The sequence below is a fragment of the Coleofasciculus sp. LEGE 07092 genome, assembly GCF_015207375.1.
GTDB lineage: Bacteria > Cyanobacteriota > Cyanobacteriia > Cyanobacteriales > Coleofasciculaceae > LEGE-07092.
Map to the genome: position 1 here is coordinate 1 of NZ_JADEWY010000021.1, position 57,437 is coordinate 57,437.

At 46.3% G+C, this 57,437-nt stretch carries 56 protein-coding genes and 1 riboswitch (1 of these 57 running past the window's edge); of the genes, 34 read left to right on the forward strand and 22 right to left on the reverse strand.

Annotation, left to right across the window (positions count from 1 at the left end):
* The first annotated feature begins 120 nt into the window (after positions 1–120).
* From IQ257_RS07425 to IQ257_RS07430, 3 genes are all read left to right on the forward strand, one after another.
* Positions 121–1,671, forward strand: a complete 1,551-nt coding sequence (locus IQ257_RS07425; protein WP_193872747.1) for a bifunctional pantoate--beta-alanine ligase/(d)CMP kinase — start codon at positions 121–123, stop codon at positions 1,669–1,671.
* A 150-nt stretch (positions 1,672–1,821) separates the two neighbouring features.
* Positions 1,822–1,953: a hypothetical protein gene (locus IQ257_RS30685; protein WP_265584447.1), complete on the forward strand. Its 132-nt coding sequence runs from the start codon at positions 1,822–1,824 to the stop codon at positions 1,951–1,953.
* A gap of 324 nt (positions 1,954–2,277) precedes the next feature.
* Complete coding sequence (locus IQ257_RS07430; RefSeq protein ID WP_322744238.1) at positions 2,278–3,180, forward strand: polysaccharide deacetylase family protein; 903 nt, start codon at positions 2,278–2,280, stop codon at positions 3,178–3,180.
* 391 nt (positions 3,181–3,571) lie between these two features.
* Here IQ257_RS07430 and IQ257_RS07435 read toward each other — a convergent pair whose 3' ends face one another.
* Positions 3,572–4,843: a bifunctional sterol desaturase/short chain dehydrogenase gene (locus tag IQ257_RS07435; protein ID WP_193872748.1), complete on the reverse strand. Its 1,272-nt coding sequence runs from the start codon at positions 4,841–4,843 to the stop codon at positions 3,572–3,574.
* Between the two features lie 208 nt (positions 4,844–5,051).
* On the opposite strand from IQ257_RS07435, the gene IQ257_RS07440 reads away from it, so the two are divergent.
* Positions 5,052–6,467: a glycosyltransferase gene (locus IQ257_RS07440; protein WP_193872749.1), complete on the forward strand. Its 1,416-nt coding sequence runs from the start codon at positions 5,052–5,054 to the stop codon at positions 6,465–6,467.
* A 183-nt stretch (positions 6,468–6,650) separates the two neighbouring features.
* On the opposite strand, the gene IQ257_RS07445 is transcribed toward IQ257_RS07440, so the two are convergent.
* Entirely contained in the window at positions 6,651–7,256 is a 606-nt protein-coding gene (locus IQ257_RS07445; RefSeq protein ID WP_193872750.1) for a cytochrome b/b6 domain-containing protein, read from the reverse strand.
* A gap of 29 nt (positions 7,257–7,285) precedes the next feature.
* Complete coding sequence (locus tag IQ257_RS07450) at positions 7,286–7,921, reverse strand: TMEM165/GDT1 family protein (RefSeq protein ID WP_193872751.1); 636 nt, start codon at positions 7,919–7,921, stop codon at positions 7,286–7,288.
* Positions 7,922–8,864: 943 nt separating this feature from the next.
* Here IQ257_RS07450 and gap point away from each other — a divergent pair.
* The 7 genes from gap (at position 8,865) to IQ257_RS07485 (ending at position 15,549) form a co-directional block, all read left to right on the forward strand.
* On the forward strand, positions 8,865–9,887 hold the full coding sequence (gene gap, locus IQ257_RS07455) for a type I glyceraldehyde-3-phosphate dehydrogenase (RefSeq protein ID WP_193872752.1): 1,023 nt from the start codon (positions 8,865–8,867) through the stop codon (positions 9,885–9,887).
* Between the two features lie 110 nt (positions 9,888–9,997).
* Positions 9,998–10,696: a 2,3-bisphosphoglycerate-dependent phosphoglycerate mutase gene (locus tag IQ257_RS07460; protein ID WP_193872753.1), complete on the forward strand. Its 699-nt coding sequence runs from the start codon at positions 9,998–10,000 to the stop codon at positions 10,694–10,696.
* Positions 10,697–10,713: 17 nt separating this feature from the next.
* Entirely contained in the window at positions 10,714–12,135 is a 1,422-nt protein-coding gene (gene pyk / locus IQ257_RS07465; protein WP_193872754.1) for a pyruvate kinase, read from the forward strand.
* Positions 12,136–12,790: 655 nt separating this feature from the next.
* On the forward strand, positions 12,791–13,159 hold the full coding sequence (locus IQ257_RS07470) for a Mo-dependent nitrogenase C-terminal domain-containing protein (RefSeq protein ID WP_193872755.1): 369 nt from the start codon (positions 12,791–12,793) through the stop codon (positions 13,157–13,159).
* A gap of 56 nt (positions 13,160–13,215) precedes the next feature.
* Complete coding sequence (locus tag IQ257_RS07475; RefSeq protein WP_193872756.1) at positions 13,216–13,983, forward strand: hypothetical protein; 768 nt, start codon at positions 13,216–13,218, stop codon at positions 13,981–13,983.
* Between the two features lie 104 nt (positions 13,984–14,087).
* Positions 14,088–14,339 (forward strand): hypothetical protein, encoded by a 252-nt coding sequence (locus IQ257_RS07480; RefSeq protein WP_193872757.1) that lies wholly within the window; start codon positions 14,088–14,090, stop codon positions 14,337–14,339.
* Between the two features lie 37 nt (positions 14,340–14,376).
* Entirely contained in the window at positions 14,377–15,549 is a 1,173-nt protein-coding gene (locus IQ257_RS07485) for a murein transglycosylase A (protein WP_193872758.1), read from the forward strand.
* Positions 15,550–15,631: 82 nt separating this feature from the next.
* Here IQ257_RS07485 and IQ257_RS07490 read toward each other — a convergent pair whose 3' ends face one another.
* From IQ257_RS07490 to IQ257_RS07510, 5 genes are all read right to left on the reverse strand, one after another.
* The gene (locus tag IQ257_RS07490; protein WP_193872759.1) at positions 15,632–16,087 is read right to left on the reverse strand and encodes a hypothetical protein; all 456 of its coding nucleotides are present in this window, start codon (positions 16,085–16,087) and stop codon (positions 15,632–15,634) included.
* 35 nt (positions 16,088–16,122) lie between these two features.
* Positions 16,123–16,752, reverse strand: coding sequence for a pentapeptide repeat-containing protein (locus tag IQ257_RS07495; RefSeq protein WP_193872760.1), 630 nt, complete (start codon positions 16,750–16,752; stop codon positions 16,123–16,125).
* Positions 16,753–17,080: 328 nt separating this feature from the next.
* On the reverse strand, positions 17,081–18,379 hold the full coding sequence (locus tag IQ257_RS07500; RefSeq protein ID WP_193872761.1) for a recombinase family protein: 1,299 nt from the start codon (positions 18,377–18,379) through the stop codon (positions 17,081–17,083).
* A gap of 15 nt (positions 18,380–18,394) precedes the next feature.
* Positions 18,395–18,757 (reverse strand): VOC family protein, encoded by a 363-nt coding sequence (locus IQ257_RS07505; protein WP_193872762.1) that lies wholly within the window; start codon positions 18,755–18,757, stop codon positions 18,395–18,397.
* Positions 18,758–19,096: 339 nt separating this feature from the next.
* Positions 19,097–19,567: a TspO/MBR family protein gene (locus IQ257_RS07510; RefSeq protein ID WP_193872763.1), complete on the reverse strand. Its 471-nt coding sequence runs from the start codon at positions 19,565–19,567 to the stop codon at positions 19,097–19,099.
* A gap of 188 nt (positions 19,568–19,755) precedes the next feature.
* A riboswitch (cobalamin riboswitch) is annotated at positions 19,756–19,903 on the forward strand.
* On the opposite strand from IQ257_RS07510, the gene IQ257_RS30690 reads away from it, so the two are divergent.
* The 3 genes from IQ257_RS30690 to cobW all read left to right on the forward strand — a co-directional run bounded on the left by IQ257_RS30690 (position 19,877) and on the right by cobW (position 21,757).
* Entirely contained in the window at positions 19,877–20,011 is a 135-nt protein-coding gene (locus IQ257_RS30690) for a hypothetical protein (RefSeq protein WP_265584448.1), read from the forward strand. Its footprint overlaps the riboswitch before it by 27 nt.
* A 309-nt stretch (positions 20,012–20,320) precedes the next feature.
* Positions 20,321–20,710 carry a DUF1636 domain-containing protein gene (locus IQ257_RS07515; protein WP_193872764.1) on the forward strand — a complete coding sequence of 130 codons (390 nt, stop codon included), beginning with the start codon at positions 20,321–20,323 and terminating at the stop codon, positions 20,708–20,710.
* Between the two features lie 9 nt (positions 20,711–20,719).
* Complete coding sequence (gene cobW / locus IQ257_RS07520; RefSeq protein WP_193872765.1) at positions 20,720–21,757, forward strand: cobalamin biosynthesis protein CobW; 1,038 nt, start codon at positions 20,720–20,722, stop codon at positions 21,755–21,757.
* Between the two features lie 25 nt (positions 21,758–21,782).
* Here cobW and IQ257_RS07525 read toward each other — a convergent pair whose 3' ends face one another.
* The 4 genes from IQ257_RS07525 to IQ257_RS07540 form a co-directional block, all read right to left on the reverse strand.
* On the reverse strand, positions 21,783–22,910 hold the full coding sequence (locus IQ257_RS07525) for a 5-(carboxyamino)imidazole ribonucleotide synthase (protein ID WP_193872766.1): 1,128 nt from the start codon (positions 22,908–22,910) through the stop codon (positions 21,783–21,785).
* Positions 22,907–23,398 (reverse strand): pentapeptide repeat-containing protein, encoded by a 492-nt coding sequence (locus tag IQ257_RS07530; protein WP_193872767.1) that lies wholly within the window; start codon positions 23,396–23,398, stop codon positions 22,907–22,909. Before IQ257_RS07530 ends, IQ257_RS07525 begins: the two co-directional genes overlap by 4 nt.
* A 119-nt stretch (positions 23,399–23,517) precedes the next feature.
* Complete coding sequence (locus IQ257_RS07535; RefSeq protein ID WP_193872768.1) at positions 23,518–25,299, reverse strand: alpha-glucosidase family protein; 1,782 nt, start codon at positions 25,297–25,299, stop codon at positions 23,518–23,520.
* A 608-nt stretch (positions 25,300–25,907) separates the two neighbouring features.
* Positions 25,908–26,102 (reverse strand): hypothetical protein, encoded by a 195-nt coding sequence (locus IQ257_RS07540; protein ID WP_193872769.1) that lies wholly within the window; start codon positions 26,100–26,102, stop codon positions 25,908–25,910.
* Between the two features lie 179 nt (positions 26,103–26,281).
* Here IQ257_RS07540 and IQ257_RS07545 point away from each other — a divergent pair, with 179 nt between their 5' ends.
* From IQ257_RS07545 to IQ257_RS07560, 4 genes are all read left to right on the forward strand, one after another.
* The gene (locus IQ257_RS07545) at positions 26,282–27,703 is read left to right on the forward strand and encodes an aldehyde dehydrogenase family protein (RefSeq protein ID WP_193872770.1); all 1,422 of its coding nucleotides are present in this window, start codon (positions 26,282–26,284) and stop codon (positions 27,701–27,703) included.
* Positions 27,704–27,807: 104 nt separating this feature from the next.
* Positions 27,808–28,254 (forward strand): DUF3598 family protein, encoded by a 447-nt coding sequence (locus IQ257_RS07550; protein ID WP_193872771.1) that lies wholly within the window; start codon positions 27,808–27,810, stop codon positions 28,252–28,254.
* Between the two features lie 106 nt (positions 28,255–28,360).
* The gene (locus IQ257_RS07555; RefSeq protein WP_193872772.1) at positions 28,361–29,185 is read left to right on the forward strand and encodes an alpha/beta fold hydrolase; all 825 of its coding nucleotides are present in this window, start codon (positions 28,361–28,363) and stop codon (positions 29,183–29,185) included.
* A 206-nt stretch (positions 29,186–29,391) separates the two neighbouring features.
* Positions 29,392–30,399 carry a zinc-binding dehydrogenase gene (locus tag IQ257_RS07560; protein ID WP_193872773.1) on the forward strand — a complete coding sequence of 336 codons (1,008 nt, stop codon included), beginning with the start codon at positions 29,392–29,394 and terminating at the stop codon, positions 30,397–30,399.
* A 55-nt stretch (positions 30,400–30,454) separates the two neighbouring features.
* Here the strand turns inward: IQ257_RS07560 and IQ257_RS07565 are convergent, their stop codons facing one another.
* Positions 30,455–30,907 carry a RidA family protein gene (locus tag IQ257_RS07565; protein WP_193872774.1) on the reverse strand — a complete coding sequence of 151 codons (453 nt, stop codon included), beginning with the start codon at positions 30,905–30,907 and terminating at the stop codon, positions 30,455–30,457.
* Positions 30,908–31,116: 209 nt separating this feature from the next.
* A complete protein-coding gene (locus IQ257_RS07570; protein ID WP_193932985.1) occupies positions 31,117–33,507 on the reverse strand; it encodes a GAF domain-containing protein in 2,391 nt (796 codons plus the stop codon).
* Positions 33,508–34,459: 952 nt separating this feature from the next.
* Here IQ257_RS07570 and IQ257_RS07575 point away from each other — a divergent pair.
* Together IQ257_RS07575 and IQ257_RS07580 are read left to right on the forward strand one after the other, a co-directional pair.
* The gene (locus IQ257_RS07575) at positions 34,460–35,074 is read left to right on the forward strand and encodes a Uma2 family endonuclease (protein WP_193872776.1); all 615 of its coding nucleotides are present in this window, start codon (positions 34,460–34,462) and stop codon (positions 35,072–35,074) included.
* Between the two features lie 115 nt (positions 35,075–35,189).
* Positions 35,190–36,251: a YgfZ/GcvT domain-containing protein gene (locus tag IQ257_RS07580; protein WP_193872777.1), complete on the forward strand. Its 1,062-nt coding sequence runs from the start codon at positions 35,190–35,192 to the stop codon at positions 36,249–36,251.
* On the opposite strand, the gene IQ257_RS07585 is transcribed toward IQ257_RS07580, so the two are convergent.
* Positions 36,248–37,438, reverse strand: coding sequence for a glycosyltransferase (locus IQ257_RS07585; RefSeq protein ID WP_193872778.1), 1,191 nt, complete (start codon positions 37,436–37,438; stop codon positions 36,248–36,250). The two genes, IQ257_RS07580 and IQ257_RS07585, sit on opposite strands and share 4 nt — an antisense overlap.
* A gap of 170 nt (positions 37,439–37,608) precedes the next feature.
* Here IQ257_RS07585 and IQ257_RS07590 point away from each other — a divergent pair, with 170 nt between their 5' ends.
* Positions 37,609–38,373: a Uma2 family endonuclease gene (locus IQ257_RS07590; protein ID WP_193872779.1), complete on the forward strand. Its 765-nt coding sequence runs from the start codon at positions 37,609–37,611 to the stop codon at positions 38,371–38,373.
* A 59-nt stretch (positions 38,374–38,432) separates the two neighbouring features.
* Here the strand turns inward: IQ257_RS07590 and IQ257_RS07595 are convergent, their stop codons facing one another.
* Positions 38,433–39,182, reverse strand: coding sequence for a glutathione peroxidase (locus IQ257_RS07595; RefSeq protein ID WP_193872780.1), 750 nt, complete (start codon positions 39,180–39,182; stop codon positions 38,433–38,435).
* 321 nt (positions 39,183–39,503) lie between these two features.
* Entirely contained in the window at positions 39,504–41,309 is a 1,806-nt protein-coding gene (gene mrdA / locus IQ257_RS07600) for a penicillin-binding protein 2 (protein ID WP_193872781.1), read from the reverse strand.
* Between the two features lie 359 nt (positions 41,310–41,668).
* Between mrdA and IQ257_RS07605 the strand changes: the two genes are divergently transcribed.
* The 4 genes from IQ257_RS07605 (at position 41,669) to IQ257_RS07620 (ending at position 45,627) form a co-directional block, all read left to right on the forward strand.
* The gene (locus tag IQ257_RS07605; RefSeq protein WP_193872782.1) at positions 41,669–42,811 is read left to right on the forward strand and encodes an ABC transporter ATP-binding protein; all 1,143 of its coding nucleotides are present in this window, start codon (positions 41,669–41,671) and stop codon (positions 42,809–42,811) included.
* A gap of 30 nt (positions 42,812–42,841) precedes the next feature.
* On the forward strand, positions 42,842–43,963 hold the full coding sequence (locus IQ257_RS07610; RefSeq protein WP_193872783.1) for an ABC transporter substrate-binding protein: 1,122 nt from the start codon (positions 42,842–42,844) through the stop codon (positions 43,961–43,963).
* Positions 43,964–44,006: 43 nt separating this feature from the next.
* Positions 44,007–44,945 (forward strand): ABC transporter permease, encoded by a 939-nt coding sequence (locus IQ257_RS07615; protein WP_322744240.1) that lies wholly within the window; start codon positions 44,007–44,009, stop codon positions 44,943–44,945.
* A gap of 238 nt (positions 44,946–45,183) precedes the next feature.
* Positions 45,184–45,627, forward strand: coding sequence for a type II CAAX prenyl endopeptidase Rce1 family protein (locus tag IQ257_RS07620; protein ID WP_193872784.1), 444 nt, complete (start codon positions 45,184–45,186; stop codon positions 45,625–45,627).
* Positions 45,628–45,784: 157 nt separating this feature from the next.
* Here the strand turns inward: IQ257_RS07620 and IQ257_RS07625 are convergent, their stop codons facing one another.
* From IQ257_RS07625 to IQ257_RS29885, 4 genes are all read right to left on the reverse strand, one after another.
* Positions 45,785–46,135 (reverse strand): hypothetical protein, encoded by a 351-nt coding sequence (locus IQ257_RS07625; protein WP_228060506.1) that lies wholly within the window; start codon positions 46,133–46,135, stop codon positions 45,785–45,787.
* A gap of 139 nt (positions 46,136–46,274) precedes the next feature.
* Positions 46,275–48,020 carry an ABC transporter ATP-binding protein gene (locus IQ257_RS07630; RefSeq protein WP_193872785.1) on the reverse strand — a complete coding sequence of 582 codons (1,746 nt, stop codon included), beginning with the start codon at positions 48,018–48,020 and terminating at the stop codon, positions 46,275–46,277.
* A 93-nt stretch (positions 48,021–48,113) separates the two neighbouring features.
* The gene (locus tag IQ257_RS07635; protein ID WP_193872786.1) at positions 48,114–49,088 is read right to left on the reverse strand and encodes a YdcF family protein; all 975 of its coding nucleotides are present in this window, start codon (positions 49,086–49,088) and stop codon (positions 48,114–48,116) included.
* 58 nt (positions 49,089–49,146) lie between these two features.
* Entirely contained in the window at positions 49,147–49,290 is a 144-nt protein-coding gene (locus IQ257_RS29885) for a hypothetical protein (RefSeq protein WP_228060507.1), read from the reverse strand.
* Positions 49,291–49,709: 419 nt separating this feature from the next.
* Here IQ257_RS29885 and IQ257_RS07640 point away from each other — a divergent pair, with 419 nt between their 5' ends.
* The 4 genes from IQ257_RS07640 (at position 49,710) to IQ257_RS07655 (ending at position 52,758) form a co-directional block, all read left to right on the forward strand.
* Positions 49,710–50,081 carry a hypothetical protein gene (locus IQ257_RS07640; RefSeq protein WP_228060508.1) on the forward strand — a complete coding sequence of 124 codons (372 nt, stop codon included), beginning with the start codon at positions 49,710–49,712 and terminating at the stop codon, positions 50,079–50,081.
* Between the two features lie 133 nt (positions 50,082–50,214).
* Positions 50,215–50,625, forward strand: a complete 411-nt coding sequence (locus tag IQ257_RS07645; protein WP_322744241.1) for a hypothetical protein — start codon at positions 50,215–50,217, stop codon at positions 50,623–50,625.
* Between the two features lie 165 nt (positions 50,626–50,790).
* Positions 50,791–51,972: a glycosyltransferase gene (locus tag IQ257_RS07650; protein ID WP_369076419.1), complete on the forward strand. Its 1,182-nt coding sequence runs from the start codon at positions 50,791–50,793 to the stop codon at positions 51,970–51,972.
* 54 nt (positions 51,973–52,026) lie between these two features.
* Entirely contained in the window at positions 52,027–52,758 is a 732-nt protein-coding gene (locus IQ257_RS07655) for a sugar transferase (protein WP_193872789.1), read from the forward strand.
* 162 nt (positions 52,759–52,920) lie between these two features.
* Here the strand turns inward: IQ257_RS07655 and IQ257_RS30695 are convergent, their stop codons facing one another.
* The gene (locus IQ257_RS30695; protein ID WP_265586109.1) at positions 52,921–53,049 is read right to left on the reverse strand and encodes a hypothetical protein; all 129 of its coding nucleotides are present in this window, start codon (positions 53,047–53,049) and stop codon (positions 52,921–52,923) included.
* Between the two features lie 15 nt (positions 53,050–53,064).
* Between IQ257_RS30695 and gmd the strand changes: the two genes are divergently transcribed.
* The 5 genes from gmd to IQ257_RS07680 form a co-directional block, all read left to right on the forward strand.
* Positions 53,065–54,159: a GDP-mannose 4,6-dehydratase gene (gmd, locus tag IQ257_RS07660; RefSeq protein ID WP_193872790.1), complete on the forward strand. Its 1,095-nt coding sequence runs from the start codon at positions 53,065–53,067 to the stop codon at positions 54,157–54,159.
* Positions 54,160–54,394: 235 nt separating this feature from the next.
* Complete coding sequence (fcl, locus tag IQ257_RS07665) at positions 54,395–55,339, forward strand: GDP-L-fucose synthase (protein ID WP_193872791.1); 945 nt, start codon at positions 54,395–54,397, stop codon at positions 55,337–55,339.
* Positions 55,340–55,379: 40 nt separating this feature from the next.
* Positions 55,380–56,090, forward strand: coding sequence for a hypothetical protein (locus tag IQ257_RS07670; protein ID WP_193872792.1), 711 nt, complete (start codon positions 55,380–55,382; stop codon positions 56,088–56,090).
* Between the two features lie 7 nt (positions 56,091–56,097).
* Positions 56,098–56,679: a 5-formyltetrahydrofolate cyclo-ligase gene (locus IQ257_RS07675; protein WP_193872793.1), complete on the forward strand. Its 582-nt coding sequence runs from the start codon at positions 56,098–56,100 to the stop codon at positions 56,677–56,679.
* Positions 56,680–56,739: 60 nt separating this feature from the next.
* Positions 56,740–57,437 carry the 5' portion of a carbohydrate ABC transporter permease gene (locus tag IQ257_RS07680; protein WP_193872794.1) on the forward strand. It continues 142 nt past the right edge of the window, so 698 of the gene's 840 nt are visible here — the first part of the coding sequence; it begins with the start codon at positions 56,740–56,742; its stop codon lies off the right edge, out of view.

A 57,437-nucleotide genomic window follows, 5' to 3' on the forward strand; every position in this document is an offset into this window, starting at 1 on the left:
GAGCTGGGGAGCTGGGGAGCTGGGGAGATGAGTAACACTCAAAAATATCCTTTTCTCCCTACACCCCACACCTCACCCCCAATTGCTAACATCAATCTAAAATGCTAGCTCTAGAATCTCATGCGCCTGTTTACGACAACAGCGGGATTGCGCTGCTACCTAAATCATCACCGACCGGGAAAGGACGTTGGTCTTGTGCCAACAATGGGAGCCTTGCACGTCGGTCACTTCAGTTTAATTGAGCGGGCAAGACGCGAAAATACTATTGTGATTGTCAGTATTTTCGTGAATCCGCTCCAGTTTGGTCCCATGGAAGATTTTCAGCAGTACCCGCGTCCATTGGAACAGGATCGGCAACTGTGCGAACAGGTGGGGGTTGATGCCATTTTTGCTCCGACAGCCGTTGAATTATATGGTCATCACCGGTTGACTTCTGATGTGGGTGCCGAGTTGACTCAAGTTGTGCCGCCGACAGCAATGACTTCTGTATTGTGCGGTCGTTTCCGCCCCGGTCATTTTCAGGGGGTTGCCACTGTCGTTACTAAGCTCTTAAATCTGTTACAGCCAAACCGAGCTTATTTTGGTCAAAAAGATGCCCAACAACTGGCGATTATCCGCCATTTGGTGGCAGATTTGAATGTGCCTGTGACGATTGTGGGTTGTCCGATTTTGCGGGAAGAATCGGGACTGGCTTACAGTTCTCGTAATCAGTATCTAACCGAGTCGCAAAAATCCCAAGCTCCTATTCTTTACAGTGCTTTGCAGCAAGCCCAGAAAGCCTTTCAAGCTGGAGAACGCGATCGCACTGTTTTGATTGAGACGGTCAAATCTGAGTTAACCCGCGCTAGCGATATTCTGGTAGATTATGTTGAACTGGTTGATCCCACAACCTTGATGCCATTGGATCAAGTTGAACACAGGGGACTGTTAGCCCTTGCCGCCCACTTCGGTTCAACGCGCTTAATTGACAATATACTGCTAGTAGATCGCCAACCTGTTGTGGCAATTGATGGTCCGGCGGGTGCTGGTAAATCTACAGTCACTCGCTTAGTGGCTAAGGCGCTGGGACTGATGCATTTAGATACGGGTGCCATGTATCGGGCTCTAACTTGGCGGGTTATGCAAGGGGAAATCGAGCTGGAGGATGAACCTGCGATCGCTGAACTCGTCAGCCAGTCTCACATTTATCTGACTAATGAAGGTGTTGAAGAGCCGGGGGTGAGGGTTTGTATTGATGGAGAGGACGTTACCCAAGTCATTCGCTCCCCTGAAGTCACCGCGAATGTTTCTGCGATCGCGGCTTTGCCAGAAGTGCGCCGTGAGTTAGTCAAACAACAACAGCGCTTGGGGTGTAAAGGTGGTATTGTTGCAGAAGGACGGGATATTGGCACCCATGTCTTTCCCGATGCCGAACTCAAAATTTTCTTAACGGCTTCTGTTCAAGAACGAGCCCATCGGCGGCAGGAAGACCTTAAAAACCAAGGACATGGGGATGTGAGTCTAGAACAACTTGAACACGAGATTCAGCAACGAGATATTAAGGACAGCACCCGCGCTATAGCCCCACTGTGCAAGGCACCGGATGCTATAGAAATGAATACCGATGGTTTGACGATCGCGGAAGTGACCGCAGGAATTGTCAATCTTTACCAGGAGAGGGTATCATCGTAGGCAAATTTCTGTAGCGATCGCGGCTCCTATAGAGAACGTTTACAGAGTGGGTGCATAGACTCCCATTTCCCACAAAGAAGTGGGATAGAATCTTTTGCTGTTTATCCGTTGTCTGGTAGAAAAAACCAAATGCAAAGGACAAAACCTTAGTTGAAAAAATTGGCTGTTTATCCCGGATGTATCGTGGTTTGGGTAGTAATTAACAACAGCATTATTAATGTTAATGTTAAGGCGGATGTAAGTACTCGGTTCGCTATTGCCTTACCGGGTGCTGCAATTTAGGAATGACAACCTTGAGATATTGAGGGGCAGTATTAGAAATTAGGGTTTGAGAGCGGATCTACTTCTAATTGGCTTTTTGTAGCTAATTCGTTTAAGACTTACGCAATCACTTCCTCGGTGTCTTCCTAGGATTAGGTAGACACCGAGAGGAAAAAGTAAGAATACTTGCGTAAGTTTTGTTAGTTTTTATACCCAAATGCCGCTCGACTTGCTATTACAGCTCCCACAATGGGAATAATTTCCAATTACTGCTCATCAAAAACTGAGGGATAAAAAGCCATAACCTTGCCGCTTTGGTGTTCAGAGGAGTGAAGGAGATTTAATGTGGCAGAACCCCGTCTGTTTACTGGGCAATACAAGCTCTCTATGATAGCAGTTGCCATTACGCTTGGTTTTATCGCTGGCATAAGCTTACCAATCAGTCGCTCGGTTAAGCCGGAAGTCGCTCCACCAGTTAATTGGTTAAACAGGCAACAAAATCCAGATTCAAATATATCAAAGGTTACAGGGTTAATTGGGCAGCAAAATCAGACCTATAAGAAAATGGTCGCTGAATTGGCGGCGGAAGAAGCCAGACGGTTGAATTTTTCTGTCCCCGTTCAATTTCAAGGAAAAACAATTGAACACGTTAAACTAAAAGACGACTCTAAAACCATTGCCCTAACCTTTGATGATGGACCTTGGTCGAGTGCGACCCCTCAAATACTTGATATTCTTAAAGAGAATAACATCAAAGCTACTTTTTTTTTAGTCGGAAAACACGTGCAGCGTTATCCTCAAATTACAAAACAAATAGTAACTGAAGGTCACGCCATTGGCAACCATAGCTGGAGTCATCAATACCATCAGTACAGCACAGCAGCAGCAGATCGTGAACTTAATAACACGGCAGCTTTAGTTCATAAGTTAACTGGAGTAAAAACCACATTATTCAGACCGCCTGCTGGTATCTTGAATAATGGCTTAGTGGCATACGCTCACCAGCAAAAATACGCGGCGATTATGTGGTCAGCAGACTCAAAAGACTGGAGTATTCGTAGTACAGAAAAAGGGTTGATTGACAATGTACTTACAGCCGTTAAACCAGGAGGGATTGTTTTACTCCACGATGGTGGGGGCAATCGATCCAAGACAGTGCAGGCTTTACCGAAACTAATTTCCGAATTGAAAAAGCGCGGCTACCAGTTTGTAACCGTGCCGGAACTATTGGAAATGGAAGAAAAGTAGGGGTAATGGAGCTGGGAGCTGGGGAGGTAGGGACACAATATATCGCTATTCTGTCACTCTAGTACATTTCGTCAAAAGTTTTTGACCACCTCAAGAGAGACAAGGAGGACAAGGGGGATTTTAGCTGGTCACTTATTTCCGCCACGCTGCACTAGTCAGGGGATTTCTTTTAAAGAGTGGTGTCAAAACCAAGCCAGTTTATCAGTTGAGGCGGGACGAACAGTACAGGTGCTGTTAGCAGCAGTGTCAAGTCTATAGTGAATCATCTTAACTGGAAGTTGATGTGTTGTGTGTGATCGATCGCCTATTGACGTAGCAAGACTAGATTTGTGTATTGCCAGATACCAGGGGTTCAGATCCCCAACTTCTTAAAGAAGTAGGAGATCTGCTTTTACGAGTTAGACTCCTTAGACACTAAACTTGCACTAACACCCTCCAAATCAGCAACCTTACGACTAAAGAGCTTGAAATACAAACCCACAAAAAATTCCTTAATAGGAAGTGTCATAAACGTTAGTGGATTAATCGTTACGATAATATTCCGCACATCCCTAACCGCCAAATTCACAATTTGCTTCGCCACCCAATCTGCTGACATCACTCCAATCGGATTCAGATTGCTTTTAAACGGTCCCAAAATCAATTTTCGCACCACACAAGGGGCATCCAAACGCCGCAACGTCACCAAATCTCCCAATGCCCGTTTTGTTAACTCATACAACGGACTAAACGCCGGACTGACTTCCGCCTCTGACGTATTCACCCAAACTTCCTTACGGGCAATATCCTCATTCGTGCGTACTGTCTTAAAAAATAGTTCCAGCAACCGCCAGCTTGAAAACGTGTTGACTTCATAGGATAAAGTAATGGCATCCGCTGTCCTTTCCCCATGCACGTTAATCCCATGATTGAGAATCAGAATATCAACCTTTTCTAACTCGGCTACCAGTTCTGATTCTTTCCCTACCTGCCAGGTGACAGTTTTTAGTGACAGACTTTCACCATTCACAACCAAGTCAATCGTCTGCCTCTTCGAAGTCAGAGCAATTACCTTCGCTCCCCGATTGTGGAGGTTTTGCATCAGTGCTTGTCCCAACGTTCCCGATGCACCCGTTACCGCCACTGTCTTACCTTTGAGGGAAAGTGCCGTACCCATAAGTTTGTCTACCAACGTCAATGTGCTGCAATAGTAAGCCTTTTGATTATCAAAGTGATGCCGCCAATGGTAGGTGCGATTTACTGTCCAATGAGACGGCGGACTTAAAAACGGACCCGGTAAATGGGTTAAATCTGTGAGTTCATGCGCCCATTTCAACCCACTCCCCCGCGCGATCGCACCCAGTAAAAAGCCTATGGTATAAATCGAACCAGCCAATGCTACCCAATGATACTGGGGTATTACCCTGTAGGCAGCAAGCCACATCAATACGCTCAACAGCAGCATCACCAAGCATTCCGGCACATCATTGAACCAGTGAGCCTGTCGATAAATGCGATCGCTCGCAGGCGTCAAATCTGGGCGAAACACCCGATGGTGCCAAACGTGCAACCGATACAGAGGAGCCCAGTAATGGGACAAGGCGTGATAAAAGTCCCGTACCAGCTCTACCCATAACACAGAACCCAGTCCCCAAACTGCTATTGTTATCCAAGACATTGTCATACACAAACTCCAAACACCCTTTATCGATAATGATTCAAGCAGTACATTTTTCTCCCCACTCTCTACCTCTCACCTCAGCCCCTAACAATTGCTCCCCCACCAAAACTCATGAATGCAAACACTTCCCTATCAAAGTATAGAAAAATTAATAATTCAAGATACAATCAGATACAATTTAATCAGTAAGGGTGGTGAAATCAAGTAACTTATGTCGCAGGATTCCTGGAACGAAAATGACGAACTTGACCCGATTGGCTCCCTGCTATCTGAATGGTCGAATGATGATTTTGAAAATGACTTCTTCTTCCAAGGACTAGAAGGACGCCGACGCAAGGCGGCTGTAGTGTTAACCATGATTTGGGGTGGCACAATTGCATTGCATCTAGTCTCTTGGGGTTCCTGGTTAATTGTGGGATTGACTGCGCTACTAGGGATTCAAGCTGTACGAATCGTCCTAGCTCGACCGTTAAAGACACCGAAACTGCTTTCGGATACCGATCAAGAGAATTTCCCTTTTGTTTCCCTGCTCGTGGCAGCAAAAAACGAGGAAGCTGTGATCAGCCACCTCGTCAAGATGCTGTGTAACTTAGATTACCCCAAAACGCGCTATGAAGTTTGGGTGATTAACGACCACAGTACAGATCAAACACCCATCCTGTTAGAGCAACTAGCGGCAGAGTACGACCAGTTGAAAGTACTGCACCGAGGCGCTGATGCAGGTGGCGGCAAATCGGGAGCACTCAATCAAGTACTTCCCCTTACCCAAGGAGAGATTGTGGGGGTATTTGATGCCGATGCTAAAGTCTCCAAAGATTTATTGCGGCGGGTGCTGCCCTTATTCAGACAGCCGAAAATGGGAGCTGTGCAAATGCGCAAAGCAATAGCTAATGCCTCAGAAAATTTCTGGACACGAGGGCAGATGGCAGAAATGGCATTCGACTCCTACATTCAACAGCATCGGATTGCCATCGGCGGCATTGGGGAACTGCGAGGCAACGGACAATTTGTTCGTCGAGTAGCCTTAGAACGGTGCGGCGGTTGGAACGAGCAAACTATTACCGACGACTTAGATTTAACCATTCGCTTGCACCTTGATAAATGGGATATCGGCTTTCTCAACTTCCCGCCTGTGGAAGAAGAAGGCGTCACCAGTGCCTTAGCGTTGTGGCATCAGCGCAACCGCTGGGGAGAAGGCGGATATCAGCGCTATCTGGATTACTGGCGTCTCATTGCCAGCAATCGCATGGGTACGTCGAAAACGCTGGATTTATTTTCATTCATGATTATCCAGTATCTTTTACCCGCTGCTGCCATACCCGATTGCTTAATGGCAATTGCTCGCAACCGTCCACCAATCCTCACCCCTCTGACTGGATTGACAGTTACCCTTCCCCTACTGGGAATGTTTATTGGGCTGCGCCGCATCCACAAAGACCAACCATTAACCGCTTCAACCTTTTTTGTTACCCTTTTGCAGACCCTACGCGGCACCTTTTATATGTTCCACTGGATGCTAGTTATTGCCGGGATGACAGCTCGCATTTCCGTGCGTCCTAAAAGGCTGAAATGGGTGAAAACCACGCATCAGGGTACTGGGGAAGGGGAAGAAAGTTTTGAGTTTTAACCCAAGCTTCAATATTTACAGTCATTGCGAATGAAGCAATGACGTTTGTGTAATTAATTTTGCTTAACTACTTAACTTGACTCGTTGCCGGTTCTTCTGAAGGAAAAAGCAAGGGAGCCATCCAACCGAATAGGATGCCTCCCAGCACTAAAATTTCAGCAATGCGGAGAAGCGTATTTCGTTTCATCGTTGCTTGTGCTGTACTAAAGAACGGATTTGTTTGATCCAACTGGCTGGCGAATCATTTGAACGGTACTTCAGGCTGAACATAGAAACCATAAACGACCAACCGCCTACCTTCGCACTCATTAACAAGTGAATTGCTAGACAAAACACCAGCACCACCCATCCAATCAGGTGGAGAGAGTACCAAGTATGATTCAGCTCTCCCGCAGGTAGCCATTCTTCTTTAACCATACTGCCGGAAACTAACGAAAAAGTTATAGCTAATAGCATCACGGTATTGATGATGCGGTGGAGGCTGTACCAGCCGATAGGTTTACCGAGTTGGCTTAGTTTCTGGAAAGAATCGGGTTGAATTAGGCGTTTTTGACCGATATGGAAACTATAGAGCGCAAAGGCAGGCATTACTGCTAAGAGCAAGGTTTTGCCGAAGGTGCCGTGAATGCCGATTATGTCATTAATTTGAGGCAGTGGGAGTTGACCAAACCGTCCGTCATAGGTGTTGTACACCCAAAATGAGGTAATAATTGCTAACAGAGCAATGAAAGCGTTGATACCGTGCAGGAATCTCAACAGCGAAGGCTGATAAGGTCGGGAGTGGGACATTCTTTCAATAAATGATAAAGGATAAAGGACTATCTAAAAATAGCAACAGCACCAAAAATCAAAAACAAAACACCACCCAAGGCAGTAATTAAGCGTTCGGAAATTCGACCCGCAATTAAGCGTCCGCCGATAACTGCGATCGCTGTACAAATGCCATGACCTAAAATCGCGCCTGCTGTAACACCAATAGGTGGATGGGTAGCAGCTAAGGCAATGGTACTGATTTGTGTGCGATCGCCCCACTCGGCAAGAAAGGTCATGGCAAAAGCTTGCAGTAAAATAGCGAGGTTGGGAGAACACCAGCCCTTTTGCTTGGATAACGTTACAGTTCCATCTCGATCTTGCTGGGCAACTTCTAGAGCAGCTTCCTTTGCTCCTGTATTTTCAGCTTGGGCAGGCATTTGACTAGCATCGTAAAGCAGCTTAAACCCAAAACCGAGAAATAAGGCAATTTCTCCATAATGAATGTAATGTTGGGGTAGCAGCCCAACAACCTGTCCCAACAGCACCGATAATATCGTCATTGCTGCCAGTGCCGCCATGACTCCCACGAAGATCAACCGACGCGAGTAGCGCATGGCTAAAATGACGCCGATAAAAAACGTCTTGTCACCTAACTCGGAAATCGTAATCAGCAATAAACCTGCTGTAAAAGCTGCTAACATTCTTGTCAAGCTCCTTCAAGATTAGCAATTTTCTTGATGGAGCTTGGTGGGACTGGCAAGACCTCACCAAGCTCACATCAAGCTGTGAACTCAGTGAAAGTCTCGCTACCAAGGTTCTAAAATTTCAGATTCAGAAGTCAGGATTTAACTGAACTGAAACTCGAATACTTGTCACCTGAACCAGGCTCATCGCCAGTATGTTGATTCAGATGTTCTGGTTTGTTTATGACCAGGAGCTACTCCCTTTCCTTATCTTTATATATAGCATAAATTTGAATTCAAATTTATAATTTATTGTGCTGAATCTTGCTATTTATTTTCAACTTTTTTTCATGATTTAATCATATTTTATTCATGGTTTACTCTTCTTGTCCTCCTAAGCGATAGGCAGCAGATAGCGATTAATCCAATAAACTGCCTTGGATTGCCAAAAACGATCGCAAAAAGACAGAAGAAAATGCGGGATTGGCATCAAAAAGCGTGACAGAAGGGCATCAAATTCTACACATCAAAAGGAAACATCAATGTATTTTTTCGTAAAGTTTTTTAATAAAACGAATTTTATCACTGCCCAGCAAAAACCTTGAATTAATTCGACAAAGGACTTAAACTAACTCTCGATTAGATTTTCAGTATCAGTTGTAGCGGACTTTCGATGGAGTTCATAAAAAAATAATCTGCAACGGCAATTGACGAATGTTAAGAAAGGCAGCAAGCTTAAAATGGAACATTGATAAGTCTTGAAAAAGTAGGGGAAAGAGAGAATAAGAGGAGCATCCTAAAAAAATCTAAAGAAATCACAGGTACAGTTGATGTCAGATTGTAAGACTGATGCCATTGCAAAAGAATGCATTAGCTGGCATCAGGATGCCTCCCTTGTAAGCTAGACCCCGAAGCGTTCTAACGCATACGTTGTACCCATCAATCTAAAGGAGAATTTTTCATGGCACCTATCAAAATCGGGATTAACGGATTTGGTCGCATCGGACGGTTGGTATTCCGCGCCGGAATTGAGCATCCAGACGTTGAGTTCTGCTGCATTAACGACTTAGTTCCCCCAGAGAGTATCGCGTACTTACTCAAATACGACTCAACCCACGGTCGTTTCAAAGGAACAGTGGAAGCCAAACCCGACGCTATTGTCGTTAACGATAAGGTCATCCCTTGCGTATCCGTCAGAAACCCAGAGGAACTGCCTTGGGGCAAATACGGTGTCGATTTCGTGGTTGAGTCTACGGGTCTATTTACCGATTATGAAGGAGCATCCAAACACCTGAAAGCCGGTGCCAAGCGGGTGGTTATTTCTGCACCGACCAAAGAAAAAGACCCCGAAAAACTCCCCACTCTGCTCGTAGGCGTCAACCATAATAGCTACGACCCGAAGAAGCATACCGTTGTATCCAATGCTAGCTGCACCACCAACTGTCTCGCTCCCATTGCCAAAGTCATTCACGACAACTTCGGGATGGCAGAAGGGTTGATGACCACGGTTCACGCTATGACTGCCACGCAACCAACCGTAGACGGACCCAGTAAAAAAGACTTGCGCGGCGGACGTAGCGCCACTCAAAATATTATCCCAGCATCAACTGGTGCAGCAAAAGCCGTAACCCTAGTCTTGCCGGAACTCAAAGGCAAGCTAACCGGGATGGCATTGCGCGTACCAACACCCGATGTATCAGTGGTGGACTTGACCTTCCGCACCGAAAAGGCAACCAGCTACAAAGAAATTTGTGCTGCCATGAAGAAAGCCTCAGAAGGGGAACTCAAAGGTATTCTGGGTTATACCGAAGATCCGGTAGTTTCTACAGACTTCACCACTGATCCCCGTTCCAGCATCTTCGACGCGGGTGCCGGAATCGAACTCAACTCCAATTTCTTTAAAGTCGTTTCTTGGTACGACAATGAGTGGGGTTATTCAACGCGGATGATTGACTTGATTGTGTCGATGGCAGCTAAGGGTTAAAAGGGGAGTGGGGAGCAAGGGTGCTGGGGAGCAGAGTAACATCTCGCAAATCTCCTTGTCCCCTTGTCCCCTTGTCTCCTTGTCCCCTTGTCCCTGTCTTCAAATCAACCATGGCAAAACTAATCCTCGTGCGTCACGGTCAAAGTGTCTGGAATGCCGCCAATCGATTTACTGGCTGGGTTGACGTTCCTCTCAGTCAGCTCGGTCGCCAAGAAGCAATGTTAGCGGCAAAAAAGATTACTGCCTATCAGATTGATGTTTGCTTTACCAGTCTGCTGGTGCGGGCGATTGAGACAACTGCCATTTGCCTGACCGAATGTGAAGAAACCTGTGCAGGCAAAACCCCCGTCTTCAAGCACAAAGAAGACGACCCTGACTGGCACGGTTGGGACAAATATGAAGGCGACAAAAACTTAGAAATACCCATCTTCCTGAGTCAGGCGTTGGACGAACGCTATTACGGTGACTTGCAAGGGTACAACAAAGCGCAAATGGCGGAGAAAGTTGGTAAAGAGCAAGTGCATCTATGGCGGCGGTCATTTTCCGTGCGTCCGCCTGGGGGAGAGAGCCTGGAAGATACTGCCAAACGCACACTTCCCTACTTCAACAGCCGGATTATGACCCACATAAAACACGGGGATAATGTCCTAGTCTCCGCACATGGTAACTCTCTGCGGTCAATCGTAATGGTTCTTGATGAACTCAGCCAAGAGGTGGTTCCCAACCTGAATCTGGCTACCGGTATCCCCCTAGTCTACGATATTGACGAGCAAGGTAATGTTGTTGGGAAAGAGACATTAGAGTCATGAACGAACCCTGAACTACCATGCGTAAAACCAAAATTATCTGCACCATCGGTCCAGCTAGTTCTGACTTCGAGACAATGAAAGCAATGGTAGAGGCAGGTATGGATGTAGCTCGCCTCAATTTTTCCCATGGAGACCACTCTACCCATCAGCAGTACATTAATACTCTCCGCCAAGTTTCTAAAGAACTCAAACACCCCATCGCCATCTTGCAAGATTTACAAGGACCGAAAATTCGTGTGGGGGAGATGCAAGAGGGTGTGGTTTTGACATCGGGTGAAAAGACAATCATTACGATGGAGGATGTCGTTGGCACAACTACCCGCTTCAGTTCCACCTATAAAGGTTTAGCCCAGGACGTAAAGGTTAATGACCCCATTCTTATCAATGATGGCTTGCTCAAACTGCGAGTCAATGAGGTAAAGGATCATGAAATTCACTGTACGGTTGTCTATGGTGGTGCTTTAAAAAGCCATAAGGGAATTAACCTCAGCCAGTCCTCTATCTCTACACCTCCACTTACCGAGAAGGATCTGGAGGACTTGGAATTTGGCTTGAGCCAAGATGTAGACTATATCGCCTTGTCCTTTGTCCGAGAAGCTGCCGATTTGGAGAAAGTGAGAGATATCGTGAAGCGTTCTGGTAAGCCAACCCACGTTGTTGCTAAGGTAGAGCGTCACGAAGCAGTCGAGGCAATGGATGACATTGTCCAAGCTGCCGATGTCATTATGGTGGCGCGGGGTGACTTGGGGGTTGAGATGCTTCTCGAACAAGTGCCTCAGATTCAGAAGTCTCTCATTGATACCTGCCGCAACCATCTCAAACCCGTCATCACTGCTACCCAAATGCTGGAGTCGATGATCCAAAATCCGCGTCCTACTCGGGCTGAAGTGTCTGATGTGGCGAATGCGATTTTGGAAGGAACTGATGCAATTATGCTGTCAGGAGAAACCTCTGTCGGTCGCTATCCGGTGGAGACGGTAAGAACAATGGCTCGTATTGCCGAAACTACTGAGGCACGTTTGACCTTCTCCCGCGATTATATTGATGGAACTCAGGAACACACCATTTCAACGGCTGTCGGTTATTCCGCTTGCCAACTGGCGCAGAACATCAAGGCAAAGGCAATTATCTGTTTTACTGAATACGGCTACTCGACGCGAGTCCTTTCAAAGTATCGCCAGTCTATTCCAGTGATTGCCGTTACTCCCACGGAATTGGTGCAACGGCGGTTGGTGCTCTATTGGGGAGTGCAGTCTTTGCGACTAGAGGAAGTCTACAGTACTGACGCGATGATTGTTTTGGCAGAGCAAGCGGCTGTCGAACACGGTTTTGTGAATAAGGGAGATGTGGTAGTGATGATTGCGGGGTTGCCTCTGGCAATCACTGGCGTCACGAATTTGATCAAGGCACACCGCATTGGAGAGCAAGTGGCAGTTTAAGAATCTTTATCTTTCTCAAGAGTTTGTCTAAATTTTGACCTGTTGTTTAGGCGCGATCGCATTTACCAGCTTCAAAACCGCTAGTCCAGAGAGGAGTTCATGTCTTAACACGGTAAACTTACCTCTGGCTAGACTCCCAGAGCAAAACAAGCATTGATGAGTTATCTCAATAACCCTGATGAGTTATGCTAATAATTAAGTAGTGTTACTGAAACGCTACCTTCACCTGAACGAAGTTCAGTGAAATTGCTCATACTCAATGCTTACAGTCTGAGGCAGGCTGTAAGTAAGGGGTGTAGCTTTCAAAATTTTGATAAATGGGACTGTTCTTTTATTTCCATAATTACGTTTTTTTTCCTGACCTAAAACTGCTGTTGAGTAAAGTGGATCGAATCAATCCGGTTTTAAGATGAGCTGCTCTTCGGAGGGTAGCGAATAAACCCCGTCTAAATCCTGAGGGGACCTAACCAACAGAACCGAGACACCTGTAATACACTGCCAGCTTCGCTCTTCTGAATCAGTAATGGGGAAGTGCTACTTAAACCTGGAAACTTTCCCTAAAAAAGTACCCGAATCAATCCGGGACGAACTACGAAGCCGTTGTAGGTAAATTACAGGCGCTCCAGTTCGCTTGTTTGTAATACAGGAAAGGATAATGACTGTATCTGAGTATACAACGAAAAAACTGATTTTGACTAGCTGGGTTGGACTGAGTCAAGGCAAATTGTCCTCAAACCCAGCCACTCCGATCACACCTAAGAAATCCTTCCAGCCGCTGAAGCCTGTAAGACAGTGGCTTGATCGACTTGAAATCCACAACTCTAAACTAGCGCACCGCATCTGCCAACTGATCCCAGCGCAATGCCCCTTTGAGCGCGAGATCAAACTGTTCGGTCGCACTTTACTGTACATTCCGCCGATGTGCAAATTAAATCCTCTGTATGACGAAGTAGTAGCACTACGCTTTCGCGCTCTGTGTTATTTAGCTGATGAATGTGGTGAAGATATCTCCGCTTACTGCTAGAATTCCTGAACTGGAATTTTAATAGTGGGCGTCGGGAACGCCATTTGTAAGACATCATGGCAATCATTGCTCTGAAAGCTTGGTATCTCCAGGAGTACGAACCGATTAAAGAACTGGAGAAACGTCCCCATGACCTGCGTTTGAGCAAAAATAGTTTGCTTAAATCGGGTTTGAGAGCTGATTTTTTAGACGATAGCCAGGATGTCAGACAATCAGACTGGTTTGGACGTTACCTGGAAGGGGAAACGGTGGAGTTTTACATCGAAGGGAGTGGCGGCTATGCCATTTCCAACATCGACCTGATCTCTCACGAGATTTACTTCACCAAGCAAGAGGTGATGGCACAGCTAGAGCCAATCGTCTTCTTGAGCTACCAAACTGAATACAGCGCCGCTAACGAAGCGCTGCACAGTACCCTGTCTGACGCGCTGGAAACATTCAACGAGCGATCGCGCCTGCCCCTAACCCTAGAAGTATCCCGACGCCCTGCTGGTGAACCTATGCGTTTGAGCAACACTCAAATGCGTACAATCCGCAAAAGCCTATTATTTGTTGCTGATGGAACACCAATTGCTAGGAGTGGCGGAGAAAAGCCCCTGTTAATCCCCAGTCCTAATGTCTGTGTAGAAATTGGCTATGCCTTAACTGCCAAGCGCACCGAACAAATTTTACTGGTGCAGATGGAACGTCAAGACTTACCCGGTCAATTTCCCTTTGACCTGCCCAACTACCAGCAGCTAGTGTTTCAGAGGGCGAAGGATTTACAGCGAACCTTGCCATCTGTGCTGGAAACGCTGCTACAACGGTTTAATTTACGACCTTAATTGGGATTTGCCGAGCAATTTGCTAATCTTAAAGACCGATCAGGTGTGATTTTCTACCTCATCGTCGTCGATAATGATTGGGTTGGATTAAAGGATAATTTTTCATGCCAAGAACCCCAGATGAGTACGCTGTCCACATTCTTTTGTCAGGCGGTCACCGGGAAGAAGTACGTTTTGCGACAATCCAAGAGTTTCAGAAGTGGTACAGCGGTGAACTAATGCCTAAAGCCACCTCTCCGGACTTCATTAGCGTACCAATTAAAAATATTCAGGGCGAGTACATGGTGTTACGTCCCTCTGGCGTTTTAGCTATTCGGGTGGAACCCATCTTTGCTGGCAGCGTCGAACGCTTTTAGTCCTTTGACTAGTAGTGCATGACAATTTTTGCTAGGTATGAAAAAACTAATCACTTGCCTATCCCTGAGCTTGGGAATGGCTCTTTTAACTGCTGGCAGTTCAGTTCTCGCCAGCGTACCCCTGCAACCTGTTGACCCGGATACCGAGCAAGTTACTTTGGACTCGTTGGGTTTGGATGAGCAGTTGTGGGGGCGTCCCGATCAACCAGGAGATCGGCAAGCCCTGTTGACTTCGATCGAAAACAGCTTGCGCTATCTGTCCACGCCCAGTGCTGCTAAAGCTTACCAGCAGTATCCCGTATCGGGAATCAGGCTGGATCGGGTTCGCCGTTCTCTGGTGCGCTTTCGCCAACTCTTGCTGAGTTCCACCTCGCCTGCGGAATTACAAGCAGCGGTTAAACGGGAGTTTCTTTTGTACAAATCTGTGGGCAGAGACGACCAAGGAACCGTCCTTTTCACGGGCTACTTTGAACCTGTTTATGCTGCCAGTCGAACGCCGAGCGCTGAATACCGCTATCCCCTTTACCGACTTCCATCCAACTTCCAGGGGTGGACGATGCCTCACCCCACCCGTGCCGATTTGGAAGGGGATGATGGTTTGGGGAACAACAGCCTGATGGGGGGGTTGGAACTGGTTTGGTTACGCGATCGCTTACAGGCATTTCTCGTCCACATTCAAGGTTCTGCCCAACTCCAGTTCGCTGATGGCAGCTTGATGACGGTTGGCTATGCGGGTAAGACCAATTACCCCTATACCAGCATCGGGCGAGAACTGGTTAAGGATCGCAAATTACCCCTTGACGGTCTGACTTTACCCGTCCTCATCGATTACTTCACGCAGTTTCCGACGGAACTGGATCAATATTTGCCCCGCAATGAAAGCTTTGTGTTCTTCCGAGAAACTAACGGAGCACCGGCTACGGGTAGTATTGGAGTGCCAGTGACGGCGGAGCGATCAATTGCCACTGACAAGTCTCTCATGCCTCCTGGAGCCTTGGCACTGATTAACACATCTATTCCTTACCCCACCGCTAACGGTCAGCTAGAATCTCGACTAGTCAGTCGCTATGTCTTAGATCAGGATACTGGCAGTGCGATTAAAGGACCGGGTCGTGTTGATATCTTTATGGGAACGGGTTCTCTGGCTGGCGATCGGGCAGGGGTTATCGGCGGGACGGGCGAATTGTACTATTTGCTCCTGAAAGATTAATTAGAGGGAAAAGGGTTAAGGTAAAAATCAAACACTCCTTTTCCCTTTATGCAATATAGTTGTGTGATTTGTGCCTACTTAGTTACCCAAAGGTCGCAGCGGTTAAATCAACGTCACAGTCTTCGGGCAGCTTGAAGCGAGAAAGGAAACGTTTAAGATAGGCAAATCGATAACCCAGTAAAATCCCCACATGGAGAGGGTTACGGGGATCGCCTTTTCCCTGAATAGCTTGCAAAAGGTAAGCGGGTGGCTGGGAGCGTTGCAGAACTCGATTGTGAGACTTCCCTAAAGTACAACCCTCCCAAAATTGCTTGCGTTTCTCTGGATAAGGGGAAAACTCTCTGATATAGAGCTTGACACACTTTTCTAGAAGCTGTAATGTTTTTTCGACTTTTGCTTGGTTTTGTTGCCAGAGTTCACCGCCAATACCGTATTCTTGAATGACTTGACAGTTGAGTTTTAGGCTTTCTAATGTAGCGTTGAGTTTGTATTGCTGGCTGACCTCTAACCCTTCAGCTTCAGGTTCTTGTAACGGCATGATCGTTCTATCGATTTATCTTGTTGAGTCCCTATCTAATTATGCATTTTACCGTCAGGTAGGATAGCCCCTGTCAGAACTGCTGCCTTGAAGTTAGCTCCTACTACAGTTGCCCCTCTGAGGTCTGCCACCATTAGAATCGCTTTAGATACATCGGCGCGAATTAAGCAGGCTCGACTCAAGTCAGCGCCTCGCATATCCGCTCCCTGAAGGATCGCCCCAATCAAATCTGCATCCTTTAAGTTTGCCCAATGCAGTACAGCCTGATACAGCGTCGCTCCGTGTAAGTCAGCTTGATAAAGGCAGGCTTGAGCAAGATTAGCAAACATCAAGCTGGCTTCTCTAAGATTGGCGTTTGTTAGATTCGCTCGTTGTAAACTGGTTTCAATTAAAGTGGCTCTAACGAGGTTTATTGCAGTCAAGTTGGCATCACAGAGGTCAGAGCCTCCCAAATTGGCAACGCTCAAGTTAGCGTCAGTCAGATTGGCGTCGCTCAAGTTAGCTCCCTTCAAACTTGCTCCACTCAGATTAGCCCCACTCAAATCTGTCCGCCTCAGGTTGGCTCCATTCAGAATTGCCTCAGTCAGATAAGCTTCCTGTAGCTGAAGTCCTTCAAAATCCCTCTCTCCGGCAGCATAACGCTTCAGCAGTTCAGTTGCATTCATAAAATTTCCCAGGTTGTGACTCCTCGCTTCAGTTCGTTGTGAAGATGAGCCTAACGATCAACAAAGTCTGGAGTGTGAAGGATGAAACCTATCGTCCCCTAAATTTATTTATGGGGTAAGTTTCATAGTTCACACTTCAGCCTTCAGTGATACAAGTTAGATACCGATCACAATATCGGAGGCAGTTACACCTGGTTTTGGAGAATTATCCTTGATTTACCTGCGTTTGATCGATAGGATAATCCGGATAAGAGGTTCGTGGGAGTCGATCTACCCAGACTAGATAATATAGCCCAAAGTGGCGCTGCTCGCACAACTATATTTTTTGCTAAAAGATAAAAATGAGTCGCAACTGCCACGCTTTATCCTGGCGCACGATCTCGATTTGCCGAATAAATTCTCGAAAGTAAAACCGACGTTCAGATTCTGATAAGTCCGTCCAAAATTGGGGAATCGATACAGTTTGAGCGATCGCTTTTAAATTGACGGGCGGCAGGGCAGCAAGTTGTGATTGCAGTTGGGACAGTTCAGTTCGGAGTTTATAGGTGCGTAAATTGGCGGTTTCGGTATCTAGAACACCCGTTGCGATTAAGGCTTTGATCTGGTCTAAAATAGCTTGCTGCTTGGCTATTTGGTTAGTGAGCGATCGCTTTACCCCATTCAGGTTGGGAACGTTCATGTCAGCGACAGCACGGGGCAATTCCCGGCAGATGCTTTGAATCGTTCGATCCAGTACTTGTTCGTAGGGAAAAGCACGGCACTTCGGACGCTGTGGGCAGTTGATGGGGCGTAGGTAGAGATAGTCTCGCCCTTGGCGCGGTCGGGTAACGCTGGTAATACTCATGCGAGAGTGACACTCACCACAGACAACTAAGCCCGCTAACGAACGGGGGGCGCTAGCGGTACGGGATGGCATTCGGCGGTTGCGACGCAGCAGCCGATCGATTTGGGCGGCTTCTTCCCGGTTGAGAATAGGGCTGTGGGTATCTGAAATAACCTCGCCGTTTTGATAAGCCAAATTGCCCCGATAGACGGGATTAGTCAGCCAACGCTGTCCGGTAGCAACAGAGATTTTCTTGTTGTACTTTTTCTCTAAGTACCGCACTGCGCCCCGCAAGGAACCGTACAGCAGGAACTGTTCAAAAAAATCCTTGACTACAGGTGCCGTACTCCGATCAAGAATATAGCGGTCTTTGCCTCGTCGATAGCCGTAGGGAGCTTTTCCGGGCGGGGGAAGGGCTTTGATCCGATTGCGGGCATGACCTTGACGCAGGCGGCGGCGGCTGGTTTCTCGCTCAACATCACCGAGGAGTTTTAGTAAATTTGCCTGATGTTTAGTATCTTTAGATACAGACGTATAGGCTTGTTCTGTGGTGATTAATATGATTCCCAGCGCTTCGATTTGACGGAGGCGATCGCTCACTTCTTCTAGAGAGTCCCCCAGTTCCTCCAAGCGGCGGATTAATAAGTAATTCTCTGATTCGGCTTGGCAATCTAGGATTAGCTGGTGCAACTGCTGGCGTCCTCCCAAGTCTTGATAAATCTGATCCACCTCCCAACCCCAAATCGTCGGATCGGGGGGAGACTCCAGTAGAGGATCGCTGTAGAGATAGGCGATAATTCTCAAGGAATTATGAATTGCTTAAGCTTGACTCAGTTCAATGATGTTACCATCGGGGTCTTGAGTAAACAACGCAGCGCGACCGGATGCACTCATTTGGATGGCACAGTGATGAGCCAGAAGTTGGGTTTTAGCATCATCTAAATTAGCAACTGAGAAGGCGACATGAGGATTACGACCCCATTTTTGCAAGTTTTGGAGTTCGCTTTTGGTATTGGGGTCAAGAATCAGGTGAATTTGGAAATTACCCACTTGATACCAGGCACCAGGATACTTGAGAACTCGCTCGACTTTGGATAATCCTAGCACGTTGCCATAGAACTGCTCTGCCACCTCTAAGTCAGACACAAGAACGGCAGCATGAAGGCTTTGAATAATTTCCATAGTCAGACTGGTGAACAAGAAGAAGGCAGGAGTCCAGGAGTTTATGACTGGGCAACGCTCCTGAACTCGGCAAAAAAGATGCTTTTTCCAGCATCAGCACTTAATGACTCTTTTCTCTCAGATTCTGACGTGCTAACCTACTAGGGATTGCTCATATAGCAATCCCTCATGCTCTCTCCAGCGATCTCTCACGCTGGTTTTCTTGGAATTTACCTAACTCCTCCCGGAATCAGTTCGTTTTAGAACGTGTTGGAATCAGGTGTATTCTTTACTACTAACTCAAATCTAGGCACTGTGATCGCTCTTGACACATTTTTTTACTGAGTTGGGAGTGAGTGATTACGCTTCCCGATTCAGCCGGATCATGTCCCAAGTGGTGTAAGTGCCAATGGGACTCCAGATTAGGTAAGGAAGAAGTAACACCAATGCCCAAATGGAGATGGGGAAGACTAGCACTGCTAGAATCACACTCACGACAAAACCCGTACCGCCGATGCTCGTACCAACCTTGAGGCTACGGAGTCTGAACATCACGGGTGTGTAAGCGACAGTCGCCACTTCTAGCAGCAAATACAAGCCCATCAACAGCCAAGTTTTGGTACTTCCGGGGTCATTTTCCCAGACAATGTAAGCAGACCACGCACCGCAAATAAAAATAACTGTCCAGATGAAAGGAATTGCTGACTCAAACGTCAGCCATCGAGGACGGCGGAGGCGGTTGAACCATCGGACACCATCCGGTGTTGTCCAGCTACCAGGCAATGCCACTAGCAGGGTTATAGCCCCAATCACCATCCAGGATTTGATCATTGTCTTACTAAATACCTGTCCTGAAAACGCACCAGACAGTTATTGTCCCCAATTTTCGGTACTCATCAAATCCATCCTAGGTCTGAATCCCGCTTTGCGCTCCGAGATTGTTTCTCAAGTTAAAGTTACCGGAATTTTGTTAGCCATACCCGCCCCCAAGTTTTGTACAGCAAATCAGAAAGCATGATAGAGTAATTTGAAGGTTCGGTTCTGATGGGGAACAGCCATCAGAGGTAACGGGGAAAGTTCGGTGTAAATCCGGCGCTGTCCCGCAACTGTGATGAAACTAGATAGGGTTTCAGAGTCAGGATGCCCGCCGATGTGGAAGAAGAGTTAACATTCATCTGCGAGGTACGGATGGTCTATAGTCTAGGATTGCAACCATTGATACGTCTGAGGCGATCGCTACAGAAGGTTATGATGCCTGATCAAGGGTCGGGCTAATTGGTATTTCTCAAATTAGACTAGATTAGCGCGTCAGCCTAAGGTTGATTCCAGGGCTAGAGCGTTATTTGAGCGAAAACGGAACTATTGGTTAACAATACGTCGCTTGCCCTTCTACCATCCCAGTTCCGGGTTCTAGTGGTTTTGATTTGTTTAGACATGAAATAGCTTAGAGGAATTAAAACTTGGTGTACCCATTGTATGGGAGGTTTTGGAGACACTAATTCCAGGTCTATCGTTTCAACGAGATATGCTATTTCACAAAACTATTCGTGAATGAAAAGAACGATTACTAAGCTAAGTAGCTTTATGAATCAACACACCTTATTTGTTTGTACAACCTGTGCTAGTACTTGGAAAGACAGCAAGCGGGTAGGCATAAGCGGTGGAGAAAAACTACTAGAAAAACTGTCGCATTTGCAGAAAGAATGGGACTTGCGAGATGAATTTCCAGTCCAGCCTGTAGAGTGTATGAGTGCTTGCAGTCGCCCCTGTGCCGTCTCATTTGCTGCTTTGGGTAAATACACTTACCTGTTTGGCGATTTACCTATCGATGTCGAGGTATTGCCTGTAACTGCTGCTGCTGTTCTTGAATGTGCCAGTTTATATCATGCCAAACCTGATGGGTTACTGCCTTGGTCAGAACGACCTAAACCCTTAAAAAAAGGCATTCTAGCGCGAATTCCACCCCTATCTTGAGGTTAGTTAATGCATAAAATCCCTGTAACTGTGATTACCGGTTTTCTCGGTGCTGGTAAAACGTCCTTGGTACGCCACTTACTAAAAAATAACCAGGGACGGCGAATTGCTGTTTTAGTCAACGAGTTTGGCGAGATGGGAATTGATGGTGAGTTATTGCGTTCCTGCCAAGTTTGTGATGATGAGGAAGATGAGCCTATCAATAATATTGTTGAATTAACGAATGGCTGCTTGTGCTGCACTGTTCAGGAAGAATTTTTTCCCACCATGCAACAACTCCTGAAGCGGCGGGAGCAGATTGATTGCATCCTGATTGAAACGTCAGGATTGGCATTACCGAAACCTCTGGTGCAAGCCTTCCGGTGGCCCGAAATTCGCAATGGGGCAACCGTAGATGGGGTTGTAACGGTTGTGGATTGTCAAGCGATCGCGTCTGGTACTCTGGTAGGAGATTTCAATGCCTTGGAAGCCCAGCGCAAGGCTGACCCTAATTTAGAACATGAGACACCAATTGAGGAACTCTTTGAAGACCAATTAGCTTGTGCTGATTTAGTATTGCTGACTAAAGTGGATTTAGTGGAGGAAAAGAAACGTATTCAAGTCCAAGAATGGTTGCAACAGCAGTTACCTAAAGGTGTGAAGGTTGCTTCTTGCCCTCACGGACAGGTGAGTCCTGATCTTTTATTAGGCTTTAATGCAGCAGTTGAAGATTGTTTGGACAGTCGTCCCAGTCATCACGATACCGAAGAAGAACACGAACACGATGATGAGATTAACTCTGTGCAATTCGTCTCAAATCAGGCATTTGAACCGAAAGTCCTGATTGATAAACTGCAACAACTCGTGCAACAGCAGGAGATTTACCGTATTAAAGGTTTTGTGGATGTTCCCAACAAACCGATGCGAATGGTGTTGCAAGGGGTTGGTAATCGTTTTGATTCATTCTACGATCGCCTTTGGCAAACTACAGAACCCCGCCAGACGCGCCTCGTACTGATTGGTCGGCAGCTTGATTCAGCTCAAATTGAGTCAGTGATTCAGAATTAGGAGTTAAAAGTTAGGATTGAAGCGATCAACCCGACCAAAGGGACTCAATTTTTTGAGCGATCGCTTGTGATCCTGAGGTAGATTGCGAGTCTGATAACACCGTAACATGACCCAGTTTGCGTCCGGGGCGGGATTCGGTTTTGCCGTACCAATGGACAAAAGTCCTGGGTAAGCTTGCCAATTGCTGCCGTTTCTCAAGATAATCATCCTGAGAATATTCATAACCTAATAGATTAACCATCACCGCACTGCCACTCTTAAGGGCTGGATTGCCCAACGGTAAACCCGCCACAGCCCTTAGGTGCATCTCAAACTGGGAAGTTTCACAGGCATCTAAGCTGAAATGCCCAGAGTTGTGAGTGCGGGGTGATACTTCATTCACCAATACTTTACCCGTGGGGGTTAGAAATAACTCAATTCCAAAAACACCGACGGCTTGTAGACTGTTTAGGAGAGTCCGAGCGATCGCTTCACATTTTGCAACAACCCCTGATTCAATCTCAGCCGGGACGAAAACACGGCGGCAAACTTGCTCTTCCTGTTGCGTTTCCACCACGGGGTAAACCACCACCTCTCCTGTCAGAGAGCGAGCCGCAATCACTGCCAACTCCCGCTCAAAGGGAATAAATTCCTCTAGCAGTATCGATTTTTGCTTAAACTTTTGCCAGGTTTTCTCTAAGCTACTGTTATCTTTAACAATAAAAGTTCCTTGACCGTCATAGCCATGGCGTCGCGCTTTGAGGACAAGGGGTAACTCAAACTTACCCTTCTCAATTTCCCCTTCCAGGGTTCTAAACTCAGGCTGGGGCAAACCAATATCCTTGAGATAGCAGCGCTGGCGATACTTATCCAACAGAGGCGCTAGGGCTTCTAGCCGAGGACGAAAGCAGATGCCTTGCTCTGCCAGTGGCATCAAAGCGCCCAGATTGATAAATTCGTTTTCAAACGTAATAATATCGCAGGATTCTGCCAGTTTTGCTGTAGCTGCTGCATCATCAATGGGTGCCAAGAGAGTATCCGCAGCCACAGCAACGGCTGGGTCTGTAGAATAAGGAGTTTGAATCACTAACTCCAGCCCCAATGCTTCAGCCGCGCCCGCCATCATCCAGGCTAACTGCCCGCCACCAATAACGCCAATCCGCTTTGCCTTCATTTACACCCCAAGGAATCACGAGTTGCTACGCCGGTTTTCGAGTTGACACCTGTTGCCATAGCACAAAGTTCTTGAACTTGGGCACCATCTAGAATCGCGTCACTGAAGTCGGCACCCCGGATATCGGTGTTGTCAAAGATCGAACGCAACAGGATTGTTTCTGCCAAAACAGCATCACTCAAATCAGCGTTGGTAAGGTTTACCTGGTCTAACATCCCATAGCTCAAATCGGCACCGTGTAAATCGGTATCCGTCATCACTGAGGCACTAAAGATTGTTCCTCGCAAGTCAGCACCACTAAAGTTAGTCAGCTCCAAATTAGCATTAGAGAACTCTGCTCCCCGTAAGGTTTGACCTGAAAAGTCCTGACCTTTGAGTTCGGCATTGCTGTAGGAGAGGGGAGGGGGATAGTCGCTTGCTTGAGCGCTAAAGGGGCAACTCAGAAGCACGAGTGTCAGTAATAATACTGCCAGTTGCCGAAAAACCATAAAAACCGGATCGATTGGTCTTAATTATTGTCCCATCTGGGGCGGGATTCTGCCAAATTTAGGGTATGTCATCAATTATTATCTGATTGAATCGATGATACGCCCTAGCATTTTCTGGGTTAGGTCGAAGGCAGTTCACCAAAAAAGACACTATAGCCAGGAATTTCTAGATTATTGCCCTGTCGGTGGTAAGGAAAACCTAAACCGTGGGTTTCCTCACATTCAGGATGAGCAGACAAGTCATAGCGAACAGGCTCATCACTAATATTGAAAATACAAAGTAAACGCTGTTCAGCATACTGCCGAATAAAGGCGAAAATTGGTTCCTCGGTATCTAAAATCTCAAAGTTTCCGGCTTCCATGGCAGGTTGCTTTTTACGCCAGTGAAGCAGACGACGCCAAGTATTTAAAAGGGATTTGGGGTCTTGATTCTGGAGATTCACAGCTCGCTCGTAATGAGCCTTGGGAATCGGTAGCCAGGATTTTTCAGCAGTAGTAAACCCAGCGTTCGGTTCGTTAGCGTTCCAGGGCATAGGAGTGCGCGAACTGTCCCGTCCTTTGATTGCCGGGTAAAGCGCTTGCCCAAACGGGTCTTTTATTTCTTCTGGGGGAATATCTTCTGGAATTCTTGCCTCGGTTAAGCCCAATTCGTCTCCCTGATAGAGACAAATTGCACCGGGTAGAGATAGTAATAGGGCGGCAATCATGTGATAAAATTCTTCAGGATAAGGATTACCCTTGGCATCTTTACCAGTCCAGCGCGATCGCAAGCGACCGTAATCATGGTTGCCCACGATCCAACAATCACCGCCTTGGGTAAAATGGGTTAAAACTTTTTCCATCATCCGGCGCATTAAATTGGCGCTAATGGGTTCGTCAATTAACAGCCCACTGTGGTAAGCCATATGCAATCGCTTATCACCAGCCACGTAATCGCTAGCGAGAGCAATTGAGTCATCACACAACGTCACTTCCCCTAAAGTGACAACGCCAGGATACTGATCAATGAGTTCCCGGATAGGTTTGAGTGCCTCTAAAGTTTCGGGACGGCAGAAGTTGTACTTAAACATTTGCCTTACCATGGGATTATCTGGAGCAACGCCTTCGGGTTGGGGGGCGTCTGCTGGACGGGCTGGGTTGTCCCGCAATTGAGGATCATGCATGAAAAAATTTGGCGCATCAATGCGAATACCATCAATTCCCAAATCCAACCAGAATTTTGCCCGCTCGAGAACTGCGTTAACTACCTCTGGATTATGCCAGTTCAGGTCGGGCTGGCTCGATAGGAAATTGAACATATAGAACTGTTCCCGTTCGGGTGCCCATTGCCATGCACTCTTACCCATAAATGCAGATAGCCAATTGTTCGGTGGCGAACCATCCGGTTTAGGGTCAGCCCAGATATACCAGTCTGCCTTAGAATTATCTCGATTTTTACGACTTTCTAGGAACCAGGGATGCTGGTTTGACGTATGACTCCAAACTTGGTCAATAATTATTTTTAATCCCAGAGAGTGGGCAATATTGAGTAACCGCTTAAAATCGTTCAAACTGCCAAACAGCGGATCGATATCGCGCATATCGGTAATGTCATAACCGAAATCCTCCATGGGGGATTCATAAATCGGACACAGCCAAAGGGCATCTACACCCAGAGAGGTGATGTAGTCCAGCTTGTCAATAATGCCGTCTAGATCGCCCGTACCGTTTCCATCACTATCTTGGAAACTCTGAGGAGAAATCTGATAGATCGTGGCGTTCTGCCACCACTCACCGTTACGCTGCATATTATGGGCATCTTCCCAAGTCCAAGCCCGACGATTGAGGACAGGCGTCTGCCACCAGTATTCTATTTTCTGGGGTCTGGTTTTTTGGGTTTGTGGAGTTTCTATCAGTTGCATTTTGACATTCCTTTTTATTTTTGAAGATGAACACCTGATGTAAATGATGAAGTGTTCTTCATTAAAAACATCGAAGCTAAGATATGCATGAAAATAAGCAGACAAGTATGATGGAGAGCAGATTATTAATTCGTGAAACTATTCTATGGCTCAATCTTTTAACTATACCTCTCTCAAAAGAGCGAAGCAATGGCATTCCTTTTTATTCCCCTAGATAGGTATGAAGAGTCCTTTTGAGATGCTACGGTTCAATCTCTATGACCTCTTGTGCTAAGGGGAAATCAACATCCATCATCGTGTATCGAGAATTGAATAGGTCAGCTAATTCTCAACAATGGCTGTCTTTTCACTATTTATTTTACCTTCGTTTTCGCAAAAATATCTAATTCGTCAAATAATAAAGACTGAATTGCTGTTTTTGAGTTCGACAATTAATGTATTTTAATATATATCTTAAAGATAAGCTACTAAAAAGACTTTTTAATACGTCACCTTTGCCGATTTTATTTGAAACCATACGCAAAAAAGTCCAACAGTTTTTATCACTCCTGATACTACAGACTACGTTTGGAGTCGGGAAATTTGTGATCGCATCGCGGTTATGCCCATTACCGAACGATAGTGCCGAAAAATTTATGCGGTTCATAGACTAGGCTCAAATCACAGCTAGTCGATACCAAGTTGCTCAGATTCACCGGGGGGGTAGCATTGTCGCAACAACCCAGAGCGGCTGAAGCATTCAAGTAGGGAAAGACGCTGAGATTAACCCCCGTATCTGCTAGACTAAACCAGGACTTACGCACTCAGGCAAATCAGTAACGGTATAATCAGGCTTCCAGCGTCTCCACCAAGGAGACTTTCATCATTTTTTTACAGCTTTACATCTAGATTTTCTGGATTTTCTGAATTAAAGCTACACCTTACCACTAGTGTTTTTGATAAAGTCTTCTATATAGAATTTTCGATTTGTGGTAGCAATTCGATGGCTAATAGTTTTGGCGTTCGCAATCCCCGTACCGGACAAGTCGATTATTGGTTAACTCCACCGACACCGGAGCAACTGACAGGGCAGTGCAGTCGCTTGCGTAAAGCTCAAGTTGATTGGCAGCAAGGTGGTTTGGAGAGACGGATTGATGTGTTGCAGGCATGGAAGCAAAACTTACTCTATCATAAAGATGACCTGCTTCAAGCCTTAGTAGCGGATACAGGTCGATGGTCGGTGTCAGTACTGGAAATAGATTCCCTGATTTTTAGCATTGATCGCTGGTGTCGGCTGGCTCCGGAGTTATTATCCTCACAGGAGGAAAAAACCACAGCCATTCCCTTCATCCGCATCCAAAATGAATGCGTTCCTTATGGGTTAGTCGGAGTCATCAGTCCCTGGAATTTTCCCCTGTTATTGTCTGCAATTGATACGATACCCGCATTACTGGCAGGTTGTGCTGTTGTCGTTAAACCCAGTGAAATTGCGCCTCGCTTTATTCAACCCCTCTTGGAAACCATTGCTGCCGTTCCCCAATTGCGAGATGTTTTGGCTTACATTGAGGGTGCAGGCGATACGGGGGCGGCATTAATCGAGTGCGTGGATTTGGTCTGCTTTACTGGCAGTGTGGTGACGGGTCGAAAAGTGGCAGAGGCGGCGGCTGGGCGCTTTATTCCGGCATTTTTGGAATTGGGAGGTAAAGATCCGGCAATTGTTTTAGATTCAGCGGATCTAGAATTAGCCACCTCAGCTATCTTGTGGGGTGCAGTCGTAAATACTGGACAATCTTGCCTCTCAATCGAGCGTATTTACGTGGCAGAATCGATAGTCGAGCCGTTTGTCGAGAAATTAGTTGAAAAAGCAAAATGCCTCAACCTGGCTTATCCATCGGTTCAAGATGGAGAAATAGGTCCAATTATTGCCGAAAATCAAGCGGCGATTATTGCTGAACACTTGCAAGATGCTGTGGAAAAAGGGGCAGTTGTGTGTTGCGGAGGCGGGATTGAAAATTTAGATGGAGGGTTGTGGTGTCCTCCGACGGTGCTGACTCATGTCAATCATTCTATGAAAGTGATGACAGAAGAAACCTTTGGTCCGATTATGCCAGTGATGCCATTTTCCACGGTTGAGGAAGCAGTGCAACTAGCAAATGATACGATGTACGGACTCAGTGGCGCTGTTTTTGCAGGTTCACAAGCTGAAGCCCTCAATGTGGCACACTATCTTGATGCGGGTGGTATCAGTATTAATGATGCGGCATTAACTGCTGTTATGCACGAAGCTGAAAAAAATTCGTTCAAATTTTCCGGCATGGGTGGGTCACGCATGGGTCCGGCAGCATTCAAGCGGTTTATGCGGAAAAAAGCGTTTTTGATTAAAACTGAGTCTAAAGCTGATCCCTGGTGGTTTGAGAGACATTAAAGCCGCAGTGAATTATGGTAAATTTTTATATATTGACTTGAAAAGCCTGGTATTTGGTTAATTTTTTTAGTCACCTTCTATCCAATTAAAAAAGGAGTAGTTTCATGTCCAGAATTCGAGAAGAAATGCCCGTCCTGGTACGACATGAGGGAGATTGGGTGGGAACATATACCCTCATTAATATTCAGGGTAATATTCTTGATAAACACGAATCCCATTTAACCTGTCAGTTTCCCGAAGACGATTCCTATTCCTACTGTCAGATTAATCGGTACAAGTGGTCTAACGGCAAGTGTGAAGAGCATAAATTTCCGGGAACCTATCGAGATAAAGCACTCTGGTTTGATACAGAACGTCTTAATGGGAAGGCTTGGGAAGTGGATGAGGCAACAATTATCCTGCACTTTACTTACAAGACTATACCGGATATGTACTTATACGAAATGATTCAAGTTAGTTCTTGTAATAACTATCGTTCTCGTACTTGGCATTGGTTTAAAACTAATCAAATTTATCAACGTACTCTAATTCAAGAAGAACGGATGCGATAAAAATTGTCAGGTAGATAGGAGATAGTTTTAAGCATTAGGGAATGCGTGAATTATAGTTCGCAACTGATTGAGACTGGCTATAGAACTATTGACTTATGATAGTGAAATGAATCAACCGATAAAGCGAGCATTTTTAGACACAGAAGACGGTCAAATTCTTTATCGTATCGGTGGTGAGGGTGAACCGCTGCTATTACTGCACATGAATCCCCGCAGTAGTGATGAGTTTCGGGAGTTGATGCCAATTTTAGCCCCAAAAAGACGGGTAATAGCCATGGATTTGATGGGGTTTGGGGACTCAGACAAACCCCCTAGATTGTATTCTGTTGCTGACTATGCCAAAACGGTTATTGCCCTCTTGGATGAATTGGGGATAGAAAAAACGAACCTTCTGGGAAATCATACAGGGGCGTTTGTAGCGGGAGAAGTCGCTGCGGCATATCCCGATCGCGTGAAAAAAATGATTCTCGGTAATGTCGCAGGTTTCGGAGAAGAGGGACAAGCTGATTTATTTCAGAGATTTGAGGAAGGGTTCAAAATTAAAGAAGATGGCTCCCATCTGATGGAACGCTGGTTAGCCCGTTCTAGATATGTCGGTTCTGCTGAGTTAAACCACCGTTGGGTTTTAGATGATTTGAAATGTTTTGGCTATCCTTTATATGCGGTTTGGGCTGTAGGTAACTACTGTTTGGATGCAGCCGAACGCTTTAAATCGCTCCAGTGTCCAACTCTCATTCTATGGGGAATTGATGATGTAGAGGAATTTGAGCGATTGGGTTTAGCCAAAGCTAGAGATCGATATTTTGTTTCTCAAGCTATTCCTCATGGCAAAGTGGTTGAACTTGAAGGGGGAACTATTTGCATGATGAACCAAATGCCTGAGAAAATAGCGAAGGTAGTGGTTGATTTTCTGGATGAAGCAGGGGCTTAGGGTTGATTGACTGACAATCACTTCATGCGCCCTCACCCCAACCCCTATCCCCAAGGGAGAGGGCTTTCTAGGCATCTGCTCACAAGTTTTGTCAGTCAACCAGGGCTTAGGGTTTATACCCAGAGAAAGGGAGTGGGGGATGAGCTGATGGTGGGAATTCTCCTTGTCTCCTATCTCCTAATCTCCAATAACTCAACCCAAAAATTATGCAGCCAAGATTCTATAAAAAGCTGATTGCCAAACAACTCGGTCAAGATTTTAAGTCAGCCGTTGAGATTGTAGAACTTCGCATTCCTGAACCGGCTGCCCATGAAATTGTCATTCGCAATCAATTTGCGGGTGTTAATGCCGGATTTGATACCTTGTTGTGTCGAGGTGAAGTTCCTTATGCCAACCTTACACCCCCCTTCGATCTGGGAGTGGAAGCGGTGGGAGAAGTTATCGCTGTTGGGTCTGATGTGACCGATATTAAAATTGGTGATGCAGTAGCTACTACGGTAAGGGGTGGCGGATATCGGGAGTACCAAGCGATCGCTGCTAACCTTGCCATTAAAGTTCGCCAAGCTACTCCAGACATTTTAACGCTCATGCCAACTGGCGTGTCAGCAATGGTGGCTTTAGAACAAGTTGGAGAGATGGGAAGCGGGGAAGTTGTGCTAGTCACAGCCGCCGCCGGAGGAACGGGACATATCGCCGTGCAGTTGGCAAAGTTAGCAGGCAATCACGTCATTGGCACCTGTGGTTCTGATGCCAAATCTGAGTTCCTGAAAAAATTGGGATGCGATCGCGTTATTAACTATAAGCAAGAAAACGTTGATGAAGTCCTCAAGGGAGAGTATCCCGATGGCATTAACTTAGTCTTTGAATGTGTGGGTAAAGAGATATTCGATATCTGTGTTAATAACTTAGCCGTTCGGGGGCGTTTAGTTGTGGTGGGTTTTATCTCTGAATATGCCTATCAACTAGAAGCCGTTTACCAACCCCGCATTTACAGCAAGCTATTTTGGAAAGCCGCCTCAGTACGGGGGTTTCTCATGCCACGATATGGGGACTATATCCCTGAAGCACGCGATCGCATTTTAGACTTGTTCTATACGGGTAAACTCCAAGTCGCCGTTGATTCAACTGAATTTAAAGGGATTGAATCCGTTACTGCTGCGGTTGAATACCTGCTTAGTGGTCAGAATTGTGGCAAAGTGGTCGTTAGGTTTTGAGGGGTTGCCTCAGTTCTTAAAAAAAATTGATTAATACTCCCAATCCCGCTCACCATCACAGAATTGCCGTACACTTAATTTCTACAATCAGCCCTGGTGTAGATAAAGCCGTGACACCTACCCCCGTCCAAGTGGGGTATTTATTGGTGAAATAACGGTCTTTTACCTGCATGAAGAGAGGCAAGTGGGGAATAATCAGCGATTGTGATGCTGAACCATTCGCAGATTCTGTTTGCCTCTTGTGAGGTGATGGCTCCGTAACATGGTAAGTAATCATTTCTACCACATCATCAAAGGTTGCTTCTGCTGTTAAAAGTACCTTCTTCACATTTTCAAAAGCCTGGACAAACTGGGCTTCTACTCCCTCAACGATTTGTAAATTTTCGTCACGACCTACTTGACCCGATACATATAAAGTGTTTCCTATTCTAATGCCAGGGCAATAGTGATATTTTTCGTATAAAACTTCCATTCCTGTAGGAATAATAACTTCGCGAGCCGCGACCATTCAAAAACTCCTTCCAAAAAGTCTGAGATAAGACAAGCACAAATTAATACTTCTCAAACCAATTTACTTCAACGGGAAAAATCCCTAATGTATTACAGATCTGTAATACCCCAAAATCCGGCCTTAGAGCAGTAGTCTTGGGGATGAAGTAATCTTTTTGGCAGAGAGACAAGGTGATTGTCTAGACTCTAGAATCACCACTATAGTCTTTAATCTTGGCTTTGCCGAATGGGAATCTCGATCCAAAACTCGGTACCTTTCCCGGGTGCGGACTTACAGTTGAGAGCACCATGATGATAATCAACCACAATCTGATAGCAAATCGCCAATCCCAAGCCCGTCCCTTTGCCGACAGGTTTAGTCGAGAAAAAGGGGTCAAATAACCGTGCTTTTATAAATTCGGTCATTCCCAGTCCGTTATCGGTAATTTGAATAACAACGCGCTGCTCGTTGAGTTGGGTTGCAGCCAGACTGGTAGGATCGTCGGGAGCAGGGTTAACAATGCTAGTGCGGATCGTGATCGCAGGTGAGGTGGGTTCCTGCCGTTCGGCAAAGAACTTCTCTAAAGCATCAATCGCATTGTTGAGAATGTTCAGAAACACTTGATTGAGCTGTCCTGGATAGCACTCGACTTTGGGCAGATTATCGTACTCTTTAATAACTGAAATCTCCGGTCTGGCATCTTTAGACTTTAGCCGATATTGCAACATCAACAAGGTGCTTTCAAGTCCCTCATTTAAGTCAACGGGTTTCATTTCGGCTTCGTCCAGCCGCGAGAAGTTGCGCAAGCTGATCACAATTGAGCTGATGCGGTCTGTTCCTCGCTGCATGGAATGAAGCAGTTTAGGCAGGTCGTCGGCAATAAAGTTAATATCAATAAGTTCAGCTTGCGCCATGAGTAGAGTAGGCGGATTTGGAAAATACTCCTGATAGAGGCGCACCAAGGTGAGTAAGTCGTAAATGTAGGCGCTGGCGTAAGTTAGGTTGTTATGAATGAAATTGACGGGGTTGTTCAGTTCGTGAGTAACACCTGCAACCAACTGTCCCAAGCTCGACATTTTTTCGCTCTGTACCAGTTGGGCTTGGGTCGCTTTAAGCTGGTTAAGAGTCTGTTCAAGTTCTTGGGCTTGCGCTCGGGCAACCTCAGCCGTTTGACGGGCTTCGGCATAAAGTGCTGCCTGATCCAAAGCGATAGTCAGTTGGGCAACCACCGCTTGCAGGAGTTCTACTTCGCTATTGTCCCAAGGGCGTACTTCTGTACCGTGACTACAACTAATCGCCCCCATCTCTCCAGCCCGAGTCTGAATGGGTATTGCCAAAATCGAGGTGTATCCCAGTGCAGTTAAGAACTGCTGTAGGACAGGATCGCCGAAGGTTCCAACCTCATCGATACGAACAATCTGCCGATTTAAAAACCGCTCGGCAAAGGGTGCCATCTCAACGGTTGTATACTGACTGATTTGGCTGGGCAAGTTGGGATTTTTGGCTTCTTTAACCACTTCCCAGTAGGGTGCTCCCTCTTGAGAACGATACCAGAGAAATTGGCAGCGGTCGATTTTCAGGAGGCTGCGGATGGACTCAACTGCCGTTTCCAGAATGGTATCGAGTTCGAGGGAATTGCGGATTTGATTGGCTAACCCGAATAGGAGGGATTCTCGACGGCTAAGGAGTTCTGCTCGCGCCCAATACTGGTCAATCGCGACAGCAATCGCATTGGCTACCCAGCCGACAGTGCGGCGAGATGCCAGAGGCAGGGACTGATTGCCTAACAGGGTCATGACACTCTTCAGCCGATTTTCCACAACGGCTGCCAGCCTAGAGATACGGTTACGCTCTGGTGAATCAGGGGTGGACTCCATAGCGGGGGCTTGAGCCAGATAGGAAATATCTGACTTCCAACCCAACTGTGCCGAATGTTGCGTCCCTAGTTTGTTCTCTTCTGTAATTTCATCAATCTTGAGTGGGGGGCTGTTGATGTCTGGCAACTGAGCGTTCGCCTGCTGCTGATTGTTCGCTTCTAGCGCCAGAGCCACTATATTTGCGATCGTGGTGCCAAAGTTTTGATCCTGGGGAGTCCACTGTCTGATGATACTTGTCGTTTGTTCGCAGCGAAGGACACCGACGATCTGTTCCCTGAGGCAAATAGGTACATCTAATCCTAAGGGAGAGATGGATAGTTGATTGTCTACCGACCAGTGAAGAGACTTTTCTCCCTCTCCTGTGTTACCAGGGTGTCTCCCTTGTTCATAGCGATCAATACATTTAAGGTGCGATCGCCCTGCATTGTATAACCAAACGCTCACTCTCCCCACCTCCAGAGCCTCGGCAGTCGCTTCCGTAATCTCTTGAATGGCTGCCTTTAAATCTCCACAGTAGAGAGTCTGAGGTCGAGCTAACCTCATCAATGCCAAACTCTGCTTTTGCAGGCGTCTGATATTTTCGCTTTGAGTCTCGCTTGCCAATTCTACCGAACTCGTACTTTGCCTTCCTTTCGGGAGCACTTCTGCTACCAGTACTATCATGACTTTTGTGAATAAGCCAGCAAATGGGACAACAAAGGCTTCTCCAGCCAACCCTTGCAGTGACCGAATAATACTCACCAAAACCAGACCTCCTGCCAGCAGCCCAAAGTATTAGGACATTCCTTATAGATGCTGCTGCTGGCTGGATGCTAGCACCTCAATGCGAATGCCAAGATAGAATCTCAGATCATCCACTCTGGCTGCAAATCCTTTTCCCCATTAGGGTGTTAAGATAGGAAATAGAAACTTTCCTGACTGAATCCTATAGGATTCAACTAAAAGATCAAGAAAGAAAGGAAGTTCCTTGGCTCTCCCTTTCTTCATTAAAGTTTGGTTTTTTATATTTTACTTGTGCCTTCCTTAGGAGGATGGACTTCATCCCCCACCTGCTAGGTGAGAAAACTAGGTTTCTGCCAGCAGTGTATTACATCTTAGCTGTCGAACAACTGCGATTGATAAGACATCAAGCACCTGAGTAGCCTGGATAGTAGTAGATGCACCCTAGATTTACCCGCCCTCTATTCACTATCTCTCAACCAGGGTCGGAACCTGTAGCCAACAGAGGAAACTGACACAACGGCGATTTTTTTAAAAAACCCTGAAGCCGCTGTAATACAGTTGGGTCATACAATTAATATACACGGTTGTAGGCTATCTCGACATCCCTAACTTTACGGTTCTTTATATTACGCTGTCTTACAGATAGGGACGAGCAGTAAATATGGGGGGAGTCGGGTAGTTTTTTCAGGATTGCTCAGAAGTGGGTGATCCCGCCTTGTATTAACGGGTAGCTTGTAGCGGTTCTCACTATTGACTTGATTGAGAGTATCAGGTGTTTGGCTAAAATTCCATTGTTTATTGGGTGATGCGAGTGCTTTGAGAAATTGTCGTTCTTTATATAAGAATACAGTCGATTAGCAAGTGCCGTCTTTTCCTAGGAAACCTACGGACGCGAAGACAAACCTGTAGAATTTGTTAGTTAATAGGGTTAGGTATCATTCACCCAATCCCTATTGTGTAAGAGGTCAAGATGGTACAGACACCTACCAGTCCCGAAAACCAAACCCTATTGATTGAGTTGCCTAAGGCAATCGGGTTGTACGTCACCCAGGAACAGTTTGCAGCCCTAGCAGCAGCTAACCGCGACTTGAGACTGGAAAGAACCGCACAAGGAGAGTTAGTAGTGAACCCACCAACAGGCTGGGAAACTGGGAGACGCAACTGGAGTATTTCTGGAGAATTGTATTTGTGGTGGCGTAATGCGGGCGAACCTGGTGAAGCCTTTGACTCTTCTACAGGCTTCATCTTACCCAATGGTGCAACTCGCGCCCCTGATGCCTCTTGGGTGAGTCGAGAACGATGGCAGGCACTTACTCCCGAACAAAAAGGAACATTTGCTAATATCTGCCCCGATTTTGTGGTTGAATTACGCTCTAGTTCAGATACCCTCAAGTCTGTGCAAGATAAAATGAGGGAGTATATTGACAATGGCACTCTGCTGGGCTGGTTAATCGATCCACAGCATCGACGGGTAGAAATTTATCAACTGGGTAAGGATGTGGAAGTGTTAGAGAATCCGGCTGAGTTGTCTGGTGACAAGGTGTTACCAAGTTTTTTGTTGAATTTAGGTCGGGTGTGGGGTTGAAAATGGTTTTTTGCCGTGATGAGAACCTTACTCCTGAGTTCAGCCAAATGGAGAAGGTGCGTTACACTTCGTTAACGCACCATACTGGCTTACAGTAAACAGCACTAATTAACCGATGAGTGAAGAATTGCGAGAGGTTCAGCTTAACACTGGGGCAACATTTGAGCCAGTTGCTGAAGTCAAGGTGCCAGTCAGTTTCGGAAATGATGCCGAAGCCATTGCCGCAGCGCGTCAAGGAGTTGCCCTTGCTGATTTGTCCCATTGGGGATTGCTGAAAGTCTCTGACGAGGATCGACTAAGCTTTTTGCACAATCAAAGCACCAATGATTTTCAGCGACTTCAACCCGGACAGGGTTGTGATACGGTTTTTGTAACATCTACCGCTCGTACCATCGACTTAGCAACAGCTTATGTCACCGAAGACGCCGTGTTACTCCTCGTTTCCCCGAATCGGCGTCAAACACTATTGGAATGGTTGGATCGCTATCTTTTTCCCATGGATCGGGTGGAATTGACAGATGTATCGAGTGAGTTTACCACCTTCAGCTTAATGGGTTCAGAAAGTGATGCTCTTTTGACTAAATTGGGCATTCAAATGCCTATCGATGAGGTTTATGGCAGTCATCAACAGCTAAAGCTGGAAGATATAGAGGTACGAGTTGCCGTAGGCAGTGGTTTGGTACTACCCGGATATACCCTAATCGCTGCTGCTAGTGATGCGGCAAAGCTGTGGCAAACTTTAACGGCAGCAGGCGCTATTCCGATGGGCGATCGCATTTGGGAGCAGTTGCGAATTGAGCAAGGGCGTCCCGTTCCTGATCGCGAACTAACCGAAGATTATAATCCTCTAGAGGCGGGTTTATGGCAGACTATTTCTTTTAATAAAGGATGTTACATCGGTCAAGAAACTATTGCCCGTTTGAATACCTATAAAGGTGTCAAGCAACAACTCTGGGGCGTTCGCCTCCAAGCACCCGCTGAACCCGGAACGATTATTACCGCAGAGGGTGAGAAAGTCGGCAAACTGACTAGTCTTACTGAAACTGACCGAGGTTTGTTTGGTTTAGCTTATATTCGCACAAAAGCGGGTGGTCTGGGTTTGAAGGTACAAATAGGAGACGTTGAAGGTGAAATTGTGGATGTCCCCTTTTTAACTCATGAGTATAACCAGTCTTAAATCTGAAAACCTATCTCTTGCAGTCCCAGCCGCAGCCGCTGGGCTTCACTAGGACTATGTTTCTCGTGGAGAGCGATCGCTTTACCAAACGCTGATAAACTTTCTGGTACTTTACCAATTTTAAGCAATGCTACGCCTAAATTTTGGTAGGCATCGGCATAATCGCGATTCAGTTGGATGGCGTTCTGATAAGCAGCGATTGCTTCCCCCAATTGCCCTAGGGCTTTTAATGTCATACCCAGATTATTGTATCCAGCAGCAAAATTGGGTGCAATCTTCAAGGTTGTTTCAAACGCAGTTCTGGCAGTGGTTAAATCACCCACTCTCAATAGCAAATTGCCGAGGTTATTGTAAGCGCCGACTTTGAGCTGGGGAAATATCGGTTGCCCGATAGCGTCTTGATAATGCTGTGCGGCTAACTGAATATCGTTTTGTCGGGTGTAAGCATTCCCCAAATGATAGTGCAGTTCAAATAATACGGGAGCATCTATCTGAGAATCAGTTAAGCCGCGTTTTAGGAGGGCAATCCCTTCATTCACTTTATCGATTTGAATGTAAAGCGCCCCCAATTTACTACAGGTATAAGCATCATTAGGATGGTTTACCAGAAACCCTTCCATGGCAGCTTTAGCTCTCGTGTACTTATCCTGTGCCGCGATCGCTTCGGGTTGGTAACCGTAGTGTAAAATAGCCACCGTTGGCAGAGAAATCACCTGCCAGTGAGGTTCTTGCTGCAATAGCTGGCTAACGCTATCATCCACCATGGCATGATAGGGACGCGAAAAGCGAATATCTGGATGATTGCGGAACAAACGGGAAACCAAGGAGTAGGGAGATTGAGATGCTCCCACTTCTTGCCGCAGCAGGTTAACGACAAGATAGCGATCGCTTTTAATGGCTTGCTGGATTTCAGGTAGAATTTCTGGCGTCAGCACTTCATCGGCATCTAGCACCAGCACCCACTTGCCCTGCACGTATTGCAGCGCATAATTGCGAGCGGCGGCGAAATCATTACACCACTCAAACTGATAAATTTTGGCTCCATAGGCTTTGGCAACTTCAACCGTGCGATCAATGGAACCTGTATCAAGAATAACTATTTCATCCACCAGAGACTTGACACTTTCTAAAAGTTGTGGTGTGTTATTTTCTTCATTTTTAACGATTGTACACAGGCTTAGATCCATCGTCATTTTATAGAGTCAGCCTAAAAGAATTGTGAAATTTTCTACTCCCCACTCCCCACTCCCTCTACTAGAAGCGATTCCTAAATTAAATAGTTTGTCGTAGATGATAAGCTGCGATCGCTGTAGGTGAAAATAGTAATTTATACAGTATAAATATCCTGGGTAGCATCATGCATCCAACCGACCCGCCTTGCTCCCCCAAGGACGTTTTACCGAGAACGGACGATTCGACTGGGAAAGACAACCTGAAATCAGGAGTCCTCGATCAATTTCATCGCCTGCAACCTCAGGTTTTAGAAGATACGTTCCGCCCTCCCAACTATCTACTGGAGCAAATCCAAGTTAGCAGTGCTGAAAAACTGTATTACGACCCCCATCATACCAACAGGTACAAACGTCCTGACTGGTTTGCCGTGGTGAGAGTCGAGCCATTGGATGAACCTCGAAATTTGACAGCAAATGGCGTGACGTGGCAAAAAATGTTCAATCCCTTTGTGGTTGTCGAACTCCTCTCACCTGAAACTGAACGAGAAGACTTGGGAGAACATCTGGAAGAATTGCATCCTGATCCAACCAAGTGGGAAGTCTACGAGCAAATTTTGCACATTCCCTATTATGTGGTCTTTGATGGTAAGAGCGATCGCCTGAGAGTATTTCAGTTTGCTGGCAATTGCTATACCGAGTTAGAACTGCGGGAGCCGCGTGTGTGGATGAATGACATTCAACTCGGTTTGGGGTTGTGGCAAGGGGTTTATCAGGGACTTGAGCGCCTCTGGTTGCGCTGGTACAAGGCGGATGGTAGGTGGATTCTCACGCCTGAAGAACGAGAACAAGAGCATGCTCGGCGATTAGCTCAACAACTGCGGGATTTGGGGATTGAACCGGATGGAAATCTCAGGGTTCATAGTCCAAGGCGAAAACACAATGAACTATGAACTGAGATGGCTGCATTACATCTGCATGAAAAGAGCCATCTTTTTAATTTTTCCCGGATTTAATCGCCAAAATCGGGATGATTCTGCAAGTATTTCTCAAGGTCATCGGAACCACCAACCCGCTCACCATCAATAAAGACTTGTGGCGTTGTTGTTACTCCGGCAACCGCATGTAAAGAGCGAGAGGTCGCATCTTTACCCAATACGATTTCCTCAAAATCAACATTCCGCTCTCTCAGCATATTTTTAGCACGAGCGCAATAGGGACAACCCTCTTTGGTAAACATTGAAACAAATTTTGGTTTAACCGCCTTGGGGTTGATGTAGTTGAGCATGGTGTCAGCGTCAGACACTTCGTAGGGGTCGCCCTCAACTTCGGGTTCGATAAACATCTTTTCAATGACGCCATCTTTAACCAACATGGAATAACGCCACGAGCGCTTGCCAAAACCCAATTCTTCTTTATTAACGAGCATTCCCATTTTTTCGCTAAATTCGGCGTTACCGTCGGGAATGAGGGTAATGTTACTGGCTTTCTGCTCTTTCGCCCATTCGTTCATTACGAACGTATCGTTGACAGAGATGCAGATAATGTCATCCACACCATTCTTTTTAAAGGCACCAGCCAACTCGTTGTAACGGGGTAAGTGGGCGGAAGAACAGGTGGGTGTAAATGCACCCGGTAAAGCGAAGACAATGACCGTCTTGCCTTTGAATAGGCCATCGGTTGTGACATTCTCCCATTTACCGTCGCAGCGGAGGTGGAACGTAACATCGGGAATTATTTCCCCTTCACGGTTTTTCAACATCTATTTTTCTCCTGTATGGGTCGGACTCATTATGATGGCGCTCGATCTAAATCATACTCATAACGACTTCATTTTGACAAGCATTAAATTGAGTTGGAGCGGTTTCACTGCTCCAAAAAACTTGCCTAAACATGGGGGGGTGAGCGGAGCCGAACCCCGTTTTCTTCCCGTCTCAACCTGGAAGGAAACTACTCTGCCTATCCTGCCCTACTATAGCCATGGAAGTTTACCCTTTGGCATCTACCCTTAGGTGTACGAATTGAGAGAGTCTGGTGCAGAGATGTGAACTAGCCCCGAGCTTCAGCCCGTAGGCGCTCTCCATCAGTTTTGCTTCTTCTTCTCCTGCTGTGCTTCCGGTGACTTCACATTAAAGTAAGCCTCCAAAACCTGCTTCACCATCGGTGCTGCCACTGAACTGCCACCGCCGCCGGAATGCTCGGCAAATGCCACCACGACGATTTCTGGCTTATCAAAGGGTGCAAACGCACCAAACCAAGCGTGAGGCTTCCCAGGAGGAGCTTCTGCCGTACCACTCTTACCAGCCACCTGCGGCAGGTAAGGCACATTCAAAACCTGCCCCGTACCCCCATCTACCACCGCTCGCAGTCCTTTGCGCAGTGTCTCTATCGTTGATGGCTTCATACCCATCGACACCCGCGCATTATTCGCCGCCTCGTCATCCTTGAGCAGGTGCGGTTTGACCCGATAGCCGCCATTGGCAGGTGCAGAAAACATCACGGCTACTTGTAAGGGCGTTGCCTGAGTAAACCCTTGACCAATGGACATATTTACGGTGTCCCCAACTGTCCATTCCCAGTTAAATCGCTCCCGCTTCCAGGCATCATCGGCAATCAAACCTGGGGCTTCTTCTGATAGCTCAATGCCCGTTTTTTGACCAAAGCCATATTTCCGTGCCCATTCAATTAGTGTTGGTCCACCAACCCCCTTACCAATCTGACCGTGGAACGTATTGCTACTCCAAGCCAGAGCTTGATTGTATCCTAGAGGTCCAAATCCGGCATGGTTCCACTCACCAAAGGAAGTACCACCTACATTCAGGGCTGCAAATGTCGGCAATATCGTATTAGGCGGAAATTTCCCCGATTCCATACCCGCCGTCTGCGTCACAACCTTAAAAGTACTCGCAGGTGGAAAACCGCGCATTGCTCGGTTGACAAAGGGGTTGCCTTTTCCTTGCAGTTGCTGCCACATGGCTGGGGTAATGCGTCCGGAGAAGATGTTGGGATCGAACGTGGGGCGGCTCACCATTGCCAGGACAGCACCCGTATTAGGATTGAGAGCTACAATCGCTCCTTTTCTATCTCCTAATGCTGCCTCCGCTGCTTTCTGCGTCGGCAGATCGAGAGTAACCTGGAGATCGGTACCCGATTTCGCCTCTTTTTCTCCCAAAATCCGCAGAACTCGACCCGCACCATTAACTTCTACCTGCTGACCGCCCCATTCTCCCCGGAGCGTGGACTCATATGCCTCCTCAACACCCATTTTGCCTGCGATGTCGCCAAGACGGTAGCCTTCAGCTCGACGCTTTTGGAGTTCCTCGTCGTTGAGTTCCCCCGTATAACCCAAAACGTGAGCGGCTAAATCCCCACTCGGATAGCCCCGCACCGCTTCAATATCTACCTCTACCCCTTCGAGTTGGCTAGAGTATTCTTCCAAGGCTGTAATTTGGGCAGGACTGAGACCGCGTTCAATCCGGATTAGGGAATTCGAGTTAGCACCTGCTCGTTCTACCCGCTGTTGAATTTCATCTTCGGGAATATTCAATAGCGTGGACAGGCTCTTGCGAGTTTGAGTCCATTCTAACTTCTGGAGCGTAGCGGGCCAGAGAAACACTGAATGAGATAACCGAGAACTTGCCAACACTTTCCCCTTACGGTCAAAAATATTACCCCGTACAGGTTGCTTCGGCACCAGCCGAATTCGGTTATTTTCGGCTAGCTCTCGATTGCGGTCTCCCTGCATTAACTGTAAATACGCTAAACGATAGCCAATCCCTCCCAGAAGGAAAGTGCTGACCAGTAGCATGACAATTATCGATTGGTAACTGCGTCCAACGGTACGTGGTGTTGTTTGACGCCCTATAGAGGAAGGCTGAATCACGGTCATGGCAAACAGCAGATAGAGTCTCCAACGAATTTTACTTAGTCTAGTGTCAATTGCAAGTTTATTTTTGAATTTTCTCCCCATCGAAGGAGAAGGGGGCGTTCATTGTCTAGCGGGTGGGGTCTATTGGCACTCATCAATTTACTCCGAACGGCAGCAGACAGCTATTTTCTCATTCCTTGACCCAGAACGGGTCTTCCTGCCGATCCTTGTCAAGGAAACTTGAGGTGAAATAATAACTCATCAAGACGCTAGAGTAGACAGATAAAATAGACCCATACAAGAAAATGAGGGTGAAGGAATTTACACCAAACAGACTTTGCTTTCCAAGTAGGGCTTCTTGAGCTGTTAAATTAACTACTATGTCTCAAACTTCCGTTACAGAACATCGCGCTCCGGATACTACTGCCGAGCTTGACGTTGAACTCCGTAAGGTTTTCAAGGTTTTCAATGGAGAGACAGCCGTTCGGGGTATTGATCTGAGTATCCGGCGGGGGGAATTTTTTAGCATTCTTGGTCCATCGGGTTGCGGAAAGACAACCACCCTCCGCTTAGTCGCAGGATTTGATTTGCCCTCCGCTGGTGAGGTGCTAATTCAGGGTCAATCCATGAATCAAATCCCTCCCCACCGCCGACCGGTAAACACCGTCTTTCAAAGCTACGCCTTATTCAATCACCTGACTGTCTGGGAAAATATTGCTTTTGGTCTGCGACTCAAAAAGCTCAAGGCGGCGGACGTCGAAGAGCGGGTCAAACAATCTCTCAAACAAGTGAAAATGGAAACCTATGCCAATCGGTTTCCAAGTAATCTTTCGGGGGGACAACAGCAACGGGTGGCGCTAGCACGGGCGCTGGTGAACCGTCCGGCAGTCCTGTTACTTGACGAACCCTTGGGAGCATTGGATTTCAAACTGCGCAAAGAAATGCAGGTCGAATTGTCAAACCTACATCAAGACTTGGGGTTGACTTTTGTAATGGTCACTCACGACCAAGAAGAAGCGCTGAGTTTGTCTGACCGAATCGCGGTCATGCGGGGCGGAAAAATTGAGCAAATCGGCAGCCCAACAGAAATTTACGACAGTCCCCGCACACCGTTTGTTGCAGATTTTATTGGCGATACCAATCTGTTTAAAGCACGCTTGGAAGCCGTTGATACCGGAAGTATCCAGGTTGCCACCCCAACCGGTTTGAAAATTGTGGTGCAGTCCAAGTCGGTACAAGAAGTCCCTGGCAATTCCAAGGACGTTATTGTCATTATACGCCCCGAGAAAATTCGCTTGAGTCTTTCGCCTCCAACCTCAGCCATTAATTGCTTTGAAGGTCGTCTTAAGCACGTGATGTACTTGGGGACTCATATTCATTATGTCGTGGAGTTATTGAGTGGCGATCGCTTAACGGTCATGCTACCCAACACCACTAACAAATTACCAGAACCCCACACCCCAGTCTATGCTCGCTGGGCTGCCACCGATTGTTTAGCCTTAGAGGAGCGATCATATGTATAAACAGCACTAATGACTAATAACTAACGACCGATGACTAACGACTCTCGCCAGCCATTTCCAAGACGCCCTACACGCCGTCAGTTCTTGCAGGTAGCGGCGACTGCATTACCTGCCCTGACCCTATCAAGTTGTGGCTGGACGCTCGCTAATGTGCAATCGACAACCACCGCTCAAAGTTCAACGGATGTACTCTACATCTATACTTGGGCAGGCTATACTGACCAAGATTTGCTAGACCGCTTTCAAAAAGAAACAGGCATCGCGGCAATAGCCGATGTTTTTGATTCTAATGAGGCAATGCTGGCACGACTGCAAGCCGGCGGTGGTGGCGCATACAGCATCATCTATCCCTCTGACTACATGGTACAGAAAATGATGGGTTTGAAGATGCTCACCGAACTCGATCGCTCTCGTCTTGTCAGTTTAGATCGGTTATTTCCTCGTTTTCAAAATCCCGAATATGACCCCGACAACACGCACTCAGTTCCAGTCAGTTGGGGAACAACAGGCTTAATTTATAACACCAAAAAATTACAACCTCCACCCGAAGATTGGGGTTATCTTTGGGAGTACCAGCAACAATTATCAAAACGCATGACTTTACTCAATGATGTCCGAGAAGTCATGGGTGCGGCTTTGAAAGTATTGGGTTATTCCTACAACTCCACTAATCCTAAACACATTCAAGCTGCGTATCAAAAGTTAGCTGATTTAAAGCCTGCACTCGCTGCCTTTACTTCTGATGCGTGGCGACCGCAAATTTTGAGTGGGGATTTGATGATTGCAATGTGTTATTCCTCTGATGCTAATGAAGTCATCCCAGAAAACAGAGATTTGCAATATGTACTACCTGCCAGTGGTTCATCCCTGTGGATGGATACCTTAGCTATTCCTAAAACTGCACCCAATGTAGAGGGAGCTTATGCCTGGATTAACTTCATGCTGCAACCTGATGTTGCCGCTCAAGTTTGCGAACGATTGAGCTTTGCAACCCCTAACCAAGACGCTTTCAAACTCCTGCCTTCTGAACTTAAAGAAAACCGCAGTATGTTCCCACCCAAATCAGCACTAGAACACTGTCAAAGCCTCGACCCTCTCGAAGACTATGAAGAAGTTTACGATCGCTATTGGACAAAACTAACCAGCGGCTAAATCAAAGTTTAAATTTCTAATTCATAATTCCTACTTGAAACCCGTGTCTACCCATAAAAAAACTACCCCGACCTCTCTACCTCCTTATTCAAAAGATAACCTAACAGAACCACCATTTCTAGAAGAAAAAAAACGTCCTCGATGGCAGTGGTTAGAACCCTTAGTAATGTTAGTACCGGCAGGAATTTGGCTGGTGCTGCTGCTGGTTTTGCCAACTTTGGTGATTTTTGAACTCAGTTTAGTACCCAATATCCGACCGGGGGATGTGGTAAATCCATCGGGTTTGGATAATTACCTGCGGGTATTTGAACCCATTAACCTTCAGGTAATGAGCCGATCGCTCTTTTTTGCAGTTGGCACTACGGCAATCTGTCTAATTTTAGGGTTTCCGGTGGCGTACTGGATTGCTCAAATGGCACCAAAGCGCTGGCAGAATTTTTTGCTACTGGGGTTTATCCTGCCCAATTTTACATCCTCACTTTTGCGTTCCTATGCCTGGATTACAATTTTGAGACCGACAGGGGTAATTAATACCGTTCTAACCACGATTGGATTACCAGCTTTGGAGTTATTAAATCGTCCTCCTGCTGTTTTGATAGGCATGGCTTACAGTTACCTGCCTTACATGGTGTTAATTCTGTATGCTTCGTTGGAGAAATTAGACCGACAATTGTTAGAAGCATCAGCAGACTTGGGTGCCAATCCCATTCAAACCTTCTGGAAAGTAACCGTACCCCAAAGCTTTGCGGGAATTGCGGCGGGTTCTATTTTAGTATTTATTACGGCGTTGGGAGATTTTGTCGATCCAGAATTATTGGGTGGTGCTTCCAGTATGACCGTATCGCGCTTGATTTATAACCAGTTTCTGGGGGCAACTCAAAACTGGGGATTTGGTTCGGCGTTGAGTATGGTGTTAATTTTTGCGGTAAGTATTGCGATCGCGCTTTTGATTAAGTACGGGGATATGGAACCGCAACGGTAGCTGGACAAAGGATAGAGGGGTTTGCCAGAGGTAATAAGGCTACGGTAGGCAGTCTCCCTCAACCAAATTTGCTGAGGGAGGAACGCCTACGACAATAGTCTACTTTTTTAATCGCTTATAAATTCAAAGCCATCGAGAGATACTGATGAAATTCCTGGAAAGAATTTACCATAAGGTCGTCTCGGCTCTACTAACTGTACCTACCCTAGAGAGTTGGTTCGTTACAGCTTTTCTGTTATTGACTGTTGCCTTAATTTGTTTGCCAATAGGATTTCAATCTGGGCTTTTAGAAGTTAGAATGCTGCCTTTATCTTTTATAGGTATTGTCAAGATTTTAGTGAGTCGCTTCTTTTTTCCTGCTTTTGCAGAAGAGCTGCTATTTCGTGTCTTACTACTTCCCAGAAAAACCAGTAATACTCCAATAATAATCCAATTGATTATGGTTTTTATAAGCCTAGTTTTGTATGTAGTAGGTCATCCCATTAATGCATTTTTATTTTACAAAAAAGCTTTCGACATTCTCACGAATTCAGTTTTTCTATTGTCAACGCTAGTTCTAGGAATTGCCTTAACAATTTCCTACTTGCAATCTGACTCAATCTGGACTTCTATTGCTATTCATTGGATTGTTGTTGTGACTTGGTTACTTATATTAGATGGGTATTCCAAATTGAATTTATAGTATCTAGGAGCAGCCCTTTCAAGGTGTCAGCTTTTTTGCTTTAGTTTGGGCTAGAATCTTAGCAGTAGAAACATGAGGGCGGTTGGCAGGACGCTGGCGTTTGAGTCGGAAGTTTGTCTTCTTTTCGAGACGTGGGTGACGTAGAAAGGCTCTCAAATTAACCAGACTTTTGAGCGACAATCCCACTCAAGAAGTTCATTGTGCAAAAATTCCGGTCAGCTATCCAGACATCTCCTTCTTCGACTGTGGCTAAGATATTAGGTAGTAAGGAACGCTCTTGGGCATGACCTGTTTTGAATTGTATTGACGGTCTAATTGCACAAGTGACTGAACTCATCATTTCCACCACCGTTGAAAAGAGTAGCTCTCTGGTGTATTGAGTTTGGCTGCTTTTCTCAAATAACTTGTCAAGTTTTTGAGGAGATAAAACAATTTCTAGAAGACCACGAACCATGACCGAGACAGGACTTTCTCCTACGAAGCGCTCAAAGAGTTGACTTAGAAGCATTCTGGTTGTTTTCCCTCAGCATTTTGGATTTCTTTAGCCAACTACAAATTGGGGAAAATAACAAGACCTTGAAAGGGCTGCTCCTATATACTTGCATTGCCCTAGCGCATCATTGCTAATGTGCGAGGGAAATGATAGTTCAACGCAAAAATTCTTCAATCTGGTGCTGGCTCCAAAGTGATTGATAAAGACCGGGTTGTTGCAGGAGTTGAGAATGAGTACCGCTTTGGACAATGCTACCGACATCCATCACAAAGATGCGGTTAGCAGTAGCCGCCGCAGAAAGTTGGTGGGAAATAAAAATAACAGTTTTGCGATCGACACCTGTTGAAAGATTTTCTAAAATTTGGGTAGCTGTTTGATTGTCAACGCTAGAAAGGGCGTCATCCAAAATCAGGACAGGAGCATCAACTAAGAGCGCTCTTGCCAAAGCTGTCCGCTGCCGCTGACCACCTGAAAGAGTAATTCCCCGCTCTCCTACCACGGTTTCATACTGTTGGGGAAAGTTGAGAATTTCCGTTTGAATTTGCGCTTGCTTGGCAGCGTTTTCTACCTCTGGCTGTTCACTTAACGGCGAACCATAGCGAATGTTATTCTTGATGCTGGTACTGAAAAGAAAGCTATCTTGGGGAACATACGCAATCGCTGCTCGTAAATCTTGTAACCGCAGCGTTGTCACATCCTGTCCATCCAGAAATAACTGATTGGCACCAATCGCTAATAGGCGAGGTAAGACGTTAGCCAGCGTGGATTTGCCTGAACCAATCGCGCCCACAATGGCTACGGTTTCCCCCGGATTAATCATAAAACTTACATTGTTGAGTGCCGGAGTTGTCGCACCCGGATAGGTATAGCTGAGATTTTTGGCTACAATCTGACCGTTAACGGGTTTGGGAAGTTCAATCGCATCAGGAGAATTTTGAATTTTAGGCTCAATTGTCACAATCGACTCAACACGATCAACACTGACTTCACCCCGCTGATAGGCAGTAATCGTGAAACCGAGCAGTGCTGTGGGAAAAACTAACCGTTCTGCGTAGAGAATCAACGCTACAAAATCACCGATTGAGATAGCACCCGTGGCAATCGAGCCAGAACCGAACCACAGTAATATTAGCAAGCTGACATAGGAAAGTGCTTCAATCACTGGAAATAGAACGTTTCGGGTTCTTGCCAAATTGAGATTAGCTCTCAGTAGTTTTTGGTTGAGCCCTCGGAAGGCGCGACGCTCATTTTCTTCTTGCGCATAAATTTTAATCAGGGATATGCCACTCATATCTTCCTGAATGAGTTCGCTCAGGTTGGAGAGTTCCTCCTGCACAGATTGCTGCTGGTTACGCAGTTTCTCGCTAAAAAGCTGAACGGTAATCAACATCAATGGATAAACAGCAAGCGCCATGAGCGTTAGCCGCACACTCTTCAACATCATGAACGGCAGTGTTATGCCGTAGGCAAAGAGAGTATTTGCCAAACTCAAAACTGCAAACCCGACCAAACGCCGGATGTTATCCACATCACTGGTGGCGCGATTGATTAAGTCTCCGGAGGTGTTTGTAGAAAAATAAGAGGGTTCTAGCTTCAGCAGGTGCTCAAAAATGATTTGCTTTAGGTCAAATTCTACCTTGCGCCCCACCCCAAATATGAGGATGCGCGACACCAAACGAATCACCCCCATTAAAGAGGCAAGAATCAGAATGAGCAAAGCTACACGCCAGACTTGATCGAAGCTAAAGGCTGGACGCATTTCGTCAATATTATCCCCAATTAACCAAGGAATGTAGGCACCGAGTCCATTAACAATCAGTAAAGCGAGGATGCCTAGGGATACCTGGGGGGTGTGAGGGCGCAGGTAGGATAGGAGTTTTTGGAGACGGGAGTTAGCCATGTTACAAATGTAACAATTTTTGAGTTAAAGCGACGGCTGATAGTAGCTTCTTTGTCCCAAAAAGAAAGTCCCGATTTCCACTGTCTCTAGAAGTCAAATGAGTTCTCCTCCTAGCCAACCTCGCAATAAGTAATAAAGCCGACTCAAGAATTCTTCTACAATCCGTGTAGTAACGGTAAGCGCTTCTACAGAGGGGACAAAGGATTCAATCTGAATGCGGAGTCTGGGGGTGGCTCCGGGTTGGAACCTGAAGAAATTCGTGGGTTTGGCAACAATATTGGTCAGACCGACCTCAGCAAAGGTTCGTTGGGCGCGGCGGCTATTAAAGGCAGAGGTGACTAAAAAAACGCGATTATCGGCTAATCCTCGGTTTCTTAAGATATCCTCTACCGCTTCAGCACTAGTGCGCAAATCTGTCCCTTTTGGTTCAACCACAATCTGATTTTGAGGAACGCCTAACTGTACGAGCAAAGTCCTGATATCATTAGCCTCAGCAACCTGTGCGCCGCTCCCTTCCAGGTTAGGTCTTGGACCAGCACTAGCGATCACGAGGGGTTGGTTGCCTGACTCTCGATATAGCTGGGCAGCATAAAGAATGCGATCGCCTGTGTCGGTTAATTGAATTTGCGTCCGAGGTGGCAGGTTCGGTTGGGTGGTTCCCTGTCCGAGTACTACAATCGCTGACGCTGTTTGAGTTGCGGCTTCCTGAGGAGTGAACGCTTGTTGTTCAGCGCCTTGAGCCAGCAGGTTAGCGAAAAAGGGCGTACTCGAAATTAGCAAAATTAGTAATGCTGCCACAACCTGATTCTTCGCTTTCAGCCCATTGCGTAGGGCAAGGCTCAAGAGTACGATAGAGGCTCCTACAGGCTTGAGTGGAAATGACATAACGTTCCATAGAGTAGAGACTACGTTATTGTCAGGAAAGAAAAATGCTATAACGATTAAGCCAAACAGAAGTAAAGCCCCAAGTAAGGTAAAGTATTCTTTGGGAATTACCTTCTTAAAGAGATTGTAAAGAATAACTGCGATTATCAGCCACAGGAGTATTTGGGTCAGGAGTTCAAACATTGTTAAGAAATTGATAAGTGGTTGGTCGTGAGCGGTTAGTTGTTAAGTGTTAGTCTGACTACTCCACAGAAAAATTGGCAATGGCATAAGTGATAGAGTTATCAATCAATTCGGAACCGTCAAAAAGTGGGAACTGCATTATGTTTTCCCCATGCCCCTTGCCCTCCGTGTCCTGTCTCAAGTTAGTAATTGTGGTACTCATCACCATTGGCGCGACACCTCAACTGCCAGCTCCTAGATTTGGATTACCCTAACACGGGAATTATACTGCCATTGATAGTAATCATTATCCTCGTCAAGTTGTCCAGGTAAAACGAGAAGTTTGGAGAGTGCTAGTGTGGTACAAGTCAAGCCAGTCATTTTAACCAGTGGAGCCGGATATATTGGCTCTAAGAGGGTGTTAGCAAGGCAAAAGTCAGGCTATGGTGTAATAGTGCTGGATAATCGGTCAGCGGACATTGAGAGTTTGTAGAAGATATCCTAGGCGTCATGGATAATAGCATGCAGGCAACAACCCTGTCGTTTGACTTCTGGCGACACCGCCTGAGTTTTACCCATCTGCACAATACATTGCCACCCCTTGATGAAATTACTTCGCTTTTAGAATAGAAAAAAGTGCCGGTGAACAGACAAGCTCAGACTGGAAAGGCTCAAAGCAACCCAACTCCAACCGCCAAAAAGGATGCTATTGCTGTAGAAGCCCGACTTTGTCGGTTAGAGTCAATTGTCGGACAAATCGGAGAAGCCGTTCTCGCAACCACGGAAACCATTGAACGTCTTGCTGATCGGGTAGATGCTCTTGCCGTTCAAGTACAGCACCAAGGACACCAAGTTCAGCAACAGGGTTATCAGCTCTTTGCCTTAAGCGATGCCGTGCAAACTCTAGCAGAAAATCAAAATGAGTCTCTAGAGCAGCTAGGACAGCTTACAGTAACACTGCAACGCCTTGCTGCTGCTATCGAAGCAACGGATAAGTCAGTAAGCTGGGAATAGGCTTAATGTATTTTGTCCCCTGATCGACAACGAATCACCCATGACGCACAAAAAAAATGTGCTATGACAACGAGAGTGCCCAAAACTCATGAGGAGAGCATTAATGCATTTTCTAAGGCGGTACCTTATCCTAGTGACTGTAACGGCTGCCGTCAGCTTGTTAACCGTTAGCTGTAGAGAAAGTAAGGTTTCACAGTGCAATAAAATTATCCAAGTTGCCAACAAAGCAGTTAGTGAAGCCAAAACCGTCACTAACGGTGGTCAAACCAGCAATCCTCAGGCAATGCTCCAAGCAGCAGATGCTATGGAAAAGGCGTCGGCGGAAATGCAAGCCATTGATGTGAAAGACGCAAAACTCCAAGACTACCAAATCGGTTTTGTAAATATGTATCGTGATACCAGCGATGCCACCCGTAATTTCGTAACCGCGTTTGAGAAAAAAGACCGTTCGGGGGCAGAAGCGGCTTTGACAGATTTGCAGCAAGCTACGACTCCCGAAAAGCAACTGGTTGATGAGTTGAATACCTACTGCTCTGGTAACTAGGGAGAACTGGGAGAAGCCCCCTCGTCAGATAGACACTGAAGCGATCGCACTAATTTTGTTTTGGCGCTAGGATAAATCTCAAGCTGGCTTGGTTGTGACACTTTAATTTAAAGAACGTGTCTCAGCTTAAGGTAAGCTCTTACAAAGCAGAAGCATTATAGGTAGATATCCTTGAAATATGCCTTAGTTCATGAGTGGTTGACTCCCAAAGCAACGGGCGGCTCAGAACTAGTAGTTCGAGAAATCTTAAAGCACATCGACGCCGATCTTTATGCCCTGATTGATTTTGAATCGACTAATCCCCACAGTTACCTGTTTGAGCGCTTTATTGGCACAACCTTCCTACAACAGTTGCCCTTTGCCCGCAATGGCGTCCAAAAGTACCTGCCATTGCTACCCCTAGCCATAGAGCAGCTAGACTTACGCGACTATAATATAATTCTTTCTTCGTCCCATGCTGTTGCCAAGGGCGTACTCACCAGTCCCCAACAGCTCCATATCTCCTATTGCCATACACCCATGCGCTACATCTGGGACTTGACATTTGACTACTTAGGTAGTAGCAGAATGGGGCGTGGTCTGCAAGGCGCAATGACTCGGTATTTGCTTCATCAGTTGCGCCAGTGGGATGTGCTTTCGGCAAATCGGGTGGACTACTTTATTGCTAACTCTCTACATACGGCACGACGAATCTGGCGTTGTTACAGGCGTCAGGCTCACGTAATTTATCCACCCGTTAATGTTGACCGCTTTCCCTTCCAAGCTAAAAAATCAGACTACTATCTCACTGTTTCCCGCATCGTTAGTTACAAACAAATTGCGTTGATTGTTCAAGCGTTCAATCAATTGGGATATCCACTGATTGTCATTGGTGAGGGAGCTCAGTTACAGGAAATCCGCCAACTAGCAAAGCCTAATGTCCAAGTACTGGGATTTGTAACCGATGCTGAAGTCGAGCGGTATATGGCAGAAGCAAAAGCCTTTGTCTATGCTGCCTGTGAAGATTTTGGCATTGCCCTCGTGGAAGCCCAAGCCTGTGGTACGCCAGTGATTGCTTACGGTGCGGGTGGGGCATTGGAAACTGTGCACGATATTCGGAAACATCCCGATAGGGGGACAGGTCTGTTGTTTCAAGAGCAAACTCCTGTCGCCCTAATCGAAGCCGTGAAAACTTTCGAGGCATCCTCAGCAGCATTTAGTCCCGAACAGATTCGATTGAACGCTGCTAAATTTGCTCCTGAGATTTTTAGCGATCGCTATCTGACGTTTGTAGAACGGTGCTATCAAGACCATAAGTCAGGATTTTCTGCTGACAACTTCAAGTTTCCCGAGTCCTATTCGCCGTAGCCAGCCTCTTCTGGCTTTATGATCGTGACGTGTGGTGTGAAGTGAAGGAGTAAGATGACTGCTCAAAGCCAACTTATCTCCGTCAAGATATTGCGAGCGTTCGTGAAGCGAGGGTTCCAGGCACCCGCCTCGCGCATCAGACCCAGAGGTCTGTCTCGATATCGCCTAGACGGAAATTTTGCCAAACGGCTGTTTGATGTTGTATTTTCGTTGTCGGTTCTCATGTTGTTTTTGCCGCTTTACCTGCTTTTAGCCCTCCTGATTGCCATCAGTTCGCCCGGACCTATTTTTTATGTTCAGGAACGGGTAGGTAAAGATTACAAACCTTTTGGTTGCCTTAAATTCAGAACCATGGTAGAAAATGCTGATGAGCTGTTGATAGAACTGATTACACAATACCCAGATATGCGTCAGGAGTTCGAGGATAATTTCAAGATCAAAGAAGATCCTCGGGTGACGGGAATTGGTAAGTTTTTGCGCTATACCAGCCTGGATGAGTTTCCGCAGTTCTGGAATGTGTTGAAAGGAGATATGAGTGTAGTTGGACCAAGACCTTTAGTGCCTGAAGAAGTCCATAAATATGGGTTTCATATGGACAAAGTTCTAACGATCAAACCGGGAATTACAGGCTTATGGCAAGTATCAGGACGTAATGATATTCCCTATCAACGTCGTGTTCAGATGGATATTTACTACGTTAATTTCCGAAATGTCTGGCTGGATTTTTGGTTGATTGTGAAAACAATTGGCGTGATGATATCACCCAAAAATAACGGTGCTTATTAACCTAAAAGCCTTGGAAAACGATGGATGATGATAGATAAAGAAACTAACTTTGTTACAGATAAGAAATTGAGTTTTCAGGAAAACTCAATACAACTCTTAACAATGTTGTTTCTTTGTTCATCATTCATCATTAACTTGGTTCTGGATGCTATTTAGCATCATTTACCACAACCAAGCTACAAAGTTTAGGTTAACTTTAGGGAATAATCTCCCCTCATCCTCACCAGGGTTGCTGGGATATTCGCTTTCTCCAGGCAAGCAGTAGCTGCCGCGAGTGTCTATAGTCGTCACAGGAAGATTACAATAATGACCCAACGCAAGCGAGCGCTAATTACGGGTGTTACAGGTCAAGACGGTTCCTACTTGAGTGAATTACTCCTGGACAAAGGCTATGAAGTTCACGGGATTATCCGGCGGACTTCAACCTTTAATACCGATCGCATTGACCACATTTATGAAGACCCTCACAAACAAGGAGTTCAGTTATTTCTGCACTACGGTGACTTGACTGATGGCGTAACATTGCGCCGCATTCTAGAGGAAGTCAAGCCCGTAGAAATTTACAACTTGGGAGCTCAATCCCACGTTCGTGTTAGTTTCGACTCGCCGGAGTATACCGTTGACTCGGTGGGTATGGGTACACTACGGCTGCTCGAAGCCATTCGAGACTACCGACATCGAACTGGTATTGATGTGCGTTTCTATCAAGCGGGTTCTTCAGAGATGTTTGGCAAGGTTCAAGACGTTCCTCAAAAGGAAACGACACCCTTTTATCCCCGCAGTCCCTACGCTTGTGCTAAGGTTTATGCCCATTGGCAAACCCTAAATTATCGCGAGTCCTATGGGATATTTGCCTGTAATGGCATCCTGTTCAACCACGAATCGCCACGTCGGGGTGAAACATTTGTCACACGCAAGATTACAAGGGCGCTAGCTCGGATTGTTGCAGGTCAGCAGAAAAAGCTTTACCTTGGTAACTTGGATTCCAAGCGAGACTGGGGCTATGCCAAAGACTACGTTAAGGCAATGTGGCTGATGCTTCAGCAAGATAAAGCCGACGATTACGTCGTTGCTACGGGAGAAACTCACTCCATTCGGGAATTTTTGGATCTGGCATTTAAGTGCGTCAATCTAGACTGGCACGACTATGTGGAGTTTGATCCCCGCTACCTGCGTCCGGCTGAAGTAGATTTACTGATCGGCGACCCGACAAAAGCCAATCAAAAATTAGGGTGGCAGCCTTCTGTGACGTTTGAGCAGTTAGTCGCTTTGATGGTGGAAGCAGATTTGCACATTTTAGGTCATTCATCGCCTAGCGGCGAGGGGCCAGCACTATTTGAGAAGGAGAAGGATAACGCCTACAACCGCCAGCAGCACATGGCTAGTAGCCTTGTTGATTGAGTTCGAGCGTATTCATCGTAACCAATCAGTCTAGGCGGTTGTTAATCGTTAGTGCAGCGTGGTGCGTATTGTCCATCAGTTGGAAAAACTTTCTCTGGGGTTATTTCTGCCATATTGCACTAGCGATCCATTGCTATCCGTTTTCAGACCCTAGACAATAAGTAAGAAAGTGTCCGAGTCCATCCCAGGCAATCGGGCAACTTAACATTAAGTAACAATTAACTTAAAACGTTTTATGGAAAAAGACGCAAAAATCTATGTAGCAGGTCATCGCGGCTTGGTTGGTAGTGCTATTGTCAAAACCTTACGCAAAAACGGTTATAACAATCTTATCCTGAAAACCAGCCAAGAACTTGACCTGAGAAGACAAACAGAGGTAGAAAACTTTTTTGCTGCCGAACGCCCCGAATACATTTTTTTAGCGGCAGCAAAAGTGGGCGGTATTAATGCTAACAATACTTACCGCGCCGAGTTTATCTATGAAAACTTAATGATTGAGTCGAATATTATTCATAGCGCTTATTTGTACAATGCCAAAAAGCTGATTTTTCTGGGTTCTTCTTGTATCTACCCCAAATTTTGTCCGCAGCCGATGAAAGAAGACTATCTGCTCACGGACTTTTTGGAACCCACCAACGAACCCTATGCGATCGCTAAAATCACAGGCATAAAACTCTGCGAAAATTACTGCCGTCAGTATGGTGTGAATTTTATCTCGGCGATGCCAACCAATCTGTACGGACCCCAGGATAATTTCGATTTAGCGAACTCTCATGTTCTCCCTGCCCTCATCCGCAAAACTCATGAAGCTAAAATTAACAAGGCGGACTCCGTTGAAATTTGGGGAACGGGTGCGGCGCTCAGGGAGTTTTTATATGTAGAGGATTTAGCGAACGCCTTAATTTTCTTGATGGAAAATTACAACAACATAGAATTCGTGAACGTCGGCACGGGTGAAGAGGTTTCTATCAAAGAACTAGCCTTTTTAATCAAAGCTGTTGTCGGGTATGAAGGGGATTTAAGTTTCGATACCTCTAAACCGGATGGAACACCGCGCAAACTGTTAGATACCTCTAAACTGAATGCAGTGGGGTGGAAAGCGGAAACCTCTTTAAAAGAAGGACTTGAACTCACTTATCAGTGGTTTTTAGAGAATTATAGTGGCATCAGAGGTAAATAATTGCCCATCAAAAAATAACAACTTAGGGGTGTCTGTCTCCATGAAACCTGCTATCCGAGTTTTATTATCACTGGTTCCCCTACTTCTGCTTTGCTTTGCCGATCGCGCCTCAGCCAATTCCGAGCAATGTCGCCAAATCCGTGAGGTGCGTCGCCTAGCGATGGGGGAGCGCTTAGAGGATGAGAATCTTGCTACCTTGGAAAATCGTTACTGTGCCACTGCCCAACCGTCCACGGCGGTGGCAGCGCCGCTATCGACAGCCCCGCCCGATTGTGTTGACTTAACGGTTATGACGCGGCTTGCCCAAATTGCCGAAGCTCGTAGCGATCTTGTTCGTTTAGTGGAGAGTCAGCAGCAGTTAGCTTGTGGTGTTGCCGAACAATGGGGCAGGTCTGTATTAAACTACCCGAATGGGCAAACGGCGAAATTTCGGTCGAATTGGAATTACCCGAACGGACAGGCTGCTAGGTTTGGATCGGTTTGGACTTATCCGAACGGACAAACTGCCAAAGTTGCTTTAAGGTGGAATTATCCAAACGGGCAAACAGCTAAATCTGGCTCAACTTGGTACTATCCGAATGGAAAGCCTGCTGGTTTTGAAAATTTGGTTTCTTGGGCTTGCAGCATATTGGGACGGGATGAATGTGCTACAAGGCTGTTGGCATTGCGGAATACTGATGATGTGTGGAGCGAACTGGCAACTCTTGAACTGGCTTGGCAAGCTTATACAATAAACAGTTCGAGAGAGTAATAGTAGCGTGGGACAACAGCTAACCAAAGCCGAATTACGTCGGGTGCTGTTAAAGCGACGGCAATCAATGCCTGTGGAAGACTGGCGGGAAAAGAGCGATCGCATTTGTTCTCATCTGCAATCTTCACCGTTGTTTGTCCGGGCAAAAACAATTTTGGCGTATTTCAGCTTTCGCCAAGAACCCGATTTGAGTCCCCTGTTTAGGGGTTCTCAACACCGTTGGGGTTTGCCTCGATGTGTGGACAAATCCCTCTCCTGGCATAGCTGGAAGCTCGGAGAACCACTGCAACCGGGAGCCTATGGCATTTTTGAACCTCACCCGGATTCTCTGACGTTAAAGCCCGATGAGGTAGATTTAATTCTGGTTCCGGCTGTGGCTTGTGATGTCTGGGGATATCGTTTGGGGTATGGGGGGGGATTTTACGATCGCCTGTTGAGTTCGGTGGAGTGGGCGTCTAAGCCTACGATTGGCATTGTGTTTGATTTTGCTTGCTTGTCTCAGTTACCTGTCGATTCTTGGGACAAATCGCTACACGCTGTTTGTACAGAGGGGGGGCTGAGAATGGTAGCCAGTCTTCCTGAATTCTAGTCAGGGTGGATTTTGTACAGAATTTATCTGGTAGAGTAAAGACTATTTAAAAATGACAGGATGAGTCGCTCTATCGGTAAGCAACTGTGGAAAAATTTCTGGATGTATGGGCTGTTGGCAGCGATCGCTTTTGTGATGCTTTTCCCATTATTCTGGCTGATCAGCACGTCCTTAAAGTCCGCAACAGAAAATATCTTTCGGTTTCCCCCCCAGTTATTACCCAGTCAGCCAACATTTGATAATTTTGTTCAGGTTTGGCAAAGCCATCCCTTTGGCACGTATCTGTTTAACAGTACTGTCGTTGCGGTTCTTACGGTTGGTTTGAATCTGCTGCTGTGTTCCCTAGCGGCTTACCCCCTAGCGCGGCTGGAGTTCTGGGGGCGAGAGGCGATTTTTGCAGTGATTGTCTCAACAATCATGATTCCTTTCCAGATTGTCATGATTCCCCTCTACATTCTGGCAGTGCAGTTGGGTTTGAGAAATACTTATTTGGGGATAATTTTTCCCAGCCTTGCTTCTGCGTTTGGTATTTTCTTATTGCGGCAAGCGTTTCAAGGGGTTCCCAAAGAACTTGAAGAAGCAGCCCGGATTGATGGTTGTACGGAGTTGGGGTTGTGGTGGCATATTATGCTGCCAGCCGTGCGTCCAGCACTAGTGACGTTGGCAATCTTTGTCTTTATTGGTTCTTGGAGTGATTTTCTCTGGCCCCTCATTGTTCTGGATCGACCGGAATATTACACCCTACCTTTGGGTGTCGC

Excerpts from the sequence above, each read along its gene's own strand:
- IQ257_RS07425 (WP_193872747.1), top strand. The coding sequence starts at position 121 with ATGCGCCTGTTTACGACAACAGCGGGATTGCGCTGCTACCTAAATCAT.
- IQ257_RS07435 (WP_193872748.1), bottom strand. The coding sequence starts at position 4,843 with ATGACAATGTCTTGGATAACAATAGCAGTTTGGGGACTGGGTTCTGTG.
- IQ257_RS07440 (WP_193872749.1), top strand. The coding sequence starts at position 5,052 with ATGTCGCAGGATTCCTGGAACGAAAATGACGAACTTGACCCGATTGGC.
- IQ257_RS07445 (WP_193872750.1), bottom strand. The coding sequence starts at position 7,256 with ATGTCCCACTCCCGACCTTATCAGCCTTCGCTGTTGAGATTCCTGCAC.
- IQ257_RS07450 (WP_193872751.1), bottom strand. The coding sequence starts at position 7,921 with ATGTTAGCAGCTTTTACAGCAGGTTTATTGCTGATTACGATTTCCGAG.
- gap (WP_193872752.1), top strand. The coding sequence starts at position 8,865 with ATGGCACCTATCAAAATCGGGATTAACGGATTTGGTCGCATCGGACGG.
- IQ257_RS07460 (WP_193872753.1), top strand. The coding sequence starts at position 9,998 with ATGGCAAAACTAATCCTCGTGCGTCACGGTCAAAGTGTCTGGAATGCC.
- pyk (WP_193872754.1), top strand. The coding sequence starts at position 10,714 with ATGCGTAAAACCAAAATTATCTGCACCATCGGTCCAGCTAGTTCTGAC.
- IQ257_RS07470 (WP_193872755.1), top strand. The coding sequence starts at position 12,791 with ATGACTGTATCTGAGTATACAACGAAAAAACTGATTTTGACTAGCTGG.
- IQ257_RS07475 (WP_193872756.1), top strand. The coding sequence starts at position 13,216 with ATGGCAATCATTGCTCTGAAAGCTTGGTATCTCCAGGAGTACGAACCG.
- IQ257_RS07480 (WP_193872757.1), top strand. The coding sequence starts at position 14,088 with ATGCCAAGAACCCCAGATGAGTACGCTGTCCACATTCTTTTGTCAGGC.
- IQ257_RS07485 (WP_193872758.1), top strand. The coding sequence starts at position 14,377 with ATGAAAAAACTAATCACTTGCCTATCCCTGAGCTTGGGAATGGCTCTT.
- IQ257_RS07490 (WP_193872759.1), bottom strand. The coding sequence starts at position 16,087 with ATGCCGTTACAAGAACCTGAAGCTGAAGGGTTAGAGGTCAGCCAGCAA.
- IQ257_RS07495 (WP_193872760.1), bottom strand. The coding sequence starts at position 16,752 with ATGAATGCAACTGAACTGCTGAAGCGTTATGCTGCCGGAGAGAGGGAT.
- IQ257_RS07505 (WP_193872762.1), bottom strand. The coding sequence starts at position 18,757 with ATGGAAATTATTCAAAGCCTTCATGCTGCCGTTCTTGTGTCTGACTTA.
- IQ257_RS07510 (WP_193872763.1), bottom strand. The coding sequence starts at position 19,567 with ATGATCAAATCCTGGATGGTGATTGGGGCTATAACCCTGCTAGTGGCA.
- IQ257_RS30690 (WP_265584448.1), top strand. The coding sequence starts at position 19,877 with ATGCCCGCCGATGTGGAAGAAGAGTTAACATTCATCTGCGAGGTACGG.
- IQ257_RS07515 (WP_193872764.1), top strand. The coding sequence starts at position 20,321 with ATGAATCAACACACCTTATTTGTTTGTACAACCTGTGCTAGTACTTGG.
- cobW (WP_193872765.1), top strand. The coding sequence starts at position 20,720 with ATGCATAAAATCCCTGTAACTGTGATTACCGGTTTTCTCGGTGCTGGT.
- IQ257_RS07525 (WP_193872766.1), bottom strand. The coding sequence starts at position 22,910 with ATGAAGGCAAAGCGGATTGGCGTTATTGGTGGCGGGCAGTTAGCCTGG.
- IQ257_RS07530 (WP_193872767.1), bottom strand. The coding sequence starts at position 23,398 with ATGGTTTTTCGGCAACTGGCAGTATTATTACTGACACTCGTGCTTCTG.
- IQ257_RS07535 (WP_193872768.1), bottom strand. The coding sequence starts at position 25,299 with ATGCAACTGATAGAAACTCCACAAACCCAAAAAACCAGACCCCAGAAA.
- IQ257_RS07545 (WP_193872770.1), top strand. The coding sequence starts at position 26,282 with ATGGCTAATAGTTTTGGCGTTCGCAATCCCCGTACCGGACAAGTCGAT.
- IQ257_RS07550 (WP_193872771.1), top strand. The coding sequence starts at position 27,808 with ATGTCCAGAATTCGAGAAGAAATGCCCGTCCTGGTACGACATGAGGGA.
- IQ257_RS07555 (WP_193872772.1), top strand. The coding sequence starts at position 28,361 with ATGAATCAACCGATAAAGCGAGCATTTTTAGACACAGAAGACGGTCAA.
- IQ257_RS07560 (WP_193872773.1), top strand. The coding sequence starts at position 29,392 with ATGCAGCCAAGATTCTATAAAAAGCTGATTGCCAAACAACTCGGTCAA.
- IQ257_RS07565 (WP_193872774.1), bottom strand. The coding sequence starts at position 30,907 with ATGGTCGCGGCTCGCGAAGTTATTATTCCTACAGGAATGGAAGTTTTA.
- IQ257_RS07575 (WP_193872776.1), top strand. The coding sequence starts at position 34,460 with ATGGTACAGACACCTACCAGTCCCGAAAACCAAACCCTATTGATTGAG.
- IQ257_RS07580 (WP_193872777.1), top strand. The coding sequence starts at position 35,190 with ATGAGTGAAGAATTGCGAGAGGTTCAGCTTAACACTGGGGCAACATTT.
- IQ257_RS07585 (WP_193872778.1), bottom strand. The coding sequence starts at position 37,438 with ATGGATCTAAGCCTGTGTACAATCGTTAAAAATGAAGAAAATAACACA.
- IQ257_RS07590 (WP_193872779.1), top strand. The coding sequence starts at position 37,609 with ATGCATCCAACCGACCCGCCTTGCTCCCCCAAGGACGTTTTACCGAGA.
- IQ257_RS07595 (WP_193872780.1), bottom strand. The coding sequence starts at position 39,182 with ATGTTGAAAAACCGTGAAGGGGAAATAATTCCCGATGTTACGTTCCAC.
- mrdA (WP_193872781.1), bottom strand. The coding sequence starts at position 41,309 with ATGACCGTGATTCAGCCTTCCTCTATAGGGCGTCAAACAACACCACGT.
- IQ257_RS07605 (WP_193872782.1), top strand. The coding sequence starts at position 41,669 with ATGTCTCAAACTTCCGTTACAGAACATCGCGCTCCGGATACTACTGCC.
- IQ257_RS07610 (WP_193872783.1), top strand. The coding sequence starts at position 42,842 with ATGACTAACGACTCTCGCCAGCCATTTCCAAGACGCCCTACACGCCGT.
- IQ257_RS07625 (WP_228060506.1), bottom strand. The coding sequence starts at position 46,135 with ATGCTTCTAAGTCAACTCTTTGAGCGCTTCGTAGGAGAAAGTCCTGTC.
- IQ257_RS07630 (WP_193872785.1), bottom strand. The coding sequence starts at position 48,020 with ATGGCTAACTCCCGTCTCCAAAAACTCCTATCCTACCTGCGCCCTCAC.
- IQ257_RS07635 (WP_193872786.1), bottom strand. The coding sequence starts at position 49,088 with ATGTTTGAACTCCTGACCCAAATACTCCTGTGGCTGATAATCGCAGTT.
- IQ257_RS29885 (WP_228060507.1), bottom strand. The coding sequence starts at position 49,290 with ATGAGTACCACAATTACTAACTTGAGACAGGACACGGAGGGCAAGGGG.
- IQ257_RS07655 (WP_193872789.1), top strand. The coding sequence starts at position 52,027 with ATGACTGCTCAAAGCCAACTTATCTCCGTCAAGATATTGCGAGCGTTC.
- gmd (WP_193872790.1), top strand. The coding sequence starts at position 53,065 with ATGACCCAACGCAAGCGAGCGCTAATTACGGGTGTTACAGGTCAAGAC.
- fcl (WP_193872791.1), top strand. The coding sequence starts at position 54,395 with ATGGAAAAAGACGCAAAAATCTATGTAGCAGGTCATCGCGGCTTGGTT.
- IQ257_RS07670 (WP_193872792.1), top strand. The coding sequence starts at position 55,380 with ATGAAACCTGCTATCCGAGTTTTATTATCACTGGTTCCCCTACTTCTG.